51 protein-coding genes and 1 pseudogene (2 of these 52 cut by a window edge) are annotated in these 55,898 nt (G+C 71.5%); 20 read left to right on the forward strand and 32 right to left on the reverse strand.

What is annotated here, in order from left to right; translation table 11 throughout:
- The 3 genes from ACFY0U_RS25030 to ACFY0U_RS25040 form a co-directional block, all read left to right on the forward strand.
- Positions 1–327 carry the 3' end of an ABC transporter permease gene (locus ACFY0U_RS25030; protein ID WP_388639307.1) on the forward strand. The gene continues 936 nt to the left of window position 1, outside the view, so 327 of the gene's 1,263 nt are visible here — the last part of the coding sequence; its start codon lies off the left edge, out of view; the stop codon is at positions 325–327.
- On the forward strand, positions 324–722 hold the full coding sequence (locus tag ACFY0U_RS25035; RefSeq protein ID WP_388639309.1) for a cytidine deaminase: 399 nt from the start codon (positions 324–326) through the stop codon (positions 720–722). Before ACFY0U_RS25030 ends, ACFY0U_RS25035 begins: the two co-directional genes overlap by 4 nt.
- Before the next feature lie 90 nt (positions 723–812).
- Positions 813–2,090: a thymidine phosphorylase gene (locus ACFY0U_RS25040; RefSeq protein WP_388639625.1), complete on the forward strand. Its 1,278-nt coding sequence runs from the start codon at positions 813–815 to the stop codon at positions 2,088–2,090.
- 62 nt (positions 2,091–2,152) lie between these two features.
- On the opposite strand, the gene ACFY0U_RS25045 is transcribed toward ACFY0U_RS25040, so the two are convergent.
- Positions 2,153–3,073 carry an AEC family transporter gene (locus ACFY0U_RS25045; protein ID WP_388639311.1) on the reverse strand — a complete coding sequence of 307 codons (921 nt, stop codon included), beginning with the start codon at positions 3,071–3,073 and terminating at the stop codon, positions 2,153–2,155.
- Between the two features lie 132 nt (positions 3,074–3,205).
- Here ACFY0U_RS25045 and ACFY0U_RS25050 point away from each other — a divergent pair.
- Positions 3,206–3,595, forward strand: a pseudogene (locus ACFY0U_RS25050) (lipid asymmetry maintenance protein MlaB); the annotation flags it as partial.
- Here ACFY0U_RS25050 and ACFY0U_RS25055 read toward each other — a convergent pair.
- Together ACFY0U_RS25055 and ACFY0U_RS25060 are read right to left on the reverse strand one after the other, a co-directional pair.
- Positions 3,476–4,498 carry a sigma-70 family RNA polymerase sigma factor gene (locus ACFY0U_RS25055; RefSeq protein WP_388639312.1) on the reverse strand — a complete coding sequence of 341 codons (1,023 nt, stop codon included), beginning with the start codon at positions 4,496–4,498 and terminating at the stop codon, positions 3,476–3,478. The pseudogene ACFY0U_RS25050 and the gene ACFY0U_RS25055 overlap by 120 nt on opposite strands.
- A gap of 221 nt (positions 4,499–4,719) precedes the next feature.
- Entirely contained in the window at positions 4,720–5,985 is a 1,266-nt protein-coding gene (locus ACFY0U_RS25060) for an MFS transporter (protein ID WP_388639314.1), read from the reverse strand.
- A gap of 63 nt (positions 5,986–6,048) precedes the next feature.
- On the opposite strand from ACFY0U_RS25060, the gene ACFY0U_RS25065 reads away from it, so the two are divergent.
- Positions 6,049–7,011: a LysR family transcriptional regulator gene (locus tag ACFY0U_RS25065; RefSeq protein WP_388639316.1), complete on the forward strand. Its 963-nt coding sequence runs from the start codon at positions 6,049–6,051 to the stop codon at positions 7,009–7,011.
- Positions 7,012–7,145: 134 nt separating this feature from the next.
- Here ACFY0U_RS25065 and ACFY0U_RS25070 read toward each other — a convergent pair whose 3' ends face one another.
- Complete coding sequence (locus tag ACFY0U_RS25070; protein ID WP_388639317.1) at positions 7,146–7,907, reverse strand: prolyl oligopeptidase family serine peptidase; 762 nt, start codon at positions 7,905–7,907, stop codon at positions 7,146–7,148.
- Between the two features lie 113 nt (positions 7,908–8,020).
- Between ACFY0U_RS25070 and ACFY0U_RS25075 the strand changes: the two genes are divergently transcribed.
- The gene (locus tag ACFY0U_RS25075) at positions 8,021–9,184 is read left to right on the forward strand and encodes an adenosine deaminase (RefSeq protein WP_388639319.1); all 1,164 of its coding nucleotides are present in this window, start codon (positions 8,021–8,023) and stop codon (positions 9,182–9,184) included.
- 140 nt (positions 9,185–9,324) lie between these two features.
- A complete protein-coding gene (locus tag ACFY0U_RS25080; RefSeq protein ID WP_388639320.1) occupies positions 9,325–9,684 on the forward strand; it encodes an ATP-binding protein in 360 nt (119 codons plus the stop codon).
- Between the two features lie 73 nt (positions 9,685–9,757).
- Here ACFY0U_RS25080 and ACFY0U_RS25085 read toward each other — a convergent pair whose 3' ends face one another.
- The 5 genes from ACFY0U_RS25085 to afsQ1 all read right to left on the reverse strand — a co-directional run bounded on the left by ACFY0U_RS25085 (position 9,758) and on the right by afsQ1 (position 13,678).
- Entirely contained in the window at positions 9,758–9,967 is a 210-nt protein-coding gene (locus ACFY0U_RS25085; RefSeq protein ID WP_353689966.1) for a PspC domain-containing protein, read from the reverse strand.
- 91 nt (positions 9,968–10,058) lie between these two features.
- Positions 10,059–10,577, reverse strand: coding sequence for a VanZ family protein (locus ACFY0U_RS25090; RefSeq protein WP_388639322.1), 519 nt, complete (start codon positions 10,575–10,577; stop codon positions 10,059–10,061).
- A gap of 241 nt (positions 10,578–10,818) precedes the next feature.
- A complete protein-coding gene (locus tag ACFY0U_RS25095) occupies positions 10,819–11,457 on the reverse strand; it encodes a hypothetical protein (RefSeq protein WP_388639324.1) in 639 nt (212 codons plus the stop codon).
- Positions 11,454–13,004, reverse strand: a complete 1,551-nt coding sequence (locus tag ACFY0U_RS25100; protein ID WP_388639326.1) for an ATP-binding protein — start codon at positions 13,002–13,004, stop codon at positions 11,454–11,456. The genes ACFY0U_RS25095 and ACFY0U_RS25100 overlap by 4 nt, the downstream gene beginning before the upstream one ends.
- Positions 13,001–13,678 (reverse strand): two-component system response regulator AfsQ1, encoded by a 678-nt coding sequence (afsQ1, locus tag ACFY0U_RS25105; RefSeq protein WP_013001223.1) that lies wholly within the window; start codon positions 13,676–13,678, stop codon positions 13,001–13,003. Before afsQ1 ends, ACFY0U_RS25100 begins: the two co-directional genes overlap by 4 nt.
- Before the next feature lie 244 nt (positions 13,679–13,922).
- On the opposite strand from afsQ1, the gene ACFY0U_RS25110 reads away from it, so the two are divergent.
- Positions 13,923–14,666, forward strand: a complete 744-nt coding sequence (locus tag ACFY0U_RS25110) for a SigE family RNA polymerase sigma factor (protein WP_388639329.1) — start codon at positions 13,923–13,925, stop codon at positions 14,664–14,666.
- 307 nt (positions 14,667–14,973) lie between these two features.
- Here the strand turns inward: ACFY0U_RS25110 and ACFY0U_RS25115 are convergent, their stop codons facing one another.
- Positions 14,974–15,681 carry a uridine kinase gene (locus ACFY0U_RS25115; protein WP_388639331.1) on the reverse strand — a complete coding sequence of 236 codons (708 nt, stop codon included), beginning with the start codon at positions 15,679–15,681 and terminating at the stop codon, positions 14,974–14,976.
- Between the two features lie 157 nt (positions 15,682–15,838).
- Here ACFY0U_RS25115 and asnB point away from each other — a divergent pair, with 157 nt between their 5' ends.
- Genes asnB through ACFY0U_RS25130 form a run of 3 tightly spaced genes read left to right on the forward strand, consistent with a single transcriptional unit; the run spans position 15,839 to position 21,364 of the window.
- On the forward strand, positions 15,839–17,677 hold the full coding sequence (gene asnB / locus ACFY0U_RS25120; protein ID WP_388639332.1) for an asparagine synthase (glutamine-hydrolyzing): 1,839 nt from the start codon (positions 15,839–15,841) through the stop codon (positions 17,675–17,677).
- Positions 17,677–19,263, forward strand: coding sequence for an AMP-binding protein (locus ACFY0U_RS25125; protein WP_388639334.1), 1,587 nt, complete (start codon positions 17,677–17,679; stop codon positions 19,261–19,263). The genes asnB and ACFY0U_RS25125 overlap by 1 nt, the downstream gene beginning before the upstream one ends.
- A 55-nt stretch (positions 19,264–19,318) precedes the next feature.
- Positions 19,319–21,364 carry a condensation domain-containing protein gene (locus ACFY0U_RS25130; protein WP_388639336.1) on the forward strand — a complete coding sequence of 682 codons (2,046 nt, stop codon included), beginning with the start codon at positions 19,319–19,321 and terminating at the stop codon, positions 21,362–21,364.
- Between the two features lie 79 nt (positions 21,365–21,443).
- Here ACFY0U_RS25130 and ACFY0U_RS25135 read toward each other — a convergent pair whose 3' ends face one another.
- From ACFY0U_RS25135 to ACFY0U_RS25175, 9 genes are all read right to left on the reverse strand, one after another.
- On the reverse strand, positions 21,444–22,370 hold the full coding sequence (locus ACFY0U_RS25135) for a diiron oxygenase (RefSeq protein WP_388639338.1): 927 nt from the start codon (positions 22,368–22,370) through the stop codon (positions 21,444–21,446).
- Complete coding sequence (locus tag ACFY0U_RS25140; RefSeq protein ID WP_388639340.1) at positions 22,367–25,192, reverse strand: condensation domain-containing protein; 2,826 nt, start codon at positions 25,190–25,192, stop codon at positions 22,367–22,369. Before ACFY0U_RS25140 ends, ACFY0U_RS25135 begins: the two co-directional genes overlap by 4 nt.
- Positions 25,193–25,522: 330 nt before the next feature.
- Positions 25,523–26,776, reverse strand: a complete 1,254-nt coding sequence (locus ACFY0U_RS25145; RefSeq protein WP_388639342.1) for an MFS transporter — start codon at positions 26,774–26,776, stop codon at positions 25,523–25,525.
- Positions 26,760–27,008 carry an acyl carrier protein gene (locus ACFY0U_RS25150; protein WP_388639344.1) on the reverse strand — a complete coding sequence of 83 codons (249 nt, stop codon included), beginning with the start codon at positions 27,006–27,008 and terminating at the stop codon, positions 26,760–26,762. Before ACFY0U_RS25150 ends, ACFY0U_RS25145 begins: the two co-directional genes overlap by 17 nt.
- Positions 27,001–28,638, reverse strand: a complete 1,638-nt coding sequence (locus ACFY0U_RS25155; RefSeq protein WP_388639346.1) for an amino acid adenylation domain-containing protein — start codon at positions 28,636–28,638, stop codon at positions 27,001–27,003. The genes ACFY0U_RS25150 and ACFY0U_RS25155 overlap by 8 nt, the downstream gene beginning before the upstream one ends.
- Before the next feature lie 127 nt (positions 28,639–28,765).
- A complete protein-coding gene (ccrA, locus tag ACFY0U_RS25160; protein ID WP_388639348.1) occupies positions 28,766–30,109 on the reverse strand; it encodes a crotonyl-CoA carboxylase/reductase in 1,344 nt (447 codons plus the stop codon).
- A 29-nt stretch (positions 30,110–30,138) separates the two neighbouring features.
- Complete coding sequence (locus tag ACFY0U_RS25165; protein ID WP_388639350.1) at positions 30,139–31,587, reverse strand: methylmalonyl-CoA mutase family protein; 1,449 nt, start codon at positions 31,585–31,587, stop codon at positions 30,139–30,141.
- Between the two features lie 3 nt (positions 31,588–31,590).
- Positions 31,591–31,854 carry a phosphopantetheine-binding protein gene (locus tag ACFY0U_RS25170; protein ID WP_388639352.1) on the reverse strand — a complete coding sequence of 88 codons (264 nt, stop codon included), beginning with the start codon at positions 31,852–31,854 and terminating at the stop codon, positions 31,591–31,593.
- A gap of 187 nt (positions 31,855–32,041) precedes the next feature.
- Positions 32,042–32,773, reverse strand: a complete 732-nt coding sequence (locus ACFY0U_RS25175; RefSeq protein WP_388639354.1) for a response regulator transcription factor — start codon at positions 32,771–32,773, stop codon at positions 32,042–32,044.
- 293 nt (positions 32,774–33,066) lie between these two features.
- Between ACFY0U_RS25175 and ACFY0U_RS25180 the strand changes: the two genes are divergently transcribed.
- Positions 33,067–33,474, forward strand: coding sequence for a hypothetical protein (locus ACFY0U_RS25180; protein ID WP_388639356.1), 408 nt, complete (start codon positions 33,067–33,069; stop codon positions 33,472–33,474).
- A 67-nt stretch (positions 33,475–33,541) separates the two neighbouring features.
- On the opposite strand, the gene ACFY0U_RS25185 is transcribed toward ACFY0U_RS25180, so the two are convergent.
- The 3 genes from ACFY0U_RS25185 to deoC are packed head-to-tail and all read right to left on the reverse strand — an operon-like array spanning position 33,542 to position 36,853.
- A complete protein-coding gene (locus ACFY0U_RS25185) occupies positions 33,542–34,459 on the reverse strand; it encodes an aldehyde dehydrogenase family protein (protein WP_388639358.1) in 918 nt (305 codons plus the stop codon).
- Positions 34,452–35,888 (reverse strand): aldehyde dehydrogenase family protein, encoded by a 1,437-nt coding sequence (locus ACFY0U_RS25190; RefSeq protein ID WP_388639360.1) that lies wholly within the window; start codon positions 35,886–35,888, stop codon positions 34,452–34,454. Before ACFY0U_RS25190 ends, ACFY0U_RS25185 begins: the two co-directional genes overlap by 8 nt.
- 5 nt (positions 35,889–35,893) lie before the next feature.
- Positions 35,894–36,853 (reverse strand): deoxyribose-phosphate aldolase, encoded by a 960-nt coding sequence (deoC, locus tag ACFY0U_RS25195; protein ID WP_388639626.1) that lies wholly within the window; start codon positions 36,851–36,853, stop codon positions 35,894–35,896.
- A gap of 216 nt (positions 36,854–37,069) precedes the next feature.
- Between deoC and ACFY0U_RS25200 the strand changes: the two genes are divergently transcribed.
- Both ACFY0U_RS25200 and ACFY0U_RS25205 read left to right on the forward strand, forming a co-directional pair.
- Entirely contained in the window at positions 37,070–37,693 is a 624-nt protein-coding gene (locus ACFY0U_RS25200) for a PH domain-containing protein (protein WP_388639362.1), read from the forward strand.
- 115 nt (positions 37,694–37,808) lie between these two features.
- On the forward strand, positions 37,809–39,473 hold the full coding sequence (locus ACFY0U_RS25205) for a hypothetical protein (RefSeq protein ID WP_388639364.1): 1,665 nt from the start codon (positions 37,809–37,811) through the stop codon (positions 39,471–39,473).
- 33 nt (positions 39,474–39,506) lie between these two features.
- Here ACFY0U_RS25205 and ACFY0U_RS25210 read toward each other — a convergent pair whose 3' ends face one another.
- From ACFY0U_RS25210 to ACFY0U_RS25225, 4 genes are all read right to left on the reverse strand, one after another.
- Positions 39,507–40,688 carry a hypothetical protein gene (locus tag ACFY0U_RS25210; protein WP_388639366.1) on the reverse strand — a complete coding sequence of 394 codons (1,182 nt, stop codon included), beginning with the start codon at positions 40,686–40,688 and terminating at the stop codon, positions 39,507–39,509.
- A gap of 143 nt (positions 40,689–40,831) precedes the next feature.
- On the reverse strand, positions 40,832–42,463 hold the full coding sequence (locus tag ACFY0U_RS25215) for a phospho-sugar mutase (protein WP_388639367.1): 1,632 nt from the start codon (positions 42,461–42,463) through the stop codon (positions 40,832–40,834).
- A gap of 295 nt (positions 42,464–42,758) precedes the next feature.
- Positions 42,759–43,583 (reverse strand): purine-nucleoside phosphorylase, encoded by an 825-nt coding sequence (locus tag ACFY0U_RS25220; RefSeq protein ID WP_388639369.1) that lies wholly within the window; start codon positions 43,581–43,583, stop codon positions 42,759–42,761.
- 112 nt (positions 43,584–43,695) lie between these two features.
- The gene (locus ACFY0U_RS25225; protein WP_388639370.1) at positions 43,696–44,133 is read right to left on the reverse strand and encodes a gamma-glutamylcyclotransferase; all 438 of its coding nucleotides are present in this window, start codon (positions 44,131–44,133) and stop codon (positions 43,696–43,698) included.
- Positions 44,134–44,308: 175 nt separating this feature from the next.
- Between ACFY0U_RS25225 and ACFY0U_RS25230 the strand changes: the two genes are divergently transcribed.
- Positions 44,309–45,757: an NAD(P)H-quinone dehydrogenase gene (locus ACFY0U_RS25230; protein WP_388639372.1), complete on the forward strand. Its 1,449-nt coding sequence runs from the start codon at positions 44,309–44,311 to the stop codon at positions 45,755–45,757.
- A gap of 214 nt (positions 45,758–45,971) precedes the next feature.
- Positions 45,972–46,892: a DeoR/GlpR family DNA-binding transcription regulator gene (locus ACFY0U_RS25235; RefSeq protein ID WP_388639628.1), complete on the forward strand. Its 921-nt coding sequence runs from the start codon at positions 45,972–45,974 to the stop codon at positions 46,890–46,892.
- Between the two features lie 93 nt (positions 46,893–46,985).
- Here the strand turns inward: ACFY0U_RS25235 and ACFY0U_RS25240 are convergent, their stop codons facing one another.
- A complete protein-coding gene (locus tag ACFY0U_RS25240) occupies positions 46,986–47,528 on the reverse strand; it encodes a TetR/AcrR family transcriptional regulator (protein WP_388639630.1) in 543 nt (180 codons plus the stop codon).
- 223 nt (positions 47,529–47,751) lie between these two features.
- Here ACFY0U_RS25240 and ACFY0U_RS25245 point away from each other — a divergent pair, with 223 nt between their 5' ends.
- Both ACFY0U_RS25245 and ACFY0U_RS25250 read left to right on the forward strand, forming a co-directional pair.
- Entirely contained in the window at positions 47,752–48,738 is a 987-nt protein-coding gene (locus ACFY0U_RS25245) for a LuxR C-terminal-related transcriptional regulator (RefSeq protein WP_388639374.1), read from the forward strand.
- A gap of 127 nt (positions 48,739–48,865) precedes the next feature.
- Entirely contained in the window at positions 48,866–49,558 is a 693-nt protein-coding gene (locus tag ACFY0U_RS25250; RefSeq protein WP_388639376.1) for a hypothetical protein, read from the forward strand.
- A 90-nt stretch (positions 49,559–49,648) separates the two neighbouring features.
- Here ACFY0U_RS25250 and ACFY0U_RS25255 read toward each other — a convergent pair whose 3' ends face one another.
- On the reverse strand, positions 49,649–51,421 hold the full coding sequence (locus tag ACFY0U_RS25255; protein ID WP_388639377.1) for an acetyl/propionyl/methylcrotonyl-CoA carboxylase subunit alpha: 1,773 nt from the start codon (positions 51,419–51,421) through the stop codon (positions 49,649–49,651).
- A gap of 363 nt (positions 51,422–51,784) precedes the next feature.
- On the opposite strand from ACFY0U_RS25255, the gene ACFY0U_RS25260 reads away from it, so the two are divergent.
- The gene (locus ACFY0U_RS25260) at positions 51,785–52,303 is read left to right on the forward strand and encodes a hypothetical protein (protein ID WP_388639379.1); all 519 of its coding nucleotides are present in this window, start codon (positions 51,785–51,787) and stop codon (positions 52,301–52,303) included.
- On the opposite strand, the gene ACFY0U_RS25265 is transcribed toward ACFY0U_RS25260, so the two are convergent.
- On the reverse strand, positions 52,272–52,892 hold the full coding sequence (locus tag ACFY0U_RS25265; protein WP_388639381.1) for a Maf family protein: 621 nt from the start codon (positions 52,890–52,892) through the stop codon (positions 52,272–52,274). The two genes, ACFY0U_RS25260 and ACFY0U_RS25265, sit on opposite strands and share 32 nt — an antisense overlap.
- 22 nt (positions 52,893–52,914) lie before the next feature.
- Positions 52,915–53,043, reverse strand: coding sequence for a morphogenic membrane protein MmpB (mmpB, locus tag ACFY0U_RS25270; RefSeq protein WP_095046738.1), 129 nt, complete (start codon positions 53,041–53,043; stop codon positions 52,915–52,917).
- Positions 53,044–53,172: 129 nt separating this feature from the next.
- Here mmpB and ACFY0U_RS25275 point away from each other — a divergent pair, with 129 nt between their 5' ends.
- Positions 53,173–54,273: an SGNH/GDSL hydrolase family protein gene (locus tag ACFY0U_RS25275; RefSeq protein ID WP_388639383.1), complete on the forward strand. Its 1,101-nt coding sequence runs from the start codon at positions 53,173–53,175 to the stop codon at positions 54,271–54,273.
- Here the strand turns inward: ACFY0U_RS25275 and ACFY0U_RS25280 are convergent.
- The gene (locus ACFY0U_RS25280; protein ID WP_388639385.1) at positions 54,270–54,479 is read right to left on the reverse strand and encodes an acyl-CoA carboxylase epsilon subunit; all 210 of its coding nucleotides are present in this window, start codon (positions 54,477–54,479) and stop codon (positions 54,270–54,272) included. The genes ACFY0U_RS25275 and ACFY0U_RS25280 overlap by 4 nt on opposite strands.
- Positions 54,480–54,488: 9 nt before the next feature.
- Positions 54,489–55,898, reverse strand: partial view of an acyl-CoA carboxylase subunit beta gene (locus ACFY0U_RS25285; RefSeq protein WP_388639387.1) — the 3' portion only. Its footprint extends 195 nt past the window's final position; 1,410 of the gene's 1,605 nt are visible here — the last part of the coding sequence; its start codon lies beyond the right edge, outside the window; it ends in the stop codon at positions 54,489–54,491.

Consider the following 55,898-nt stretch of genomic DNA (forward strand, 5'->3'; position numbering starts at 1 on the left):
CTCGGCGCGGGCCTGTTCGGCTACACCGACAGCCTCAAGCTGCGCGGCGGCACGACCAACGTCCACGCGCTGATCCTGCTCCTGGCGATCCTGCTGGTGTTCGGTGTCGCGTACCTCATCTGGAAGAAGAAGTACGTCCCCGCCGCCATCACCGCCGCGATCTCGGCCCTGATGTTCCTCTGGTACACCACCACGAACGAGGTCCCGAACCAGGTCGTGACCGCCAGCCCGTACGTCATCACCCTGCTGGTGCTCTCACTGTCCGCGCAGCGGCTGAGGATGCCGAAGGCGGACGGACTGCCCTATCGGAAGGGGCAGGGGAAGTGACCTCCGCCGACTTCGACTGGGACGCCCTGCGGGAGGTGGCGCGCGAGGCGATGAGCCACGCCTACGCCCCCTACTCCGGCTACCCGGTCGGTGTCGCGGCCCTCGTCGACGACGGCCGCACGGTCTCCGGCTGCAATGTCGAGAACGCCTCCTACGGACTGGGCCTGTGCGCCGAGTGCGGGCTGGTCTCGGAGTTGCAGCGCACCGGAGGCGGCCGGCTGACGCACTTCACGTGCGTCGACGGCCGGGGCGAGATCCTCGTCCCCTGCGGCCGCTGCCGGCAGCTGCTGTACGAGTTCGGCGGCCCCGATCTCCTGCTGGAGACCCCGGCGGGGATCCTGCCGCTCTCGGAGATGCTGCCGCAGGCCTTCGGGCCGGGCCATCTCACCAAGTAACTCCCGTGCGGCCCCTCTCGAGTTGATGATCCATCCGGCTCGGAGGGGCCGCGCACTTTTCTGATTGTCCGGAAGGAATGCTTCATGGCCATGGACGCCATCTCCGTCATCCGCACCAAGCGGGACCGCGGTGAGCTCAGCGACGAGCAGATCGACTGGGTCATCGACGCGTACACCCGCGGCGAGGTCGCCGACTACCAGATGGCCGCGCTGAACATGGCCATCCTCCTCAACGGCATGAACCGCGGCGAGATCTCCCGCTGGACCGCCGCGATGATCGCGAGCGGCGAGCGGATGGACTTCTCGTCGCTGTCCCTCCCGACGGCGGACAAGCACTCCACGGGCGGCGTGGGCGATAAGATCACGCTCCCGCTGGCCCCCCTGGTGGCGGCGTGCGGCGCGGCCGTCCCGCAGCTGTCGGGCCGCGGCCTCGGCCACACCGGTGGCACGCTGGACAAGCTGGAGTCGATCCCCGGCTGGCGCGCGCTGCTCTCCAACGAGGAGATGCTGCACGTCCTGGACACCACGGGCGCGGTCATCTGCGCGGCGGGCGACGGCCTGGCCCCCGCCGACAAGAAGCTGTACGCCCTGCGCGACGTGACCGGCACCGTCGAGGCGATCCCCCTCATCGCCTCGTCGATCATGTCGAAGAAGATCGCGGAGGGCACGGGCTCCCTGGTCCTGGACGTGAAGGTCGGCACGGGTGCCTTCATGAAGACGATCGAGGACGCCCGCGAACTGGCCTCCACGATGGTCGGCCTGGGCACCGACCACGGCGTGAAGACGGTCGCCCTGCTGACGGACATGTCGACGCCGCTGGGTCTGACGGCGGGCAACGCCCTTGAGGTCCGCGAGTCGGTCGAGGTCCTGGCGGGCGGCGGCCCGGCGGACGTCGTGGAGCTCACGATCGCCCTGGCCCGCGAGATGCTCGACGCGGCCGGCGTGAAGGACGCCGACCCGGCGAAGGCCCTCGCCGACGGCTCCGCCATGGACGTCTGGCGCCGCATGATCGCGGCCCAGGGCGGCGACCCGGACGCGGAACTGCCGGTCGCCAAGGAGCAGCATGTCGTAAAGGCGAGCGCCTCCGGCGTCCTGACCCGCCTCGACGCCTACGACATCGGCATCGCCGCCTGGCGCCTCGGCGCGGGCCGCGCCCGCAAGGAGGACCCGGTCCAGGCGGGCGCGGGCGTCGAGATGCACGCCAAGCCCGGCGACACGGTTGTGGAGGGCCAGCCCCTCCTGACCCTCCACACGGACACGCCGGAGCGCTTCGAGTACGCGCTGGAGGCGGTCGAGGGTTCGTACGACATCGCGGGGGCGGGCACGACCTTCACGGCGTCGCCGGTGGTGCTGGAGCGCATCGCCTGAGGTGAGCCGAGAGGAGAGGGGCCGATCGCCTTCGGGCGGCGGCCCCCTTTTCGTGCTCGCCGTCAGCCCAGCAGTGCCGCGACCACCACCAGGACCGGTACCGACAGCACGGTCGACACCAGGATCGAGTCCCGTGCCAGACGCTCGCCCATCCGGTAGCTGGACGCGTATGTGTACAGGTTCTGCGCGGCCGGCAGCGCCGATGTCACCACCACGTCCAGGAGTTGGTGCCCGCGCAGCCCGAACACCCCCACCGCCAGCGCCCAGGCGGCCGCGGGCTGGCCCACCGACTTCAACGCGACCGACAGCAGGACGAGCTGGCGGTCCGGGCCCCGGCCCGGCATCGTGCTGCCGCACAGCGAGATGCCGAACGCCAGCAGCACCGCCGGGACGGACATGTTGCCGATCAGGGTCACCGGGTCCATGACCGCCGACGGGATGTGGAGGTCGGTCGCCGAGACCGCGACTCCGGCAAGGGAGCCCAACGCGATCGGATTGCGCAGTGGCGTCAACAGCCGTAGCCACAGGGGGTCCTTGCCGTCCCGCGCCGCGAGGTCCAGGACCGTCAGCGCGATCGGGGACAGCAGGAGGAGTTGGAAGAGCAGTACCGGCGCCACGAGGGACGCGTCGCCGAGGACGTACACCGCGATCGGGATACCGAGGTTGCCGGAGTTGACGTAGCTGGAGCACAGCGCGCCGATCGTCGTACGGCCCACGCCCCAGCCGCGTACGGCGCCCACCGCGACGAAGACGCCCGCCGTCGCCGCCGTGCTCAGCGCGGTCACGACCAGGCGGCTGGAGAAGACCACCGACAGGTCGGCCCGGGCCAGCGTGGTGAAGAGCAGGGCGGGGGAGGCGACATGGAAGGCGAGCTTCGTGAGGACCTCGCGCCCGTTGTCACCGAGGTAGCCGCGCCGCCCGATCAGATACCCGACCGCGATGACCACGGCGATGACGGCGAAGCCGGTCAGCACTCCCTGCACGGAACCTCCTCGGTGGTGAGGAGAGCGTGGGATATCCAGGGCGGTGCTGATCCGTGGGGCATACAGCCAACCCTCCGGGGAAGGGGATGCCCAGGTCAATGTGATCCCGGACGGTGGACTCCCTTGGCCGCGATGAGTTCCGCCCGCCCGCCCGGTCTACAGATCGTGGACGCCATGACACCCGCCGTGCTCGTACTGGCCGGCCCCGTCACCCGGGACGAGGTGGCGGGGCTGTGCGACGACGTGCGGGCGCTGCTGGACACGACCGGGGCCGGGGTCGTGGACTGTGATGTGGCCGGGCTCGGACCACCGGGGCTCGGGACCGTCGACCTGCTGGCGCGGCTCCAGCTCGCCGCACGGCGGGCCGGGGGACGGATCCGGCTCAGAGAACCCGACCCGGCTCTACACGCCCTCCTCGACCTGGTCGGACTCCGCTTCGAGAGCGTCGAGATGCAGGGGGAGCCCGAACAGCGGGAACCACCGCTTGGTGTCGAGGAAGAAGTGGAACCCGGTGAGCCGGCCTTCTGAGATCTCCAGGACCTGCACCGCCCACGGTGTGTAGCCGCCCTCCTCGGGGTCCGGCTTGTACTGGGCGAACCCCGGCAGACCGTTGACCTGCACCGGCACCAGGCGTGAGCCCTCGCAGGCCGAGCCCAGCGTCGTCATGAAGCCCGTGATGTCGTCGTGGCCCGTCAGCCACAGGTCGAACGGCGGCATCGTCATGATGGCGTCCTCGTGCAGCAGGGCCGTCAGCGCCGTCATGTCGTACCCCTCGAACGCCGCCATGTAGCGGTCCAGGAGCTTCTGCTGCTCCTCGTCCAGCGGGTCGGACACCGCTGCCTCCGCGCCGTGCCCGTCCCGCTCGGCGAGGGTGGCGCGGGCTCGCTGGAGGGCGCTGTTGACGGAGGCGACCGTGGTGCCGAGCAGCTCGGCGACCTCGCTCGCCTTCCAGGCCAGCACCTCGCGCAGGATCAGCACCGCGCGCTGCTTGGGCGGGAGTTGCTGGAGGGCGGCCATGAAGGCGAGCCGCACGGATTCCTTGGCCACGGCGGCCTCCGCCGGGTCCTCGACGGTGGGCAGGATGCGGGCGTCCGGCATCGGCTCCAGCCAGGTGTGGTCCGGGCGGGGGGAGAGGGCGGCCTGGGCGAGGGGGGTCGACTCGGTGAGGTCCATCGGCCTCGCGCGTTTGTTGCCGGCCGTCAGCATGTCCAGGCAGACGTTCGTCGCGATGCGGTAGAGCCAGGAGCGGAGGCTGGAGCGGCCCTCGAACTTGTCGTAGCTGCGCCAGGCGCGGATCATCGTGTCCTGCACCGCGTCCTCCGCCTCGAAGGACGAGCCGAGCATGCGGTAGCAGTACCCGGTCAGCTCGACCCGGTGCTTCTCCAGCCTGACGTCGAGGTCCGCTGTCGTCGTGCTGTCCGTCATCGTCCACCCACCCCTGTGGCCGTTCTGTGTCGCGCCTTTGCGCCCAGCACGTTCGAAGCTATCGCAGGGCACTGACAATGGCGTGCGGAGTGATTGAACGCGCAGGTCAGGCTTTTCTCGCCCCCGCTCCCGAGACGGGACGGGTAGGGGCGGCGGGGGCGAAAACGGCAGTCCCCCTGGTCGACCGACCTCGACCAGGGGGAAGTAAGGGGACGTACGGCTCAGGCCACAGCGAGCCGCTGCTGGGCCCGAGCCGCACGCGTTCCGAGGACGGTGATCGTGACGACCCCGAGCACCGCCAGCAGGCCGACCCCGACGGTCCCGGCCCAGCCGCCCGCGTGGAAGGCGAGCGCGCCGACCGTGCTGCCGACGCTGGAGCCGATGTAGTACGCCGACTGGTACAGCGCAGAGGCCTGCGCGCGCCCCTCCGTCGCCGTCTTGCTGACCGCCGAGGACGCGCACGCGTGGCCCGCGAAGAAGCCGCCCGTGATCAGCACCAGACCCAGCAGGACCAACGGCAACGAGTCCGCCAGCGACAGCACCAGACCCGTCGCGGTCGTCGCTCCCGCCGCGTACAGCGCACCCCGGCGGCCGAGGCGGCCCACCAGACGGCCGGCCGTGGACGCCGACACCGTACCGACCAGGTAGACCAGGAAGATCGAGCCGACGACACCCTGCGGCAGACCGAAGGGCGCCTCCGTCAGCCGGTACCCGATCACCGTGTACACACCGCCGAACACCGTCATGAACAGCGCGCCGATCGCGTACAGCCGGCACATCAGCGGGTTGGACAGATGCTCACGCACCGTCCGCACCAGCACCCGCGGCTTCAGCGACCCGGCGACGAAGTGCTTCGGCGCCGGCAGCAGCAGCCGGAACGCCACCGCACACCCGACCGCGATCGCCCCGATCGCGCCCAGGGCCACCCGCCAGCCCCACTCCTGCGCCACCCAGCCGGTGATGACCCGGCCGCTCATCCCGCCGACACTGTTACCGGCGACGAACAGGCCGATCGCCGTGACCAGCGCCTTCGGCCGGACCTCTTCAGCGAGATACGCCGTGGCCGACGCCGGAAGACCGGCCAACGCCGCACCCTGCAAGGCCCGCAGCGCCACCAGCACCGGCAGCGAGGGGGCGAGGGGGACCAGCAGCCCTACCGTCACCGCGACCGCCAACGACGCCGTCATGACCGTACGGCGTCCGTACCGCTCCGACACCGCGCTCATCGGCAGGACGAACAGGGCCAGTCCGCCCGTCGCCGCCGCCACCGTCCAGCTCGCGTCGCTCGCCGCCACCCCGAAGTCGCCGGAGATCAGCGGCAGAAGGGCCTGCGTGGAGTAGAGGAGGGCGAAGGTCGCGACTCCGGCGAGGAAGAGGGCGAAGCTCATCCGGCGGTAGCCGGGGCCGCCCGGGGCCATACGGGAGTCGACGACAGGAACAGCGGAAACGGCGCCCACGTGAGTGGACGCCTCGGTACTGGCAGGCATGCCTCGAAGTTACGTACACCTCGGTTCATGCGTCCAATGCATGAACTCGTCATAATCGTTCCCATGGTGCATCAACACAGCTCACAGCCTCGCCTGTCACCATCCAGTGACACAGAAGACATGTCAGAGATGTCGATGGTGCTGGCCCCACGGCTCGCCTACTTCGCCGGCGTCGCCCGCACCGAGCACGTCACCCGCGCCGCACAGGAGATGAACGTCCCCCAGTCCACGCTCTCCCGCGCGATGGTCCGCCTCGAACAGGACCTGGGCGTCGACCTGTTCGCCCGTATCGGCCGCACCGTCTCCCTCACCCCGGCCGGCCGCGCCTTCCTCGGCCACGTCGAACGCGCCCTCGCCGAGATCGACCGGGCCGCCGAGGAGGTCCGCGCGGACGCCGACCCCGCCACCGGCAAGGTCGCCTTCGGCTTTCTGCACACCATGGGCTCGGAGACGGTCCCCGGCCTGATCCGCGCCTTCCGCGCCGACCACCCGCGGGTCCGCTTCAGTCTCGTCCAGAACTACGGCGAGGCGATGATCGAACGCCTCCGCGCGGGGGAGCTGGACCTCTGCCTGACCTCCCCGGTCCCGGACGCCCCGGACCTGGTGGGCCGCCGCCTCGACGAGCAGAAACTGCGCCTGGTCGTGCCCGCCGACCACCGCCTCGCCTCCCGCAAGCGCGTCCGCCTCGCCGAGGCCGCCGACGAGACCTTCGTGACCCTGGAACCCAACTACGGCATGCGCCGCATCACCGACGACCTCTGCCAGGAGGCCGGGTTCAAACCGAGGATCGCCTTCGAGGGGGAGGAGGCCGAGACCCTACGAGGCCTCGTCGCCGCCGGTCTCGGCGTCGCCCTCCTCCCACCACCCGCCGTGGCCCGCCCGGGCGTCGTCGAACTGACGGTCACCGCCCCGCGCGCGGTCCGCGAGATCGGCGTCGCCTGGCTCGACGGCCACCCGGACACACCACCGGTGGCAGCCTTCAAGAAGTTCCTGCTCGCCCAACGCGGCCGCCTCCTCCCGGACTGACCACCGTGCCCCGTGTGGTCGGGTCAGGAGCCTCCTTGAGCTGGAACGGCCCGGGGCGGAGCCCTTCGCGGCGGCAGGGAAGGCCGGTGTCAGGTCCGCCGGTGATACCCGTCACCGCCGGGCGGTGCTGTCGGCTAGCGTCGCAGCGACCGGCCGAAGCCCGCCGCCAGCGGCATCCGCAGTCCCAGGGGCGGCGGGGCGGCCAGGGCGTCCTCGACCGGGCGGGAGTAGGCCCGGCCGAACAGCGAGCCCAGGACGAAGTCCTCGGCCAGCGCGTGGACTTCGTCGCGGTGCTGGCGCAACGCGTGGCCGTCGGAGTGGACTTCGAACCGGCAGACGTCCCGGTTGGCCTTCTTCGCCCGCGCCGCGAGCCGGAACGACAGCTCCGGGTCCGTGCGCGCGTCGTTCGTGCCGTGCACCACCAGCACCCGTCGGCCCGCGAGCTGCTTCACCGGTTCGGGGGGCGCCGCCACGTCCTCCTCGGGCAGCCAAGGGGCGATGGCCAGCACGGAGTTGACGGCTTCGTGCCCGCCCGCGTGCAGTGCGGCCCGGGCGCCCATGTCGACTCCGGCCAGGCATACGGGTACGTCCCCGTAGCGCCGTACGACCTCCTCGGTGGCCCAGCCGGCGTCCTGGGCGAGATGCGCCTCGGCGCCGTTCCAGCCGCGATAGCGGTAGTGGACGACATGCGCGGCCAGCCCCTCCTCCCGGCCCGCGCGCGCCAGCCGGCGGCCGAGGCCGCGCACGGACGCGGTCGCCATCATCGGGGACGGTCTGCGGCCGGAGCTCTCCTCGCCACCGGGGAGCAGCAGCACCACCCCGCTCACCGCCGTCGGTTCCGGACCGAGCGCCCGCCCCAGCCGGGCCGTGCGAACCGGCGTCGCTTGCTGTGCCATGACAGAACAGTGTCAGAAGCGTCCGTGTACTCCACCCGTCGGGGCGGTCACCGTTACGTATCGACGGAGTTGTACAGCGAGCGATCTACGCGCGTAGGAGTTAGAGTGCGGAAATGACGAGCCAGACTGACCGGACGGGAACCACCCCGAGCTCGGACCAGATCCGCCGGGCACCCAAGGTTCTGCTGCACGATCACCTCGACGGCGGGCTGCGCCCCGGCACCGTCGTCGAGCTCGCCCGGGCCACCGGGTACGCCCAACTCCCCGAGAACGACGCCGACAAGCTCGGCATCTGGTTCCGCGAGGCCGCCGACTCCGGTTCGCTGGAACGGTACTTGGAGACCTTCTCGCACACCGTCGGTGTGATGCAGACCCGCGAGGCCCTGGTCCGGGTCGCCGCCGAGTGCGCCGAGGACCTCGCCGCCGACGGGGTCGTCTACGCCGAGGTGCGGTACGCCCCCGAGCAGCACCTCGAAGGCGGGCTCAGCCTCGAAGAGGTCGTCGAGGCCGTCAACGAGGGCTTCCGCGAAGGGGAGCGGATCGCCCGCGAGAACGGCAACCGCATCCGCGTCGGCGCCCTGCTCACCGCGATGCGGCACGCCGCCCGCGCCCTGGAGATCGCCGAACTCGCCAACCGCTACCGCGACTTGGGCGTCGTGGGCTTCGACATCGCGGGCGCCGAGGCCGGCTACCCGCCCACCCGGCACCTCGACGCGTTCGAGTACCTCAAGCGCGAGAACAACCACTTCACCATCCACGCCGGCGAGGCCTTCGGGCTCCCCTCCATCTGGCAGGCCCTCCAGTGGTGCGGCGCCGACCGGCTGGGTCACGGGGTGCGCATCATCGACGACATCCAGGTCCACCAGGACGGCTCGGTCAAGCTCGGCCGGCTCGCCTCCTACGTCCGGGACAAGCGCATCCCGCTGGAGCTGTGCCCGAGCTCCAACCTCCAGACCGGGGCCGCAGCCTCCTACGCCGAGCACCCCATCGGGCTACTGCGCCGGCTGCACTTCCGGGCCACGGTGAACACCGACAACCGGCTGATGTCCGGTACGAGCATGAGCCGGGAATTCGAGCACCTGGTCGGAGCGTTCGGCTACACGCTCGACGACATGCAGTGGTTCTCCGTCAATGCGATGAAATCAGCGTTCATTCCTTTCGATGAACGACTGGCCATGATCAATGACGTCATCAAGCCCGGTTATGCCGAGCTGAAGTCCGAATGGCTGTTCAAGCAGACCGCCTCCACCAGCGGTTCTGTGGCCGAAGAGGGCTGATCGCGGGAACTCCCGGGAAGCGAAATGCGGACGGGTATTCACAATCCGTCCGCATTTCGATGTTTGCGGCGGATGCCGGTGCGTGTTTACGGTCGTGGACCGCTCACATCCCCGTCACCCCATTTCGAGGACGCATTTTCATGAAGCAGTCTGCTGCCAAGACCCTCGGTGTCGCCGCCCTCGGTGCCGCCTTCGCCGCCGTCGGTGCGGGCGCCGCGAACGCCGCCCCGGCCGTTCCGGACGCCTCCCAGGCGCTGGACACCGTCACCAAGACGCTCCCGGCGGAGAACATCGCCAAGGCGCTGCCGGGTGCCGGTGACGCGCTGTCGCAGGCGCAGCCGGCGGTCGCCGCGGGTCTGGCCGCCGTGACGCCCGCCGCCCAGAGCGCGCTCGCCGACGGTCCGACCAAGCCGGTCGCCGGTCTGCTCGGCGGTCTGCCGATCGGCCAGACCGGGCTGCCCACCAAGGGTCTGCCGGTGAACGGGATCCCGCTCGGCTGAACCCGCCGAACGCCCCGATGGGGCGCACCCCTTGTCCGGGATGCGCCCCATCGGCGTATGGACGAAAGGCCGGTTACCAGGCCGCCTGCGTCTTGTTCGCCTTGCCCTCGGAGGGGAACAGGATCCACAGGGCGATGTAGAGCAGGAACTGCGGGCCGGGCAGCAGACACGAGACCAGGAAGATCACCCGCATCGTGGTGGCGGAGGTGCCGAAGCGCCGTGCCAGCGCGGCACACACTCCGCCGATCATGCGGCCGTTGGTGGGGCGGGCGAGGCGGGACATTGCGGCTCCTTCGTGAGCGTTGTCGGGGCGGCCTCTCTGGCTGCCTCATCTGTCTTCAACGCTACGGAGACGAAGGGGGCAAAGCGTCGCTCTACGGTGCGATACCGACCCTGGGAATCGTCGGGGTACGACCCTGAGAGGCCTCCTCCGCAAGGACGGCCGTCCGCTTCGGGGACCGGGACCTGCGGCGGAGCCAGGCGCGGCCCGCGGGGATGAAGGCGGCGTGCGCGAGGGCCACGCCCACGGTGTTCAGGAGCACCGAGTCGATGTCGACGACCTGACCGGGGACGCCGGTCTGGAGCAGCTCGATGCCGAGGGAGATCAGGGCGCCCGCCGCGACCGTACGGATGAGGGACGCGAGCGGGGAGACGTACAGCCTGCCGTGCGCCAGCGGGAGCAGCACCCCCAGCGGCGCCAGCAGCGCGACCGCCTCACCGATCCGCCGGGCCGCCTCCGGCCAGCCGAGGGCCAGGTCGGCCCGGATGCCGGCGAGCGGGGTGAGATTGGGTGGCGTCATCCACGGGACGTCCAGCGGCCGCAAGGTGAGCCAGGCGACGAACGCGAGGTGCGCGACGAGGAGAAAACCCCCCGCCGCCCGCAGCCGGATCACGGCGCTGCCGCCGAAGCGCTCCGCCGGGAAAGCGGTGCGGAACCCGCGGGCCCGCTGTGGGTGGTCGCGTCCCTGCGGAGCAGCAGATGCCGCAGCCCCACGCCCCCTGTGGGGCGCAGGACTCCACCGGGCTTCACCGGTCCCGCCTTGACGCTGCACGACCCCCTAGACGCCGGGTGCGGCGGGATCGGTTCCGGGCGTACGGGTGAGGCGTCCGCCACACGTCCGCCGCACCCGTCCGTCAGCCGTCCGTGACCTCCGTCGACGGCGGCTTCGCGCTGTTCGGTTCGGCGCGGACCTCGTCGGTGCACTCGTAGCGGCGCGGCGGCGAGCCGTCCGGGCCGCCGAGGATGACCGAGCCGTCGCCCTCGGCGGCGGCCGAGTCGGAGAACGTGCACACGATCTGGGCGAGGGAGGACTTGGCGAGGGAGCCCGGCGGGAAGCTCAGCCGGAGGGTGTCCTCGGGGTCGTCCGAGCGCGGCCCGGTCACCGTCATGCCGTCGCGCACCGTCGTCCGGTACCCGGCCTCCGCCTCGCCCGCCGACGGCGCCGCCGCGAGCTGGTTGAGGAGCTCCTGCGCCACCAGCACCCGCCGCCGGGAGTCCGCGGTGCCCTCCTCGACGCTCACCGTCCGGTCGACGGCCACCAGCGACGAACCGCACAGCAGGAACACCTGCACCGCAAGGCCGCGCGAGGACTGCGCGGACACGTCCGGCTCCGAGACGGAGCAGTGCACCCGCGAGGGCGCGGGACCGAAGTCGGTCGGGACCTCGGTGGCCCGGATGCCGCACCCGGTGGCCAGCGCCGCCAGCACGGGCAGCGCCAGCAGCCGTCGTACGGTCAGCATGTCCCGCCGTCCCCGCCCTCGCGTCACGCTCATGAGTTCTTCTCCCCCTCGCCCTCCTGCGCCAACTCCGACGCGTCCCTGGGCAGCCGCAGCGTGAAGACCGCGCCGCCCTCGGGGGAGTTCTCGGCGGTGATCTCGCCGCCGTGGATATGGGCGTTCTCCAGGGCGATGGAGAGACCGAGTCCGCTGCCCTCGGAGCGGGGGCGGGACGCGCTCGCCTTGTAGAACCGGTCGAAGACATGCGGCAGGACGTCCTCGGGGATGCCGGGCCCGTGGTCCCGCACCTCGATGACGACCGAGTCGTCCGCGGCCCGCACCGCCACCCGCACCGGCGAACCGCCGTGCTTGAGCGCGTTGCCGATCAGGTTCGCCATGATCACGTCCAGGCGGCGCGGGTCGAGCCGGGCGTGGATACCGCGCTCGGCGTCGAGGTCGACCGCGTCCAGCCACGCCCGTGCGTCGATGCACGCGGTGATCTGGTCGACGACGTCCACGTCGTCCAGCACCAGCCGGGCGGTACCCGCGTCGAAGCGGGTGACCTCCATCAGGTTCTCGACGAGGTCGTTGAGGCGGCGCGTCTCGCTGACCACGAGCCGTACGGCCGGCTCGATCATCGGGTCCATCGAACCCGACTCCGCCTCCAGCTCCTCCTCCAGGATCTCCGTCACGGCGGTGATCGCGGTGAGCGGCGTCCGGAGTTCATGGCTCATGTCGGCGACGAACCGCCGGGACGCCTCGTCCCGCGCGGCCATGTCGTCGACCCGTTTCTCCAGTGCCTCGGCCGCGTCGTTGAACGTCCGTGACAGATCGGCGAGTTCATCGGTGCCGGACACCCTCAGCCGGGTGTCCAGCTTGCCCTCGCCGAGCCGGCGGGCGGCGACCCCGAGCCGGTGCACCGGCTTCAGTACGGTCGTGGCGGCGGCCTGCGCGAGCAGCGCCGAGCCGATCAGCGCGAGACCGGTGGCGATACCCAGCGACCAGGCAAGGGAGTTGAGGTCCTTCGCCTCCGGCTCCAGCGACTTGAGCATGTAGCCGGTGGTGCCGCCGTTGATGACCTTCGTGCCGGCCACGAGATACGGGGTGCTGTCGTCGACGGTCCGCTGCCAGTACAGGTGGTACGCGTACTTGTTGGAGGAGTCGACCTCCTGCGTCTCGTTCACCGCGGCCCGCAGCGACTCGGGCACGTCCTGGACCGAGAAGCCGTTCAGGGCACCGGAGTTGGCGTACAGCGCCTCACCGTCGGAGCCCTCGGCGACGAGCAGCACGCTGAAGCGCTGGCTGCTGTTGGCCATCTCCTGTGCGGTGCGCTGGAGTTCGTACTGCTCGGGGAGTTCGGGCAGCAGGCCCGCGTGGTTCTGCATCTCCTGCTGGAAGTCGCGCAGCACCGCGTCCTGGGTGCGGGTGAGCACCGCCTCGCGGTTGAGCCAGTAGGCGATCCCGGACGCGGACACCGCGGCGGTGAGCGCCACGAGCCCGAACACCACGACGAGCCGCAGCCGCAGACTGGTGAACCGCAGTCGTGACAGATGTCCCTTGCGAGCCGCGGCCCAGCCGCGGACCCCCCCTTGCGCTTGGGTCACTGAGGCGTGTCCAGCCGGTAGCCGACACCACGGACGGTACGGATCAGGGTCGGGGACGACGGCACGTCCTCGACCTTGGCGCGCAGCCGCTGCACACAGGCGTCGACGAGCCGCGAGTCACCGAGGTAGTCGTGCTCCCACACCAGACGCAGCAACTGCTGCCGGGACAGCGCCTGTCCGGGCCGCCGGCTCAGCTCCAGGAGGAGGCGCAGCTCGGTCGGTGTGAGCTGGAGATCCTCGCCGTTCTTCGTCACGGTCATGGCCGCGCGGTCGATGACGAGCGAACCGAAGGTCGCCGCGTCGTTCGCCTCGCGCTCGCCACGGCGCAGCACGGCCCGGATACGGGCGTCGAGCACCCGCCCCTGGACCGGTTTGACGACGTAGTCGTCGGCACCGGACTCCAGACCCACGACCACGTCGATGTCGTCGCTGCGCGCGGTCAGCAGGATGATCGGCAGCTGGTCGGTGCGCCGGATGCGCCGGCACACCTCGAAACCATCGATGCCGGGCAGCATCACGTCCAGCACGATCAGGTCCGGCCGCTGCTCACGCAGCAGCTTCAGGCCGTCCTCGCCGGTGGCAGCCGTGGCAACCCGGTGACCCTGGCGCGTCAGAGACAGCTCCAGGGCCGTACGGATGGCGTCGTCGTCCTCGATCAGCAACAGGGAAGGCACGGGGCTCATTCTGGCCCATGGCGGGGTGCGGTTTCGACACCTGTACAGCTACGCGCACGTAGCGCCGCTCTCTGTGACCGTGCTGTGTCTTCCCTGAAGTCGACCCCTGTGACAGGTCTGTGACAGTCGGCGGACACGGCCATGAAGGTGCGAGGGCAAGCTTTTCGGCACAGGCAAGGAAGCACCGCAGAGATCCACCGCCTGAGCAAGCCGAACACCGGAAGTCCACGACGGGGGGCGCGAGATGAACACGCTGCACAGCAACAGCACCAGCGCAGTGATCACGCGTCTGCACGACGTGAACGGGGGCCGGGGTTCCGAGAAGTCCGGGGCCGTGAGCGGGCGGGGGTGCGCTCGCGGCGCCGGGCGTCAGCACACCGCGTACATGACGGTGGTTGACGGTTTCACGGGGGAAGCACACGGGGGAAGCGCGTACGGGGAGGGCTCGGGGGAGCGTCGTTCGCTGTCGGAGGCGGAGTTCACCGCCTACGTCCAGGAGCGCCGTGCCTCCCTGTACGCAACCGCCTATCACCTGACCGGTGACCGCTTCGAGGCCGAGGACCTGCTCCAGAGCGCGCTGTTCTCGACGTACAAGGCCTGGGACCGGATCAGTGACAAGGCCGCGGTCGGCGGATACCTCCGCCGCACCATGACGAACCTGCACATCAGCGCGTGGCGCCGCCGCAAGCTGAACGAGTACCCGACCGAGGAACTGCCGGAGACGCCCGGCGACACGGACGCGATGCGCGGCACCGAACTGCGCGCGGTCCTGTGGCAGGCGCTGGCCCGGCTGCCCGAACTCCAGCGCACGATGCTGGTCCTGCGCTACTACGAGGGCCGCACCGACCCGGAGATCGCGGACATCCTCGACATCAGTGTCGGCACGGTTAAGTCCAGCATCTGGCGGTCGCTCCGCCGGCTGCGCGAGGACGAGGTCCTCAGCTTCGGCCGTGACGAGGAGGACGCCTTCGGGGAGCTTGTCGCCTGAGGGTCGGGGGGGAGCACCACCGCGGGGGTGCGGTAACACGGGGGAGCGGTACCGGGGGGTTTCACGGGGGAAGCACCACCGGGGGGAAAATCGGGGGAAGCACCACCACGGGGGAAGCACCAAAGAAAGCGGGACTGGAGGGCCGGGGGGTCCGTCCAGTCCCGCTTCGGTGTGTGCTCAGCGGGCCGCCATGGGGGCCGAGCCGCTCGACTGCGTGCAGCCGGACAGGGCCAGCAGCACGGTCGTCACCAACAGTGCTCCACGTCTGATCTTCATGGCCCTACGACGGCGAAGGCACCGAAGTCGTTCAGCCCGCCGGTGCCGAAGCCGCCGGACGGCGGCCCGCCGCGGCCGACGCGAGACGGCCCAGTGCCTCGTCCTTGTCGCAGGCGTGGGCGCCCAGCGCGGTCTGGCGGGAGATGATCGTGCGCTCCTGGCGCATCAGCCGCCAGCCGCGGCGCAGCAGGAACGGCACCGACTTGCGGCCCTCCTTGAGGTCCCGCAGGAAGCGGCGCCGGAACGTCCGCACGGGACCGCGGCTCAGGCACAGGGCGTCGGCCAGCACGCCGAGCTCCTGGCAGCGCGTGACGATCTCCGCGGCGAAGATGCCCTCCGCGATGAACAGCGGGGTCCGCCCGATGTCGACGGTCTCCGCGCCGGTGCGGGCGCTCAGCGAGATGTCGTACTGCGGGACGTCCGTACGACCCGTGCCGCACAGCTCGACGATCGCCGCGACGGCCACGTCCGCGTCCCACGACTCGGGGTGGTCCCAGTCGATGTCGGAGCTCCCCGCCACCAGCGGCAGAGTCGGGTCGTCGCCCTCCTTGTAGAAGTCGTCGAGCCTGAGGACCGGAAGACCGGAACGGGCCGCGAGGAGGGACTTGCCGGAGCCGGAGGGGCCGCAGAGCAGCACGACTCGCGTCGGTATGGACGAAGGGGAACTCACGGGACACCAGTGTGCGGCATTCACCCGCTGTTCATCGACCCCGCGGACCGGCTTTGCAGCGCGCGTCACATGGGCGACCACCCTGGGTGCCGTACCGCTCACCATGCGTGTGTGAAGTCGCGGCACCAGACCTGGCAACTAGCTGCCAACTGGGGTGACGCACGGGTGCGTCGCGCGTGATCCTCGCCTTCGTCACCCTGCACACGACGCTGGGAGCGCTCTTTCCATGTGCGGCATAGTCGGCCTTGTCTCCTTCACCCAGGACCTCGCGCACCGCCGCGACCTGGTCGAGTCGATGCGTGGCGCGCTCGCCCTGCGCGGTCCGGACGCAGTCGGCGAGTGGTCCTCTGCGAGAGCCCTGTTCGTACCCCGCAGGCTCGCCGTGGTCGACCTGTCGGGCGGCCACCAGCCCGCCGTCGCCACCGACGCGACCGGCCGCGAGACCGTCGTGCTCAACTACACCGGCGAGGTCTTCAACTTCGCCGAACTGCGCGAGGAACTGCGCGGCCGCGGCCATGAGTTCCGCGACCGCAGCGACACCGAGGTGGTGCTGCGCGCCTACCAGGAGTGGGGACCGGCCTGCGCCGAACGGCTGCGCGGCATGTTCGCCTTCGCCGTGTGGGACGTACGGGCCGAGGAACTCGTCCTGATCCGCGACCGGTTCGGCATCTACCCGCTGTTCTACGCCGAGACCCCGGACGGCCTCGCCTTCGGCTCCGAACCCAAGGCGCTGTTCGCCACCGGTCTGGTCGAGCCGGTCGTGGACCGGACCGGACTGCTGGAGGCACTGTCCTTCACCCCCACCCCCGGCCTGTCGGTGTTCAAGCACATCCGGGAGGTGATCCCGGGCGAGGTCGTGCGCTACTCGCGCGCCGGCGTCCGCCGCGCCCGCTACTGGAACTTCACCCCGCGCGAGCACACCGACGACCTCGCCACCACGGAACGGACCGTGCGCGAGATGCTGGAGGACATCGTCCGGCGCCAGGTGATCTCGGACGTGCCGATCTCCTCGATGCTCTCCGGCGGCCTGGACTCCAGCGCGGTCTGCGCCCTGGTCAACCGTTCCCTCGGCGGCGGCGACCGCTTGCAGACCTTCTCCATGGAGTTCGCCTACCACCTGGAGAACTTCCGCCCCGACGAGGTGCACGACTCCCCGGACGCGCCCTACGTCGCCAAGATGGCCGCCCACCTGGGCAGCGAGCACCGCGAGCTGCTGGTCGACCGGGACCACCTCGCCGACCCCGAGGGACAGGCGGCCGTGGTGCGGGCCCATGAGCGGCCCGTCGCCGGACTCGACATGTACGTGTCGCTGTACCGGCTCTCCCAGGAGGTCCGCCGCTTCTGCACGGTCACCCTCACCGGGGACGGCTCGGACGAGCTGTTCGGCGGCTACATGTGGTTCCACGACCCGTTCTACGTGAAGTCCAGGACCTTCCCCTGGCTCGGCGCCTCGCACCAGATGGAGTTCCTGTCCGGACTCCTGGACCGGGAGCTGTACCGCGAGCTCGACTTCGCCGGGTACACGCAGGCCCGCTACGAGGAGGCGCTCGCCGAGGTTCCGCTCAGTGGTGAGGAGTCCGCGCACGAACGCCGGATGCGGGAGATCACGTACCTCAACATGACCCGCTATCTGCGGGTCATCCTCGACCGCAAGGACCGCCTCGGGATGGCCGCGTCCATCGAGGGGCGGGTGCCGTTCTGCGACCACGAACTCGCCGAGTACGTCTACAACGTGCCGTGGGAGATGAAGGTCGCCGACGGACGGGAGAAGAGCCTGCTGCGGGCCGCGGTCCGCGACCTGCTGCCCGAGGCGGTGCTCCAGCGCAAGAAGTCGCCGTACCCGACCGTCCAGGACCCCGCCTACCGCACCGCGCTGCGCGCCCAGCTGAAGGAGATCACCGGGCGGCCCGGGGCCCGGGTCAACGACCTGCTCGACCCCGCCCGCGTCGAGTCGGTGCTGACCGACCCCACCTACGGGCTGCGGGCCGGGGTGACCCGGATGAGCATCGAGGCGGCCGTGCAGCTGGACCACTGGCTCGAGTCCGGCGTACGGGTCGAACTCTGATGCCGCTCACCGAACTGCTGGTCGCCGCGTGCGGGACGTACGCGGACCGGGTGGCGGTGGTGCACGAGGACACCGAGTACACCTACACCCAACTGGACGCCGCCTCCGCCGAGATCGCGGCCGCACTCGCCGAACGCGGCGTGAGGCCCGGCGCGTCCGTCGGGGTGCTGGCGGGGCGCGGCTGGTGGCGGTGCGTGGCCGTGCTCGGCGTCTGGCGGGCGGGCGCGGCGGTGGTCGCCCTGGACCCGGGCCTGCCGGCCGACCGCCTGCACCGGATCACCGACGCGGCGGACGTCCGACTGACCCTGACCGACGGCACCGCATCCGTCGGCCGCGGTCCGGAGGTGATGACGGTCGGGGTCGAGACGGTAAGTGTGACCGTGGACGGGGTGGCCGAGGGGGCTGGTCCAGGTGCGGTGGCCGGCGCGGGGCTTGGCCGGACTCGTTCGGGCGCGGGCGTGGGGGCGGTGGTCGATCGGAGTGGGCCTGTCGCCTACGTCGTGGCCACCTCCGGTTCCACGGGGACGCCCAAGTGTGTGGCGGTTCCGCCGGTGGTGCTCGAAGGGCTGGCGGGCTGGCATCTCGACGGCTGGGATCGGCACGAGGCGCCGCGCACGTTGCATGCCGCGTCGGTCGGGTTCGACGTCGGGTTCCAGGAGTTGGTGGCGGCCTGGGGCGCGGGTGCGCCGCTGGTCGTGGTCGACGACGTGACGCGGCGGGACCCGTTCCTGCTCGCCGCCGTGCTGGAGCGGTACGGCATCGCCCGTGCCTTTCTGCCGGTGGCCTCCCTGCACGCGCTGGCCGTCGCGGTGCCGGTGACCGGGCTTCGGCTGCCCGCGCTGCGGGAGGTCGTCGTCGCGGGCGAGCGGCTGGTCGTCAACGACGAGGTGCGCGCGCTGTTCGCGGGCCTGGACGCGACCCTGGTCAACCAGTACGGGCCCAGCGAGACGCATGTCGTCACCGAGTACCGGCTGCCGCCGGACCCGGCCGGCTGGCCCGCGCATCCCCCGCTCGGCGGCCCCGTGGCCGGCGCCGGGCTGCTGCGGCTGCGGGACGGCGTCCTCGGACCCTTCGCGGAGGGCGAGGAGGCCGAACTCGTCGTCACCGGCCGCTGCCTGGCCACGGGGTACCTCGGAGACGAGCGGCTGACCGCGGAACGGTTCCCGCAGCTGCCGTACGTCGACGGCGGCACCCTGCGCGGCTACCTCACCGGCGATCTGGTGCGCCTGGAGGACGGTCTGCTGCACTTCGTCGGCCGCATCGACGACCAGCTCAAGGTCCGGGGCTACCGCGTGGAGCCGGGCGAGGTCGAGGCGGTCCTGAGCCGGGTCCCCGGGGTACGCCGCGTTGCCGTCGTCGGCCTCGGCACGGACCGCACTACCGCCCTCCAGGCCTACGTCGTCCCGGCCGGCGAGGACCGGACCCCCGACGTCGGTGCCCTGCGCACGGCCTGCGCGGCCGCCCTCCCCGACTACATGATCCCGGCCCGCTTCACCCTCGTCCCGGAACTCCCCCTGACAGCCAACGGCAAGCTCGCCCGCCGGGAACTGCCGGATGCGGTGGGGGCGGGGGGATCGCGTGGGTGAGGCGGTGGGGGAGGTGACGGGGGCGGTGGGTGGGGCCCCGGCCCGGGTGTCCGGGATGGCGGCGGAGCTTCAGGCGTCCGGCGCCGGGCCCGTGCTCGTGCGGTTGTCTCCCGCTCAGGAGGCGATGTGGCTGGAGCAGCAGTTGCACCCGGGGTCGATCAACGGGGGGTTTCTGTCGGTGCTCATCACAGGTGCGGTGAGCGCGGAACGGGTGCGGGGGGCGTGCCTGGGCGTGTGTGAGGATCACCCGCAGCTCAGGGGGCTGGTCACCGAGGGGAGCGAGGCACGGATGGCGATCCGTCCGGCGCCGGACGTGCTCCAGTTCGAGGAGTTGGAGCTTGCCGCCGCAGCGGGGCAGGAGCTCTCCGCGGCCCGCGACTGGTACCGGGCGCACCGGATCGGGCCCTGGGACCTGACCACCCGTTCGCCGATCACCTTCTCCCTGCTCACGCACGGACCCGACCGGCACACCCTGGTCGTCGGCGTTCACCACATCGCCTTCGACGGGCGCTCCAAGTTCGTCTTCGCCCGCGAGTTCCTGCGCGCCCTCGCCACCGGCCCCCGGCCCCCGCGGGAGGACCAGGCCCTGCCCGAGCACCCGGCGATCGACGAGGAGCTCGACGACGTCGTCGGATACTGGCTGACCGCCGGTCTGCTCGATCTGCCCGGTCTGGTCCTGCCCCGCTCCGCCGACGCCGAGCCGGACGGCACGGTACGGCCCACGCCCCGTTTCGACCTGGCCGCCGCGCACTGCGCCCGGCTGCGCGAGCTCACCCGGCGGCGGGGCGTCAGCTTCTTCACCGGTCTGGTGGCCTGCGCCGCCGCGGTCCTGCACGGATACGGCAACCGCCGTTTCGTCCTGGGCATCCCGGTGGACACCAGCGTGCCCGAGACCCGGGACCACATCGGCCTCCAGGTCAATGTGGTGCCGTGTCTGATGGAGGTGACGCCCGAGACGACGTTCCGGGAGCTGCTCACGGCCGCCGGGGAGGCGCTCGGCCTCGTCCACCGCCATCGCCGGGTCCCGTTCAGCTGGGTCCTGCGCGAACTGCGCCGCCGCCACGGCGTGGACGTCAGCCAGGGTGCCTTCGACCGGATCGGCGTGTCCTACCCGTCGGTCGCGCGGGATCTGGGCGAGGTGGCGGGGCTGGAGTTCGACTGGGACTTCTTCGCGCCCAACTCGACGCGGTCCTTCGACCTCATCCTGCAACTGCGCCGCGAGGGCGACGCCGCCTACGGACGGCTCGACTTCACCCCGGCCGCCCTCGACCAGGCCGGCGCGCGGCGGCTCACGGCCGACTTCACCCGTCTGCTCGGCGCCCTCACCGACCGCCCCGACGCCCCGCTGCACACCTTCGCCGAGCCCTACGTACGTCCCCCCGAGCACCCCGTACCGGACACCGACACCCAGCCGGCCGCCGCGCGCGGGTCGTTCCCCGCACTCGCCGCCGCCGCGGCGACCGGCCCGGCGGCCACCCCGGTCGTCCACTGCCCCGTCGAGCAGTTCCTGCCCACGCCCGCCGTCGCCGCGTACCAGCGCGCGGGCGGCCGTGTCCTGCTGGACGTCGTGGACCCGGCCCTCGGGCGGCTCGGCGTGTGCGACTGGCGGGCGCGGGACCCGTACGGCATCTGGCTCACCGCCCCGGCGCCCGGCCGCCCGCTACGGGTGACCGACCCCGAGGGGCGCACCCTGCCGCGGGGGATCGTCGGGCTGCTCGGCGTCGGCGACGACCCGCGTCCCGGCGGGTTCCGTGCCTGGATCGACGCGGACGGCCGGGTCCGGCTGCTGGGCACCGCGGACCAGGTGCGGCAGTGGGTCGGGCGCACCCTGGACCGTGCCGAGGCCGAGACGGCGCTCGCCGCGCTGCCCGGAGTCCAGGAGGCGGCGGTCGTGACCGGCGACGGCGGGGCGCTCCGGGTCCGGGCCGCCGTGGTCCCGGCCCCGGGGACGGACGGCGACCCCCGTGCGTGGCGCCGTGCCGTGCGCCGCGTCTGGCCCGCGGGCTGGCCCCCGCCCACCGTCCACGTCCTCGACCGGCTGCCCCGGCTGGCGTCCGGGCGGATCGACGGCGTCGCGCTCGCGGCGGTACTGGAGAAGTGACGTGTCGCCCATGACGTATCGCCCATGACGTAGAAGTCGAAATGAGGCCCGGGCGGCCCGCGCCGCCGCCCGGACCCCGTCAGTCCGTCAGCCCCAGCAGATGCAGCTGCTCGCGGGCCTCGGGTATGTCGAACGCGCCCACCGACTCGCACAGCCCCAGCGTGTGCCGGCCCGCGTCCCGTACACCGGCCGTCAGGAACTCCTCGCGGTAGCAGTCGCGCAGCACCTCCTCGGCACGGTCGGCGCGCACGCCGGCCGTGAGCAGGGCCGAGCGCACCGGATCGAGGTCGGGGCGCAGACAGTCGTCGACGAAGTGCGGCATGGCGCACGCCACCTTGACGCGCATCGCCGGGGACAGGCTCGCCCACAGTTCCTTGAAGTAGCGGGTGAAGTAGGCGTGGTGGTGCACCTCGTCGCGGACGTGGTCGCCCACGACCTCACGCACCACCCGGAACACCGTCTCGTCCCGGGGGATCCGCGCCAGCATCCGGGTCACCACGGTCTCGAAGGCGACGACCTGGAGGATGTGCGCCAACGAGCCGTGGTCCGGCAGGAATTCGTGTCCGGTACGGTCCAGCCGCGCCATGCGCGGCGCGAAGTCGTACGGCAGGACCGGCACCGCCGTGGTCTTCTCCACCTGTTGCACCACGTCCAGGCTGAACAGGGCGTGGTAGGCCTCGTCGCTGTAGATCTTGAACGCGTCCAGCCGGGCGTCCGGCCCGAGGTCGACGTCGGTCTCGCCGTGCGCCACCATCGCCGCTCCCCGGTTGACCACCTTGGTCTCCAGGTGCGAGGTGAAGAGCATGTACTGGTAGAAGTGCTGGGTCAGCAGCGTCTGCCGGGTGTCCGCGCCGAGGCCGGCGAGGCCCTCGTGGCGCAGATGCGGGACCAGGTGCTCGGGGAACACCTTCAGTCCGGCCTCGCGATCCTCCTGGAGCATCCGGCGCGGGCCGCCGCGCACCCCGGCGCTCTCGTACCAGTCGGCGGCGACCCGGGGCTCCGTCATGACCGTCCTGCCCGCTCGGTGAACGCCGCCGCGACCCGCTCCACCGCGGGGGACGCGAGCACGTCGATGTGTGTCCCGGGCACCCGGCACAGCTCCAGCGCCCCGCCGAGGCCCTCCCAGCTCGCGGCCAGCGCCTGCGGGTAGCCGGCCGGGTTGTCCGCGCACAGGAACAGCTGGAGGGGCGCGGTGATCTTCGCCGGGGCGCACTCGGCCACCAGACCGAGCAGCCGGGCCCAGTCCTCCAGCATGCGGGCGGCCTGCTCGGCGGGTGTGTCGCGCAGGAGGTCCAGGTCGACGCCGAAGCGCCGCATGAGCAGGCGTTGTTCCGGGGTGGTCCCGAGGACAGCGGTGCCGTCCCGGCGGACCGAACCGGCGAGTGCGGACAGCTCCGCGGAGGTGGCGGACATCCGCTCGGCGTCCTCGGCGGTGCGCTGGGCCAGGGAGTCCAGAAGGGCCACGAGGGCGACGTCGTGGCCGAGTTCGGTGAGCCGGTCGGCGACCGAGTGGGCCAGGACGCCGCCGAGCGACCAGCCCAGCAGGGCGATCCGGCGGCCGGGCAGGGCCTCGGCCAGGGTGGTGGCGTACCGGTCGACGAGGTCCCGGTAGGTGGTGTCGTCGGGGTGGGCGTCCGCGACCCGCTCCAGGCCGACCACCTCGGTGTCCCCGGGCAGGAGGCCGACCAGGGGCGCGTAGCACATGAGGGTGCCGCCGACCGGGTGGATCAGGGCAACCGCCACGTCCGAGGGCTCGGCCACGGGCGTGCGCAGCCGCACCAGGCCGGCGGGGCCCGCGGTGGTGTCCTCGGCGAGGGCCCGGGCCAGGGCGGCCACGGTCGGGTTGTTCATGAAGACGCCGACGCCGAGCGGGCGGCTCAGCTCCTCGGCGACCCGTGCGACCAGCCGGACCGCCAGCAGCGACTGGCCGCCGTAGTCGAAGAAGTTGTCGTAACGGCCGAGCCCCGGCACGCCGAGGAGCTCCTCGAACAGCTCCACCAGCCGCCGCTCGACGGCATCGCGCGGAGCGTCGTCCGCGGTCTCCTCCGGCGTCCCCTCGGCCGGTTCGGGTACGGCGGCCAGCGCGGCCGGGTCCGGGCGGCCGTCCGCCCCGGTGGGGATCTCGTCCCGTACGACGACCCGCTGCGGCAGCAGGTGCGCCGGCACCCGGGTCTGGAGATGGGCCGACAGCTCGCGCGGCGTGGGCGGTTCGGCGCCGGGACGCGGCACGGCACAGGCGATCAGCTGCTCGCCGCTCCCGTCCTCGGTGCCGGGCAGCCGCACCACGGCGGCGGCCAGCACACCCGGATGAGCCTCCAGGGCCGCCTCGACGGGGTCGCGCCACAGTTCGAACCGTCCGTCCGGGGCGAACCGGCCGCGCTCCCCGGTCGGCACGAGCCGCCCGGCCTCCTCGGTGTGTACGGCGCCCTGGAACCCGAGCGGCAGCATCCGGCCCCGACCGTCCAGCACATGGCGGCCGGTCGTGGAACTCAACTCCCTCATGCGCGACCGCTCTTGGACATCCATCAGCTCGACGTCCCCGACCGGCGCCTCCGGATCCGCCAGCAGGCCGTCCAGCAGCCGCAGGAACACCGCGGTCAGCCGCTCGGCCGTGGCCCGGGAGAACCGCTGCGCGCTGTAGGCGAAGTCGCCCTTGAGCACCCCGTACTCGTGCAGCAGGGTCAGCGCCAGATCGAAGTGCGAGGTCGGCCACGGGAACGGCAGCGGCTCCACCGTCAGATCCGGCAGGCTCCAGTCCTGCTCGACCTTGCGCCGGTTGAAGACCAGCGCCACCTGGAACAGCGGGTTGCGGGTGGACTCCCGGGACGGCCGCACCGCGTCCACGACCGTCTCGAAGGGAACGTGCTGGCGTTGCAGACCCTCCAGCACGGTCCGCCGGGACGCCTTGAGCAGCGCCGCGAAGCTCTGCCCGGGGTCGACCGTGCCGCGCAGCACGACCGTGTTCTGGAAGAAGCCCACGGTCTTCGCGAACCGCTCGTCGACCCGGCCGCTCATCGGCGTCCCCACGGCGATGTCCTCGGCGCCGGTCCACCGGTGCAGCAGCACCAGCAGCGCGGCGTGGAACACCATGAACTCCGAGACCCGGTGGGCACGGCTCACTTCGGCGACGCGCGCCGAGACGTCCTCGGGCACGGTGAAGTCGACCCGGTCGCCGGTGAACAGACCGTGGTCCTCGGGGACATGCTCCTCGGGCAGCGGCAGCACCGGCATCCCGGCCAGCCGCTCCCGCCACCAGTCGAGGCCCAACGGATCGGGCTCGGCCAGCAGTCCGGCGCAGAACTCGGCGTACTGGTGCTCGGGGCCCGCCGCGGGCAGGGCGGCGGGATCCTCGTAGAGCCGGTGCAGTTCGCCGGCCAGCGCGGTCGCCGCGATCTCGTCGATGATCAGGTGGTGGAAGCACAGCGACACCGCGTGCTCCTCGCCGGTGAGCTCCGCCACGTCCACCCGCATCAGGGGGCCGCGCACCACGTCGAAGGGCCGGCCCGCGTACCGGACGACCTCCGCGGCCGCCCGGGTCAGGTCCGCGCCCGGCAGCGGGGTCCAGTTCACCTCGACCCGGGGCGCCGCGCCCGCGGGGTGGATCAGCTGGAGCACCTGCCCGTCGCTCTCCCGCACCGTCAGCCGCAGCGCCTGATGCCGGGTCACCAGGACGTCCACCGCCCGCTGGAGCCGCTCACGGTCCAGACCGCCGCGCACCCGCAGCACGATCGGCACGTTGTACACCGCGCTGTCCGGGGCCAGACAGTGCAGGAAGTACACGCCGCGCTGCTGGGGTGTCAGAGGCAGCACCACGGGGGCGCCGGTCATGGGGTTCTCCTTCGGAAGATGCGGGGCCGACTCCTGGGGCCGGCCGGGGCACGCGGGCGTCGCGGTCCGGTGCGTCGCCCGGGGGGCGCGGGGTGCGCGGTCTGGTGCGTCGCCCGGGGGGCGCGGGGTGCGCGGTCTGGTGCGTCGCCCGGGGGGCGCGGGGGAGGCGGTCTGGTGCGTCGCCCGGGGGGCGCGGGGGAGGCGGTCTGGTGCGTCGTCGTCATTCGGCTTCGCTCGGGCCGGCCGCCGGGGCGGCCCGTGCACCGTGGCGGTGCCGATCCGCCGGACAGACCCTGGCGTCCACCGGACAGGGCCTGGCGCGGCGGTACGTCACTCCGCGGCGGCGGGTGCGGAGTGCGGCTGCGTGGTGGTGGGCGGTGCCACGGCGGGGAAGGTGCGCATGCGCAGGGCGAGGTAGCCGGAGCCGCCCAGGACCAGGACGGTCATCACGCCCAGCAGTACCCGGAAGTCGACGCTCGCCACCAGCGCGGCGCTGGTGAACACGGCCAGCACCTGGGGCGCGGTCGCGAGCATGCTCGCCGCCGAGGCGACCCGGCCCTGGAGCCGGTCGGGGGAGTTGCGCTGCACGGAGGTGTACAGACCGACGACCGCGCCGGGGATGCCCAGGCCGATCACGAAGACACCCGTCAGCGCGAGCGCCACGCCGGGCAGGACGAGCAGGGCGCAGCCCAGGCCCATCGTGCCGAGCCCGAACACCGTCAGCATCGCCTCCCGGCCCGGCCCCATCCGCTTGAGCACCCGCACCCCGGCGAGACCGCCCAGCACCGAGCCGACGCCCTTGACGACGGTGAGCACCCCGACGAACGACGCGCTGCGATGCAGACCCTCGTCGGCGACGGCGTAGATCAGCGTCTCGATGAAGCCGAAGCCCAGCAGGCCGAGCCCCATGGCCACGGAGACCGCGCGCAGCTGCGGAGTGCGCCCCAAGTGCCGTATGCCGGCCAGGAGTTCCGGGACGAGCTTGCCGTCCGGCCGCTTCGGCTCGGGCTCGTCGACCTTGACCGCCAGCACGCACAGCGCGCACGCCAGGAACGTCACCACTTCGAGGCCGGCCACGGCACGCGGTCCGACCCAGGTGTACAGGGCCGCGCCGACGGCGGGCGCGACGAGCATGCCGCCCTCCTGGAGCGTGCGCATCAGCGCGTTGGTGGGGCCCAGTTCCTCGGCCGGCACCAGCCGGGTGAGCAGCGCGCTGCCCGCCGCGTTGTGCATGCCGACGCCCAGGCCGATGCCGAACAGCACCAGGTACAGCAGCCACGCCTGGTCCTTGTCGTGGACCAGGAAGGCCAGGCACACCCAGCCGGCCAGCGCGAAGTTGATCAGCGCGATCAGCGGGCGGCGCCGGTAGCGGTCCACGACCAGACCGAGGAACGGGGCGCCGAGGCGGGGCAGCACATAGGCGGCGAAGGCCAGTCCGGCCGCGCCGTTGGAATCCGTCAGATCCTTCATCCAGATGCCGAGCGCGATCCACAGCGCGGCATCGCCGAACAGCGAGACGGAGGTCCCGGCCAGCCACAGCCGTACGTTCCGTTTGTTCGCGGCGGTGTCAGAGCCGGTCGCCATGTGCCTTCTCCAGTTCCGTGACGAGCTCCCCGATCGTGGGGTGGTCGAACACCGTCAGTACGTCGATCGCGAGGCCCAGCCGCTGTTCCAGCGCGGCGGTGAGCCGCGTGGCCACCAGGGAGTCGCCGCCCAGGTCGAAGAAGTCGTCGTCGGGCCCGATCCCGTCGATGCCGAGCACCTCGGTCCAGACCGCGGTGACGGTGTCCGCGAGCCGGTCGCGCACCTCAGACATAGTTCTCCTTACGTCGCCAGTCGGGGGTCGGCAGGGCGTTCCGGTCGACCTTGCCGTTGGCGGTGACGGGCAGTGCGTCGACGGCCGCGAAGAGCGTCGGCACCATGTACTCGGGCAGTTCGCGCCGGAGGCGGGCGCGCAGGGCGCGGCGGTCCAGCGGGCCGGTGAGGGTGACCCAGGCGACGAGTTTCGGATCGCCGACGAGGTTGGTGCGGACGCCCACGGCGGCCTGGCGGATGGGTGGGTGCGCCGCGAGGAGGTTCTCGATCTCGCCGGGTTCCACGCGATGGCCGAGCAGTTTGACCTGGCCGTCGATCCGGCCGAGGAACTCGTGGACGCCGCCGGGGCGTCGGCGGGCCAGGTCGCCGGTGCGGTACCAGGTGCGGCCTTCGGGGTCGGTGACGAACCGTTCGGCGGTCAGGTCGGGGCGGCGCCAGTAGCCGAGGCCCACGCCGGCCCCCGCGATCCACAGCTCGCCCTCGGCGCCCTCGGGCACGACCGCCCCTGAGTCGTCCCGTAGTTGGGCCTCGGTGCCCTGGACGGGGACGCCGATGGGGACCGAGCGGGGGAACTCCTCGTCCGGTGCGATCCGGTGGCACAGCGAGAAGGTGGTCGCCTCGGTCGGGCCGTAGCCGTTGACGATCCGCAGCTCCGGGGCGGCCGCGCGGAGGCGCCGGACGTGCTCGACGGACAGCACGTCACCGCCCGCCAGCAGCACGCGCAGCGAGCCCAACGACCCCGCGTCGACGTCGATCTGACGGTGGAACAGTGCCGCCGTCAGCCACAGCACCGTGATGCCCCGCTCCCGCAAGAGTTCACCCAGCCCGACCGCCCCGAGCGGCCCGGCCGGCGCCACCTCCAGCCGGGCGCCGTTCAGCAACGCACCCCAGATCTCGAAGGTCGCCGCGTCGAAGGCGACCGGGGCGAGCTGGAGCAGCCGGTCGTCGGCGTCCAGGCTGACGTAGTTGGGCTCGCGAACAAGGTTCACCACGGCCCGGTGCGGCACGAGCACACCCTTGGGACGGCCGGTGGAGCCGGAGGTGTACATGACGCAGGCGACATCCTCGGGACCGGTTCGCGGGGCGGGGCCGGCGACGGCCTGCCCGGCGGGCGGGGGCGCGCCCGAAGACGTGGGTGCCGTGGTTTTGGCGGGCTGTCCGGCCGGCGATACGGGTGACACGGCCCGTTCGGCGGGCGTCGACGTCGAGGCACCGCTCGCGGCAGCCTCCGGTGTCCCGCCGGGCCGTCCGACGAGCACCACCGGCACGTCGTGTGTCCCCAGCACCCCGGCCCCCGCCGCGTCGCACAGCGCCAGCCGTACCTCCGCGTCCGCGACGATGCCCGCCAGCCGCGCGGGCGCCTCGCCGAGGTCCACCGGGAGGTACGCCGCCGACGCCTTGAGGATCGCCAGCAGCCCGACGACCAGCGACACCGACCGCTCCAGGCACACCAGCACCCGGTCCCCGGGCAGCACCCCGTGCGCGACCAGCGCGGCCGCCCACGCGTCCGAGCGACGGTCCAGCTCACCGTAGGTCAGCTCCGCACCCGCCCCGGCGACGGCGATCGCCTCCGGAGTCCGGGCGGCCTGGCGGCGGAAGGCCTCGGGGATGCTGTCGTTCGGGGTGGTCATGTCCGCTCCCCCTGCCCGGTGCGGTCGCGGAAGGGCCGCGATCGGTCCGCATCCGCACCGGCGACCGCCCCCGATGTCCCGGCGGCCGGGCGCCGGCGAACCCCCGGCATGCTGTCGTACGGCGTGCTCACGGCCCGGCCACCTGCCCCGCGTGGTCGCGGAAGAGGCGGAGCCGGGTTTCGCCGATCCGTTCCCGCAGGCCCGGGTCCTGGATGCCCTGGCCCTCCGTGGTGGCCAGGTTCAGGAGGCCCACCTTGCCCTCGTGGGCGTTGAGTTGGACCGAGCGGGTGGCCTCCGCGGCCTGGGACAGCGGGAAGACCCGGGAGAGCGCGGGGACGACCATGCCGAGGCGGAGCAGGCGGTTGGCCTCCCACGCCTCGTCGATGTTGGCGCCGTGGCTGCCGATGACCCGCTTGAGCTTCATCCAGAGGTAGCGGTTGTCGTAGACGTGCCGGTAGCCGCTGCTGGACCCGCAGGTCACCACGACACCGCCGCGCCGGACCACGTTCACCGAGGTCTCGAAGGTGGACCTGCCGACGTGCTCGAAGGCGACGTGCGGGTCCTCGCCGAGCTCCTTGCGGATGACCGAGCCCAGTGCCCGCCACGCGGAGGCGTCGTCCTCGTCGTCGCCGAGCCCCACGTCGTTGCGGTCGACGACGAGATGGCAGCCGAGCCGGTCCACGAGGTCGGCCTTGTCGCGCGAGCCCACGACCCCGACCGCGATCCCGCCGGCCTGCCGCACCAGCTGCACGGCGTAACTGCCGAGCCCGCCCGCCGCACCCCACACCAGCACGATGTCCCCGGCCCTGATCCGGGCCCCGTGGTCACCGATCAGCATGCGGTAGGACGTGCCGAGACACAGCGTGTTGCAGGCGGCCTCCTCCCACGACAGATGCGGCGGCATCGGCACGAGCTGCGAGGCGCGGGCCACGGCGAAGTCGCCGAACGCACCGAAGTTGGTCTCGAACCCCCAGGCGAGCATGCCCGTGGTCAGCATCCCGTCCCGCTGGGCGACCGGGTCCTGCTCGTCGATGTACGGCGGGTTCACCACCACCCGGTCACCGGGGGCCCAGTGCCGTACGGCGCCGCCCACCCGGACCACCACACCGGCCGCGTCGGACCCGACGACCTGGTGGTCCCGGTCGTGCCGGGCCTCCCAGTGGCCCTCGCGGGCGAACCGGCGCAGGAACCCGAACGTCGACATCGGCTCGTACAGCGCGGACCAGACGGTGTTGTAGTTGACGGCGGAGGCCATCACCGCGACCAGCACCTCGTCCGGCGCCAGCTCCGGCATCGGCACCTCGCCGAGATGCAGGGTGCGCCGTACGTCCTTGTCGCGGCTGTCGATCCCCTTGAACAGGTCCTCGTCCTCGCGGCGCAGAAAGACCGCGCGATAGGACTCCGGCACCGGGCAGGACAGCAGCTCGTCCGGGTCCGCGCCGTGCCGGACCGCGTCGATCAGTTGAGACATCAGGGCAACTCCGCTGGGGTGGGGGAGCGTCAGGAAGGGGACGGTGCCGAGGGGTCGTCGGCCGGTCGCATGGCGGTACAGAGCTGCCCGATGGTGGCCCGCCGCCGGACCGCCTCGATCAGGGCCGGCAGGACGTTGCGGCCGGCCCGGGCGTCGTCCCGCAGCCGGGTCAACTCCGGTTCGCAGTCCGGGCGTTCGACATCCCGTCGGCCGCCGGGCGTGGTGTGGAGCTCGGCCTGGAGCAGTTGCCGCTCGGACTCCGAGGGCGAGGTCTCCAGCACCCCCACGGTGGGCCCGGGGTCACGGTAGGCGAGCTCCTCGATCCGGCCCTCCAGCCAGCCGCTGCGGATACAGGCCGCCACACCGCCGCGCGCCTCGATCCGCTCCAGCCAGTCGTCGACCTCCTTGCCCAGTTCCTCGACGAGGCCCTCGATCACATGGGAGCCGCCGAGCGGGTCGGCGTAGCGGGCCAGGTCGGTCTCCTCGGCGAGGATCTGCTGGGTGCGCAGGGCGATCCGGGCGCCGAGCGGGCCGGGTGTCTGCACGGCCTCGTCGAAGCTGCACACGTGCAGCGACTGGGTGCCGCCGAGGACGGCCGCGACCGCCTGGAGGGTGGCCCGGACGATGTTGTTGAGGGGCTCCTGGTAGGCGAGGGCCGAGCCGAAGGTGTTGACCTGGGCGCGCAGCCGCATCGCCCGGGGCGAGGTCACACCCCAGCGGTCCCGCATCCGCTCCGCGTACCGGCGGCGGGCGACCCGCAGCTTGGCGGCCTCCTTCAGCACCTCCATGTCGGTGCCGAAGATGAAGCTGAACCGGGACGCGACCCGCTCGGCGGAGTGCCCGCGCTCGACCATCCCGGCGAGATAGGCGTCCACGCTCGCCAGCGCGCAGGCGACCTCCAGCGCGGCGTCCGCCCCGGCCTCCCGGGCGTGCCCGCCGGAGACCGAGATGGGGTTGACGCCGGGCAGGTGCTCCATGCAGTACTCGACGACGTCGAGGGCGTAGCGCACGCTGGTGTCGAGGTCGTACACATACGCCTTGCGGGCGAGGAACTCCTTGAGCATCTCGTTCTGGAGGGTGCCGCGCAGGGCGGCGGGGTCCACGTCCGACTCCTCGGCGGCCACGATCCACATCGCGAGCAGCATCGGGGCGGTGGCGTTGATGGTGAACGAGACCGAGACCCGGTCGAGCGGGATCTCCCTGAACACCGTCTTCAGGTCGTCCACGGTGGCGACGGAGACCCCGGTGCGTCCCACCTCGCCCTCGGCGGCGGGGGCGTCGGGGTCCAGGCCGAGCTGGGTCGGCAGGTCGAAGGCGAGCGAGAGGCCCGTCTCACCCATCTCCAGCAGGTAGCGGAAGCGGCTGTTGGTGCTCTCGGCGCTGTAGAGGCCCGCGAGCTGGCGCATGGTCCACAGCCGGGTGGTGTATCCGCCCGGGTGCAGTCCGGCGTCGTAGGGGAACTCGCCCGGTATGCCCATGTGTCATTCCTGGGGTGCGTCTTGGATCGTGTCCAGGACCGATATGGCGAATTCGCGCAATTCCGGGTATTCGAAGATGTTGAGCAGCGGGATGTCCGCGCCGAAGCGGGTGCGCAGCGCCGCCACTATCCGGGTGGCGACCAGAGAGTCGACGCCCAGTTCCAGAAGATTGTCGTCGAGTTGCACTTCGGGGACATTCAGGGCCTCTGCCGTCACGGCGAGTACGGCGGCCTCGACCTCGGCAAGGGTGACCGAAGCAATGGACATTCCGTCATCCGTTTCTGCCCGCGGTGCCGTGCGTGGGCACGGAAGAACGGGGGTCAATTACCTGGTGGGGGTGCTGGTTTCCTGATCAACCTAGAAGTCCGCGCGCCGCGGCAGCAACAGGTTCCGGACGGCAAAGTCGGCAGCAACCTGCCACCCCCGGGCCCTGGTGCGGACCCGGGTGCGGCTGTCAGGTCGCGGACACCAGGCCGTACTCCGCGGCCCTGATCCCCGCCTCGAAACGGGTGCTGACGTCAAGGGACTTGAGGATGGCGGCCACATGACGGCGGTAGGTGCGCACGGACACGTTCATCTGCCGGGCCGCGGTGTCGTCCTTCATGCCGGAGCCGAGCATCCGCAGCACCTGCCGCTGGACGTCGTCCAGGTGCAGCTCGCGGACGCGCGGCGAGGTCAGGCCCTCGGCGTGGCCCCACAGCACCTGCTGGAACTGGAGCAGGGCCGCGGTGGCCTCCCGGCGGGCGAGCAGGATCTGGAGCCGGCCGTCCGGTGTCACGGTCCGCACCAGGCCGAGCTCGGCCCCCAGCAGGGCCAGGTCGGGCAACGGGGCGTCGGTGACGCGCAGTTGCACCTGGCGTGCCCGGGCGTCGCCCGGCAGGGCGCGGGAGCGGGGGTCGGTCATGACGGCGCGGTCCGCCAGCAGCCGCAGGGTGTGCCCGCGGGTGAGGATCTCGGTGCGGATCAGGCGCGAGAAATCGGAGAGCGGGTGATGCATCGTCTCGACGGCGAAGCGTCCGGTCAACTGGGTGAAGCCCCGGGTGTGCGGTGCTTCGGCGAAGGCGCCGCGAAGAACCCCGCAGACGGCGTCGGTGTGTACCGGGTGCACCAGTTCGAAATCATCAAGACTTGAATAGGTTTCGGTGGCGCGCGTGTGCTGCTGGACATCGGCTATGTGTATGGACATGGCCCCCCCGGGTCTCAATTTCCATCCTTGATCGAAAGGCTGGTCATCTGACTCACGCACCGCGGCAGGGGTGTCGCCCCCGCTTTGAAGTGATCTTGAGGGTACGTCAAGCGGCGTTATTCAGTCGATAGTTCGAATGCCGCATATCGGATTCCGACATTAAATGATTGCTACTTTTCGTGCCTATGGGGACGGTTCTGAAGTCTGCGGGTCGGCGGTGGAGTGCGCGCCGAACCTCAACTACCCTTCGTGTCGACCCGATTACCTTGTGCAAGTCGAAGGTGGCAGCAGCAATGGCCCGACACGCGTCCTCCTCCACCCCCACCGCCCAGCGTGCGCTGGCCGCCCTCGCGACCGCGGGCGTGGCCCTGGGCGCAGGCGCGGCGACGGCCGCCGCGGACACCGACCCGGTCGTCGACGTGATGCGCACCCGCCCCACCTCGCTGGGCAATATCGACCCGCAGGCCGGCCTCCAGGGCCTCACCTCGACCGTCGGCTATGTCACCGGCCCGGTCACCGGCCTCAAGCCCAACCCCCTCGCCGGCACCGGCGTCGACCCCCTCGACAACGGCCTCGGCACCCAGCTCGCCGACTTCCAGCCCCTGGCCACCCAGGCGCTGACCGGCCCGGTGGCGCAGGCCCAGTCCATCGGCGCCATCCCGGTGGTCGGCCAGGCCGCGGGGATCCTCAACAACCGCTGACGGCACGCAGAGAGCCGCGTCTTCCCAGGACGGTGGGAAGGCGCGGCTCTCCGGTCTGCGGTGGCCGTCAGTAGGACGAGCCGGACGCCCCCAGCGAACCCGTCGGGTGCCAGACCGTCTTCGTCTCCAGGAACGCCGTCATGCGGTCGATCCCGGGAGCCGCCGAATAATCCACAGCCTGTGGACGCAGAACGCGCTTCAGATTGTCGGCCGCCGCGATCTCCAGCTCCTTCGCCAGTACGTCGTCGGCGCCCGCCAGATCGATCGCGTTGACGTCCTGGTGCGCGGCCAGCGGCGTCGCGATCTCCGCCGTACGGCCGGACAGGACGTTGACCACACCGCCGGGCAGGTCGGAGGTGGCCAGCACCTCGCCCAGGGACAGGGCGGGCAGCGGGGACTTCTCGGACGCGATCACGATCGCCGTGTTGCCGGTCGCGATCACCGGGGCGACGACCGAGACCAGGCCCAGGAAGGACGACTCCTGCGGGGCCACAACCGTGACCACGCCGGTCGGCTCGGGGGTGGAGAGGTTGAAGAACGGGCCCGCCACCGGGTTACCGCCACCGACCACCTGGGCGATCTTGTCGGTCCAGCCCGCGTACCAGACCCAGCGGTCGACCGTCGCGTCGACGACAGCGGCCGCCTTCGACTTCGACAGCCCCTCGGCGTCGGCCACTTCGCGCACGAACTGCTCGCGGCGGCCCTCCAGCATCTCGGCGACGCGGTACAGGATCTGACCCCGGTTGTACGCCGTCGCGCCCGACCAGCCACCGAACGCCTTGCGCGCGGCGACCACCGCGTCACGGGCGTCCTTGCGGGAGGAGAGCGGCGCGTTGGCCAGCCACTTGCCCTTCGAGTCGGTCACTTCGTACACCCGGCCGCTCTCGGAACGGGGGAACTTGCCCCCGACGTACAGCTTGTAGGTCTTGAAGACGCTCAGACGCCCGGCGGCGGAGCCGCCTTTTTCAACACTGCGATCAGACATCGAGGTACGCCTCCAGGCCGTGCCGACCGCCCTCGCGGCCGAAGCCCGACTCCTTGTAACCGCCGAACGGCGAGGTCGGGTCGAACTTGTTGAACGTGTTGGACCAGATCACGCCCGCGCGCAGCTTGCCCGCCACGGCCAGGATCCGCGAACCCTTCTCCGTCCAGATGCCCGCCGACAGGCCGTACTGGCTGTTGTTGGCCTTGGCGACGGCCTCGTCCGGCGTACGGAAGCTCAGCACCGACAGGACCGGGCCGAAGATCTCGTCGCGGGCGATGGTGTGCGCCTGGGTGACGTTGGTGAAGAGCGTCGGGGCGAACCAGTAGCCGGAGGAGGGGAGTTCACAGGCCGGCGACCAGCGCTCGGCGCCCTCCGCCTCGCCCGCCTCGACGAGCGAGGTGATCCGGGAGAGCTGCTCCTCGGAGTTGATCGCGCCGATGTCGGTGTTCTTGTCCAGCGGATCGCCGAGCCGCAGGGTGGAGAGCCTGCGCTTGAGCGAGTCCAGCAGCTCGTCCTGGATCGACTCCTGGACCAGCAGCCGGGAGCCCGCGCAGCAGACCTGGCCCTGGTTGAAGAAGATGCCGGTGACGATGCCCTCGACGGCCTGGTCGATCGGGGCGTCGTCGAAGACGATGTTGGCGCCCTTGCCGCCCAGTTCGAGGGTGACCTTCTTGTCCGTGCCCGCCACCTGGCGCGCGATGGCCTTGCCGACCGCGGTCGAACCGGTGAAGGCGACCTTGTTCACATCGGGGTGCTCGACGAGGGCCGCGCCCGTGTCGCCGTATCCCGGAAGGATGTTGACGACACCCTTGGGCAGGCCCGCCTGGCGGCAGATGTCCGCGAAGAACAGGGCCGACAGGGGAGTGGTCTCGGCCGGCTTCAGCACGACCGTGTTGCCGGTCGCCAGCGCCGGGGCGATCTTCCACGCCAGCATCAGCAGCGGGAAGTTCCACGGGATGACCTGACCCGCGACGCCCAGCGGACGCGGATCGGCACCGAAGCCCGCGTGGTCGAGCTTGTCGGCCCAGCCCGCGTAGTAGAAGAAGTGCGCCGCGACCAGGGGCAGGTCGGCGTCGCGGGTCTCCTTGATGGGCTTGCCGTTGTCCAGGGTCTCCAGGACGGCCAGTTCGCGGCTGCGCTCCTGGATGATCCGGGCGATACGGAACAGGTACTTGGCGCGCTCGGAGCCGGGCAGCGCCGACCACTTCTCGAACGCCTTGCGGGCGGCCTTCACCGCGCGGTCCACGTCCGCCTCGCCCGCCTGGGCGATCTCGGAGAGGACCTCCTCGGTGGCGGGGGAGACGGTCTTGAAGACCTTGCCGTCCGCCGCCTCGACGAACTCGCCGTCGATGAACAGCCCGTAGGAGGGGGCGATGTCGACGACCGAGCGGGACTCGGGCGCCGGTGCGTACTCGAATGCGGATGCCATGGTGATCAGTCCACCGTCACGTAGTCGGGGCCGGAGTAACGGCCGGTGGCCAGCTTCTGACGCTGCATCAGCAGGTCGTTCAGAAGCGAGGAGGCGCCGAAGCGGAACCAGTGGTTGTCCAGCCAGTCCTCGCCGACGGTCTCGTTGACCAGCACGAGGAACTTGATGGCGTCCTTGGTGGTGCGGATGCCGCCGGCCGGCTTCACACCGACCTGGACACCGGTCTGGGCGCGGAAGTCGCGGACGGCCTCCAGCATGAGGAGGGTGTTCGCGGGGGTCGCGTTCACCGCCACCTTGCCGGTCGACGTCTTGATGAAGTCCGCGCCGGCCAGCATGCCGAGCCAGCTCGCGCGGCGGATGTTGTCGTACGTCGAGAGCTCACCGGTCTCGAAGATGACCTTGAGCCGGGCGCTGGTCCCGCAGGCCTCCTTCACGGCGGTGATCTCGTCGTACACCTTCATGTAGTGGCCCGCGAGGAACGCCCCGCGGTCGATGACCATGTCGATCTCGTCCGCGCCCGCGGCGACGGCGTCCCGCACGTCGGCGAGCTTCACCGCCAGGGCGGCGCGGCCCGCCGGGAAGGCGGTGGCGACCGAGGCGACCTTCACGGAGGAGCCGGCGACGGCCTCCTTCGCGGCGGGCACCATGTCGGGATAGACGCAGACGGCCGCGGTCGCGGGGGTCGTACGGTCGGTCGGGTCGGGATGGACCGCCTTGGCGCCGAGCGCCCGGACCTTGCCCGGGGTGTCCGCGCCTTCCAGCGTCGTCAGGTCGACCATCGAGATGGCGAGGTCGATGGCGTACGCCTTGGCGGTCGTCTTGATGGAACGGGTGCCGAGCGAGGCGGCGCGCGCCTCCAGGCCGACCGCGTCGACGCCGGGCAGCCCGTGGAGGAAGCGACGCAGCGTGCTGTCGGACGCGGTGACATCCGTAAGCGGGTGTGCGGGAGATGCAGTGGTGGGCATGGTCACCAGCCGAGCATATCTACGCGCGTAGCGGCTGTACACCCCGAAAGAACGGTTCCTCTGGACCAAGGGAGCCCGGTCCGGCCTGAAGGGGCGCGGGACTGTATCAATATGCGGCTCCGCCGCGTGGGCGCGACCAGCCACGAACGACCCGCACTCGCCCACACACAAGGTCCCCCACGGCGGGAAGATGAACCACTGAGGCACAATCGCCGCATGACGACCAAGGACCGCATCTACCGCTCACCCGCAGGCATCGCCGGAGGCGCCCTGCTGCTCGCCATCGTCCTCTGGCTCGGCATCGACGCCCTCGTCCAGGGCGAGGACCGCACCCCCTGGCTGGCGCTCGCCTCGATGATCCTCGCGGTCCCCCTGATCGTCGCCTTCACCGTCCGCCCCGCCGTCTACGCCAACGAGGACCGCCTGCGCATCCGCAACCCGTTCCGGGTGATCGTGCTGCCCTGGGGGCAGGCCGCCGCGCTGCGGTCCGGTTACTCCAACGAGGTCGTCGCCGAGTCCGGCGACAAGTTCCAGCTGTGGGCCGTCCCGGTGTCGCTGCGCGCCCGCAAGAGGGCGGCGCGCAAGGACGCGCGCGCCGAGCGCGGCGGCGGCGCCGGACTGCGGCTCGGCTTCGGAGGCGGCGGCGCCGCGCCCGCTCCCGACGCCGGACCCGCCCGGGCCGAGACCGACAAGATCATGGACGACCTGCGCGAGCTCATGGAGACGCGCGGCACAGCGGACAGTGCGCAGGGCGAGGTGACCGTGCGCTGGGCGTACGAGATCTTCGCGCCGGCGATCGCGGGGGCGCTCCTGCTGGTGATCTTGATCGCAACCGGCTGACAGGCCTGTCCTTTCACAGGTTCCGGGGTGATGATGCGGCCTCACCTCGGCGTGCCGCCCCGAACCAGGACCCGAGGACTGCAACCACACCTGTGGTCCGAGTGTCTGGAAGACGATGAGCACGAACCTCCAGCGGCCGCTGCCGCTGCCCGCCTCCGCGATACCCGACGGCTGCCTCCCCTGGGACGGGGAACAGACACGGCGGTGGACACAGGCCCTACCGGCCCGGTGGGTGCCGGTGCGGCTCGACACGGGTGTCCTGGTCGGGGTGGCGCTGGCCGGCCTGCTCGGCTCCGGCGCCCTCGCGCTGAGCGACAGTGTGAGCCCGTGGGTCGCCGCCGTCATCGCGCTGCACGCGGTCTGGCTGGTGGTACGGCCCGAGGTCGTACGGATCTCCGTGCCCGTTCTGCTCTTCGCGATCCCGCTCCAGCAGCCGGCGCCCCGGGCGGTGAGCGTGCCTCTGCTCGCGGTCCTGCTCCTGGTCTGGACGGTCGCCATGCTGCGGCTGGTCGCGCGCGGGCGGCAGCGGGCGGCCGCGCTGGCCGCGGCGGGCGGAGCGACGGCCGTACCGCCGGACGAGGGCAAGACGTTCCGGCGCGGCAAGCTCCTCGCCTGGTTCGGACTGGCCGTGGCGGCGGCCGGTGCCGCGGCGGTCGCGGCGTTCGGACGCGGAGACGGCCACGCGCTCGCGGCGACGGGCCTCTACGTCACCGGACTCGGCCTCACCGCCGTCCTCTCCGGCCTCCTCGGCCGCCGCCGCGCCGCCGTCCTGCGCGGCGCGCCCGCCCCCGTCCTCCGCGTGCTCGTACGGGAGAACGCCGACGTGGACACCGAGGTCTACGCCGCCGACGACCTCGGCGCGCTGCGCCCCCTGTTCACCGTCTCGATGTCGGAGCTGGACGACGAGGGCGAGCCCTTCTTCGAGGAGGCGGACGACGACGACTTCGACGAGGAGGCCGCCGAGGCGGAGATGCGGGAGGCCCTCGACCGGGTCGACGACGAGGAGCCCGGCCCCCTGCGCGAGGCCGTCCTGTACGGCACGCCCTACGACGGCGGCGAGATCCTCCTCGTCAGCGCCGACGAGGAGCCCGGCGAGCCGCCGCTGATCGAGCGGTCCCAGGGGCCCGTACGGCCGCTGTCGGACCGGTTCGGACGCAGCCGGATCGTGGGGGAGAAGCGGGCGGGGACCCGTAAGGCGGCGTACCAGGAGCTGGGCCGGCTGGCCGCCGAGGCGGCGGCGACCGAGCTCGGCTCCGGGGCCGTGCGGCGGTGGAGCGCCGGGTGGATGGACCGGCTCACCGCCGTGGTGGTGGTCCTGTGGTTCGTCCCGATCGCCCTGGACGAGTCTGGCTGGTTCTGGCGCTACGTCCTCGTCGGCGGCCTGGCGCTGGGCGGCGCCCTGATGCTTCCCGACCGGCTCGCCTGGAGCGTCACCGCCGACCGCGAGGGCCTCTGGTTCAACGGGTTCCGCCGTATCCACCACATCGCCTGGGACGACATCCGCGTCGTCCGCTGCAAGGGCGCCGAGCTGAAGATCGACAGCCGCCGGGCCGGTTTCCCCACCTGGACGATGTACGGCACCCGCTGGGCGAAGCTGGAGCTGCGGCGGGGCTGGACCCACCCCTACGAGCGCACCGCCGCCGAGATCACCGCGATGTGGCAGGACCCCGCGCTGCGGCCGACCGTCCCGGCGACCCGGCGGGAGCGGGGACGCCCGCTGTGGCCGCTCACCGTCGCCCTGGCGGTGGTCTTCGCGGTGGCCCTGGTGCTGCTGCCGTAGCGGGGCGTCACGGTGCCCCCGGCTAGAGGGGCGTCACGGCGCCCCCGGCCACACCAGGACCATGTGCGCGCCCCAGTACACCGAGCCCGCCACCGCCGCCGTCAGGACGAGGACACGGTGGCGGCGGGCGGCACAGGAAAGCCGCAGGGCTGGCGGCAGCAGGAGCGGGAAGGCCGGCAGCAGATAGCGGGCGCGCGGGAAGTAGACGCCGCCGCTGGTCAGGACGATGAGCAGCGTCACCCCCGTGAAGACCAGCAGGGGCAGGGGCTGGCGGTCGCGCGCCGACAGCGCGAACAGGGCCACCGCGGCGATCAGCACCAGCGTCACCAGCACCAGGAACAGATGTGGCGTCGAGTCCCGCACCAGCAGATGGCGGATCTCCCGCAGGGTCCGCCGGCCGCCGTCCATCTCGTTGCTCCACACCCGCTGTTCGGCGAAGTAGCCGTCCCAGCGCCCCACCCGCAGGCCCACCCAGGCGATGTACCCGCACCAGCCGAGCGGGGCGAGGAGAGCCGCCGTGAGCGCGCGCACGGAGAAGCCGCGGCGCAGGGACAGCAGGGCCGTCACGGTGACCGCGGCCGCCACCGCGACACCGGTCGGGCGGGTCAGACCCGCGAGCACGGCCAGCGCGCCCGCCCACAGCCAGCGGCGGGTGAGCACCGCGTACAGCGACCAGGCCGCGCACGCGGTGAACAAGGACTCGGTGTACCCCATCCACTGCACCAGACTGACCGGGAACGCGGCCCACAGGACGGTGGCCAGGACCCCGACCCGGCGCCCGTACAGCCGGTCGGCCACCGCGAAGACCCCCCAGGCCGCGACGAAGGACGCGGCGACGGCGAGGCACAGACCGGTGGTGGCGCGGGTGCCGGGGGTGACGGCCGCGACCGCCTTGACCAGGACCGGATAGAGCGGGAAGAACGCCAGATTGCTTCCCTTGGTGCCGACTTCGTGGGCGTAGCCGTGGTCGGCGATGCCGAGGTACCACTTCGCGTCCCACTGCCGCGCCAGGATCGGCCAGACACCGTGGTCCTGGTGATGGGCCCACAGCGTCAGGAACAGTAGACCCGCGAGCCGTACGGCGACGAAGGCGCCGAGGGCCGGGGCCGCGCGGCGCAGCGCGTGGACGACGGGGTGCGGGCCGGGCGTGGTCTCGGGTCGCCGGCTGCCCGGGATGCTGCCGCGGGGGGCGGTTTCGGGGGCGGTCGAGGACACGGGGGCGGCTCCGGGGCTCGGCGGACGGGATACCCGTCAACCGTTTCCCGGGGCGGGCGCCGAGGCGTGGAGCGCGCGTCAACCGACGCGGCGAAATCACCCGTTGGGGCGCCCCGGTCGGTCGGGGCACCCCAACGGGCGGGTCAGATGCCGGCAGCCGCCGACAGGTCCCGCTTGATCGTCGTCAGCAGGTCCGTCGCCTTCGCGTGGGCGGCGGGCAGGTCGGCGTGGCCGGCGACCGGGACGACGACCTCCAGGTAGCACTTGAGCTTGGGCTCGGTGCCGCTGGGCCGGACGATGACACGGGCGCCGTCGAGGGTGTACCGCAGACCGTCGGTGGGCGGCAGCTTGTCGGTGCCCTGCGTCAGGTCCTCGGCCTTGGTGATCGCCAGACCGGCCAGCTCGGTCGGCGGCCGCTCGCGCAGGCGCCGCATGGCGTCGGCGATGACCGACAGGTCCTCGACGCGGACCGACAGCTGGTCGGTGGCGTGCAGACCGTGCTCCACGGCGAGGTCGTCGAGGAGGTCGAGGAGCGTGCGCCCCTGCTCCTTGAGCTCGGAGGCCAGCTCCGTGATGAGCAGAGCGGCGGTGATGCCGTCCTTGTCCCGTACGCCGTCCGGGTCGACGCAGTAGCCGAGGGCCTCCTCGTAGCCGTAGCGCAGGCCCTCGACACGGGCGATCCACTTGAAGCCGGTGAGGGTCTCCTCGTAGGGGAGGTTCGCCTTCTCGGCGATCCGGCCCAGGAGGGAGGAGGAGACGATGGACTCGGCGAAGGTCCCCCGGGCGCCGCGCCGCACGAGGTGCTGGGCGAGCAGCGCGCCGACCTCGTCACCGCGCAGCATCCGCCACTCGCCGCCCTCCTTGACGGCCACGGCGCAGCGGTCGGCGTCCGGGTCGTTGGCGATGATCAGGTCGGGGTCCGTCTCGCGGGCCTTGGCGAAGGCGAGGTCCATCGCGCCGGGCTCTTCCGGGTTGGGGAAGGCGACGGTCGGGAAGTCCGGGTCGGGCTCGGCCTGCTCGGTGACGAGCACCGGCTCCGGGAAGCCCGCGCGGGCGAAGGCGGCGAGGAGGACGTCCTTGCCGACGCCGTGCATCGCCGTGTAGACGGTGCGGGCGGTGCGGGGGGAGTTCTCCGCCAGCACCGCGTCCGTACGGGCGAGGTAGGCGTCGAGGACGGAGTCGTCGAGGGTCTGCCAGCCGGCGTCCGGGCGGGGTACGTCGTTCAGGGACCGCACGGCGTCGATCTCCGCGGCGATCTCCGCGTCGGCCGGCGGCACGATCTGCGATCCGTCCCCGAGGTAGACCTTGTAGCCGTTGTCGCGGGGCGGGTTGTGGCTGGCGGTGACCTCCACGCCGGCGACCGCGCCGAGATGCCTTATGGCGTACGCCAGGACGGGGGTGGGGAGGGGGTGGGGCAGGACGGCGGCCCTGAGGCCGGCGCCGGTCATCACGGCCGCGGTGTCGCGGGCGAAGTCGGCGGACTTGTGGCGGGCGTCGTAGCCGATGACGACGAGGCCGTCGGTCTGGCCCTTGCCCTTCAGGTACGCGGCGAGACCCGCGGCGGCCCGGATCACGACGGAGCGGTTCATGCGCATCGGTCCGGCGCCGAGCTCGCCCCTGAGGCCCGCGGTGCCGAACTGGAGGGTGCCGCTGAAGCGTGCGGTGAGTTCGGTGACGTCTCCGGCCTCGATGAGCTTGGCGAGCTCGTCACGGGTCTCCGTGTCGGGGTCCTCGGCCAGCCAGGTCTTGGCTCGTGCGATGAGATCGTCGTGCACGTCGGGTCAACCTCTCGTGTCGGTGTGCGGGTGAGTGGGGGTGCGCGTGGGGCGGGTTTTCGCCCCCGCCGCCCTTACCCGTTCCCATCCTCCAGGGGCGCTGCCCCTTCGACCCCGTTCCCAGGGGGCGCTGCCCCCTGGACCCCCGCTCCTCAAACGCCGGAGGGGCTGAGTAACCCAGCCCGTCCGGCGTTTGAGGACGAGGCCCGTTCAGGGCCGAAGCGGGGGTCTGGGGGCGCAGCCCCCAGGGATGGGACGGGTAGGGGCGGCGGGGGCGAGGAAAAGTGCCCGGCGGCTACAGGCGGCTCAGCACCTGGCCCAGCAGCGCGCCCATCTGCGTCGCCGAGTCGCGCCCGGCCTGGAGGACCTCTTCGTGGTTCAGCGGCTCGCCGGTCATGCCCGCCGCGAGGTTCGTCACCAGAGAGATACCCAGCACCTCCGCACCCGCCTCGCGCGCGGCGATCGCTTCGAGGACCGTCGACATGCCCACCAGGTCCGCACCGATGACACGGGCCATCCGGATCTCCGCCGGCGTCTCGTAGTGCGGGCCGGGGAACTGGGCGTAGACACCCTCCTCCAGCGTGGGGTCGATCTCCTTGCACAGGGCGCGCAGACGCGGGGAGTACAGATCCGTCAGGTCCACGAAGTTCGCCCCGACGATGGGAGACGTCGCCGTGAGGTTGATGTGGTCGCTGATCAGCACCGGCTGCCCGGGGCGCATGCCCTCGCGCAGACCACCGCAGCCGTTGGTCAGCACGATCGTCTTGCAGCCCGCCGCCACGGCCGTACGGACGCCGTGCGCGACGGCGGCCACACCACGGCCCTCGTAGTAGTGCGTGCGGCCCAGGAAGACCAGGGCCCGCTTCTCGCCGATCTTGTACGAGCGGACCTTGCCGCCGTGCCCCTCCACCGCCGGCGGCGGGAATCCGGGCAGCTCGGTGACCTGGAACTCGGCGTCGGGAGCGCCGAGGGCGTCCACCGCCGGCGCCCAGCCGGAGCCCATCACGAGAGCGACGTCGTGGGTCTCGGCGCCGGTCAGTTCGCGCAGGCGCGCGGCGGCGGCGTCGGCGGCGGCGTGGGGATCGCCCTGGATGTCGTCCGGAAGAAGAGATGCGTTCACGCGGATGAGCGTAGCCGGTTCCGGCCTACGCGCGTAGATGACAGAGCGAACGGGATGCCGATCGTTGTCTTGTCGTTTCCAACGAAATCCGGCGAACGGCGGAGCACGAGAGCTAGCAGGGGCGCTTGCGCAGTTCCATCACATAGTCGTGCGGCGCCCCCGCCGACTCCGCCGCGTCCGCGATCTCGCCGAGGTAGCGCGCCGAGGGCAGGCCCCCCTCGTACGCGTCGAGGACGTACAGCCATGCCGACTCCTCGGTCTCCAGCGTGTGCACCCGCACCCGCATCCGGCGGTAGATGCCGAGACCGACACCCTCCCAGCGGTCCATCGAGTCCTCGTCCAGGGGCGCGATGTCGTACAGCGCGACGAAGACCTGGGACTCGGGGTCCTCGACGATCGTCGCGAGCGCGCCGTCCCAGCCCATCTGCTCGCCGCCGAAGGTCAGCCGCCATCCGTTGAGCCAGCCGGTCGCGCGCATCGGCGAGTGCGGTGCGCGGCGGGTCATCAGCCGCGCGTCGAGGTTGCCGGCGTACGCGGCGTAGAGCGACATGGGGGAGAGGGTACGGCAGTCGGCTCACCGGCCTCCGCCGTCCCGGACGTAACGCCATCCGCCCGCCTTCGCCGTGCCGTACCCGGCGGGACCCGTCCGCCTCCTCCGTCCCGTAAGTAACAAGATGAACCGTCCTGCGGCCCCGGGGCAGTAGCACCTTGAGGCGTGCGGGACAATGGAGCATGTGACTCGGATCGTGATCATCGGTGGCGGACCCGGCGGATACGAAGCGGCGCTGGTGGCAGCGCAGCTCGGCGCGGAGGTGACCGTCGTCGACTGCGACGGTCTGGGCGGAGCGTCGGTGCTGACCGACTGCGTGCCGTCGAAGACCCTTATCGCTACGGCCGAGGTGATGACCACCTTCGACTCGTCGTACGAGGAACTCGGCATCATCGTCGCCGACGACACTCCTCACCTGGAGCAGGCCGCCCGGGTCGTGGGCGTGGACCTCGGGAAGGTCAACCGGCGTGTGAAACGGCTCGCGCTCGCGCAGTCGCACGACATCACCGCCTCCGTCACCCGCGCCGGCGCCCGTGTGCTGCGCGGCCGTGGGCGCCTTGAGGGCATGCAGGCCCTCGACGGCTCCCGCAAGGTCGTCGTCCAGGCCGCCGACGGCACCGAGGAGACCCTCGTCGCCGACGCCGTCCTCATCGCGACCGGCGGCCACCCCCGCGAGGTGCCCGACGCCCAGCCCGACGGCGAGCGCATCCTCAACTGGACGCAGGTGTACGACCTCACCGAGCTCCCCGAGGAGCTCATCGTGGTCGGTTCCGGTGTCACCGGTGCCGAGTTCGCCGGTGCCTACCAGGCGCTCGGCTCCAAGGTCACCCTCGTGTCGTCCCGTGACCGCGTGCTGCCCGGTGAGGACCCGGACGCCGCCGCCGTCCTTGAGGACGTCTTCCGGCGCCGCGGCATGAACGTCATGGCCCGCTCCCGCGCCGCCGCCGCCAAGCGGGTCGGCGACCGGGTCGAGGTCACCCTCTCCGACGGCCGGGTCATCACCGGCTCCCACTGCCTCATGGCCGTCGGCGCCATCCCCAACAGCGCGGGCCTCGGTCTGGAGGAGGCCGGCGTCAAGGTGCGCGAGTCCGGGCACATCTGGACCGACAAGGTGTCCAGGACGACCGCTCCCGGTGTGTACGCCGCCGGTGACGTGACCGGTGTCTTCGCCCTCGCGTCCGTGGCCGCCATGCAGGGCCGTATCGCCATGTACCACTTCCTCGGCGACGCGGTGGCCCCGCTGAACCTCAAGACGGTCTCCTCCAACGTCTTCACCGACCCCGAGATCGCCACGGTCGGCTACACACAGGCGGACGTGGACGCGGGCAAGATCGACGCCCGGGTCGTGAAGCTCCCGCTGCTGCGCAACCCGCGCGCCAAGATGCAGGGCATCCGCGACGGCTTCGTCAAGATCTTCTGCCGTCCCGGCACGGGCATCGTCGTCGGCGGTGTGGTCGTCTCGCCGCGCGCCTCGGAACTGATCCATCCGATCTCGATCGCCGTCGACAACAACCTGACCGTCGAGCAGATCGCGAACGCCTTCACCGTGTACCCGTCTCTTTCGGGCTCGATCGCCGAGGTCGCACGCCAGCTCCACACCCGTAAGGAGACGGGCGAGAGCTAGGACGGGTGCCGGCGGCCGAAACCGACTCCCCGCTGGTCACAGGGAGTTGTCGACCATTCGTACGGCATAGTCGGGGGGCGTAGGCCCTATACCACTTCCGACCCTTCTGTGCGAACAACTTCTGTTATTCGGCGCATACTGCTGAAAGCAGACGGTCGTTGGGGTTACTGTCAGTTTCGTGTTCGCTGCAGAACGTCGCCAATTGATCCTCGAAATGGTGCGAGCTAACGGGGCCGTATCGCTCCGTGAGCTCGCCCGCGTCGTCCAGACCTCCGAAGTGACCGTACGGCGGGACGTGCGCGCACTGGAGGCAGAAGGACTCCTCGACCGCCGGCATGGCGGTGCGGTATTGCCGGGCGGGTTCACGCGGGAGTCCGGCTTTCCGCAGAAATCACATCTCGCGACCGCCGAGAAGACGGCCATCGCCGACCTCGCCGCGAACTTCGTCGAAGAGGGCGAAGCGATCGTGGTCGGGGCGGGTACGACGACACAGGAGCTGGCCCGTCGGCTCGCTCGCGTACCCGGGCTGACCGTCGTCACCAACTCCCTGTTGGTGGCTCAGGCGTTGGCCCATGCCAACCGGGTCGAGGTCGTCATGACCGGCGGCACGCTGCGGGGCTCCAACTACGCGCTGGTGGGCTCCGGTGCCGAGCAGTCCCTTCAGGGGCTGCGGGTCTCGCGGGCCTTCCTGTCCGGGAGCGGACTCACCGCCGAGCGCGGGCTGTCCACGTCCAACATGCTGTCGGCCTCCGTCGACCGGGCGCTGGTGCAGGCCGCCGCGGAGGTCGTCGTCCTCGCCGATCACACCAAGCTCGGTTCGGACACGATGTTCCAGACCGTGCCCACGGATGTGATCACACGGCTGGTGACCGACGAGCCTCCGGCGCACGACGACCGTGCGGCCACGGAGTTGCAGGCGCTGGCCGACCAGGGTGTGCAGATCGCTGTCGCCGGGGGTTCGGGGAGTGATTCGGTCCCCCCGCGCCAGGCTCGCCGGGACGTGTCCCTCCCGGGGCCACGCCGGGTGCCGGCCGGCTCCGCCGGGGCGGGGCTTCGGGCGACGTCGGTTCTGAGTGAGCCGGCGGCGGGGGCGGAGCAGCGGGCGGCGCGGGTCGCGGATATGCGGCGGCGGTAGGTTCGGGTTCGGGTTCGCCTATTCGCCGTAGGGGGTTGCGGTTGCTGCGCGGGTGCCGGTTCGTTGTGGCTGGTCGCGCAGTTCCCCGCGCCCCTAGGTGAGTCCCCGCAGCGTCAGTCGTAGCAATCTGTCCGCCAGGTCCGGGTCTGTCGGCGACTCTTCCGCCGCCAGTGCGATGGCGTGCGTCAGCTGTAGCAGGTCGCCGATCGCCACGTCCTCGCGGACCGCACCCGCCTTCTGCGCGCGTGCCAGTAGTGCGCTGCCCGCTTGTCGGATCGGGTCGCTGCACCGGGCCAGGGCCGAGGTGTTGTCGGACGGCACGGACATCAGGGCGCGGGCCAGGCCCCGGTATTCGCCTGCCTGGGCGACCATCTCGCGCAGCCACGTCACCAAGGCCGCACAGGGGTTCGGGTCGGTCAGGAGCTCTCGGGATCGAGCCAGCAGGTCGTTCACCGCGTCCTCGAAGACCGCGCTCAACAGGGCGTTGCGGTTGGGGAAGTGGCGGTAGAGGGTGCCGATGCCGACGCCCGCGCGGCGGGCCACATCCTCCAGGGATGCCTCGGCGCCGTGGGCGGCGAAGGCGGTGCGGGCCTCGGCGAGGAGGCGGTCGTGGTTGCGGCGGGCGTCCGCGCGCATGGCGCGCGTCGGCGCGGCCGTCGCCGTGGCCTCCTGGTTCCCCATGGCTCCCACCTGCCCTCTCTCACGCCCCCGGTGTGCTTCAAGGATGCCATCGCAGCATGCCCGACCGGGCTCCCCGGGCCGCGCTGAGGCCGTACCTTCGTCTCGGGGGAGTACGTCGTGTGGTTTCCCCCGACATCTCAGGACTTCTCATGGCGAGAGCAGCGCCGGGAGAGTGCTTATGGAGATCGCCGGTGCGGACGCGCGGCGCGTGCTCATGCTCGCGGGCGACCTGGAAGAGGTCGCCTCCGCGCAGGAGCTGAGGGAGCGGGCCCTGTCCGCGCTGATGGAGTTGATCCCCGCCGACGCGGGACAGGCATACCGGCTCTCGCTCGACGGAGCCGAGGTGTCCGCGCTGTCGCTGCCGGAGGACTCCTTCCACGCGGATCCGATGGTGATCTACGACCATCCCCTGGACCACCCGCTGACCGACATCATGCTGGAGACACCCACGGCCGAGGCCTGGCGGGTCAGCGATGTCGTCGGCGACCGCCAGTGGCACCGCACCCACTGCTACAACCTGGACTTCCGCCCCTTCGGGCTGCGCCGGCACCTGGTGGCCACCGCCGGCTCGGCCGGGGCGGCCGTCGAGGGGTACGCACTGGTCCGGGCCGGCGGCGACTTCACCGAACGGGACCGTGACCTGCTCGCCTTCGCTCAGCTCCAACTCGCCGATCTGGAACGGCGGTTCGCCGAGCGGCAGCGGCTGCTCGCGCTCTGTGCCACCGCCCTGGAACTGGTCGGCGGCCAGGGGCGGGGTGTCGCGGCGATCGGCGACAGCGGCAGGCCCGAGCCGCTGAACACCGTAGCCGCCCAGCTGCTGGCCCTCGTCCAGGGCGATCCCCGCCTCGGCGCCGGGGGCTTCACCGCCCGCGAGGTCGAGGTGCGGCACATTCCCCCGGCCGCCCCGGGGCTGCCCGCCCTGCTCCTGCTCCGTGACCTCGCCCGGGGTCGGAGCGCCGCCCGGCTGGTCGGGGTCACCGAGCAGGAGTACCGGACGCTGCACCACCTCGACAGCGGGTGCACACCGACCGAGACGGCCCGCCGGATGGGCCTGTCCCCGACCACCGTGCGGGGCTATATCGCCTCCCTGCACCGCAAGTTGGAGGCGGGCCACACGGCGGCGCTGCTGCGCAGGGGGCGGGATCTGGGACTGCTCACCGACTGAGCCGACCCATGCGATATACGCGACATGTCGCGACCGGTCACAATTGACGGATGGTCATCGGCCGCGCCCCGTCGCTTCACTGGTACGAGGCGCTCCGCACGGGGGCAGGCCGCCAAGGGGGACTCTCATGACCACGACGTCGCAGCCACCGACCGTCACCGACAAGGAGGCCTCGCGGAGGGGCCGCCTGCTGCTGGCCGGCTCGGCCGTGCTCGGACCGCTGCTGCTGGCGGTCACGGTGGGGGTGCTGCCGTACGGGACCGACGACTCGACGAAGGAGATCGTCGCCGCCATCGCCGAGGACAAGGCCCTGATCCAGCTGTCCCTGTGGGGCTGGGCGCTCGGGCTGCTCCTGCTGGTGCCCGGCACGCTCGCGGTGGGGCTGCTGGCCATGACGCGCTCCCCCAGGCTGGGGCTGTGGGGCATGGCCGTGTTCGGCACCGGTCTGCTGGCCATCGCCACGACACCCTCCCTCGACCAGGTCGCCCTCGGCGGGCTGGAGAAGGGGGTGAGCCAGGAAGCGCTGGTCGGTGTCACGGACGGCACCTACGAGCTGGTGGTGAACGCCGTCCCGTCGCTCTACTTCGTCGCCGCCCATGTCGTCGGCGCGATCCTGCTCGGCGTCGCCCTGCTGCGCGGCCGGATCGTGCCCGCCTGGGCGGCCTGGGTGCTGATCCTGTCCATGCCGTTGAACGTGGTCGGCTTCGTGACCGGCATCGCGGTCCTGACCGTCGGATCCTTCGTGATGCTGGCCGTCGGGTTCGGCGCGGCGGGGTTGGTCGTCGCCCGCAACGGCACCGGCTGGACCCGCATCTCCTAGTCCATCCACCTCGGGGGAAAGCCGGAGCGCCCGGCGGACTGACTGCTCCAGTCCGCCGGGCGCTCCGGGATGTCGTACGGCTGCTCGAAATCAGTCCTTGATCTCGCAGATCGCCGCGCCCGAGGTGAGCGAGGCGCCGACCTCCGCGGACAGGCCCTTGATGGTGCCGGACTTGTGCGCGTTGAGCGGCTGTTCCATCTTCATGGCCTCCAGGACGACGACCAGGTCGCCCTCCTTGACCTCCTGGCCCTCCTCGACGGCGATCTTGACGATCGTGCCCTGCATCGGGGAGGCGAGGGTGTCGCCGGAGGCGACGGGGCCGGACTTCTTGGCCGCGCGGCGCTTGGGCTTGGCGCCCGCCGCGAGGCCGGTGCGGGCCAGGGACATGCCGAGCGAGGACGGCAGGGAGACCTCGAGGCGCTTGCCGCCGACCTCGACGACGACCGTCTCGCGGTCCGGCTCCTCGTCCGTCTCCGCGTCGGCGGGGGCGGCGAAGGGCTTGATCTCGTTGACGAACTCGGTCTCGATCCAGCGGGTGTGGACCGTGAAGGGGTCCTCGCTGCCGGTCAGCTCCGGGGCGAACGCCGGGTCCTTGACGACCGCGCGGTGGAACGGGATGGCCGTGGCCATGCCCTCCACCTGGAACTCCTCCAGGGCACGCGCGGCACGCTGGAGGGCCTGCTCGCGGGTGGCGCCGGTGACGATCAGCTTGGCCAGCAGGGAGTCCCAGGCGGGGCCGATGACCGAGCCGGACTCGACGCCGGCGTCCAGGCGGACGCCCGGGCCGGACGGGCCGTTGAAGACGGTGACGGTGCCGGGGGCCGGGAGGAAGTTGCGGCCCGGGTCCTCGCCGTTGATGCGGAACTCGAAGGAGTGGCCGCGCAGCTCCGGGTCGTCGTAGCCGAGCGCCTCGCCGTCGGCGATGCGGAACATCTCGCGCACCAGGTCGATGCCGGCGACCTCCTCGGTGACCGGGTGCTCCACCTGGAGGCGGGTGTTGACCTCCAGGAAGGAGATCGTGCCGTCGAGGCCGACGAGGAACTCCACGGTGCCGGCGCCGACGTAGCCGGCCTCCTTGAGGATGGCCTTCGAGGACGAGTACAGCTCGGCGACCTGGGCCTCGGAGAGGAAGGGCGCGGGGGCCTCCTCGACCAGCTTCTGGTGGCGGCGCTGGAGCGAGCAGTCACGCGTGGACACGACGACCACATTGCCGTGGGAGTCGGCCAGGCACTGGGTCTCCACGTGCCGCGGCTTGTCCAGGTAGCGCTCGACGAAGCACTCGCCGCGGCCGAACGCGGCGACGGCCTCACGGACCGCCGAGTCGTAGAGCTCGGGCACCTCTTCGAGGGTGCGGGCGACCTTCAGACCGCGACCGCCGCCACCGAAGGCGGCCTTGATGGCGATCGGCAGACCGTGCTCCTCGGCGAAGGCGACGACCTCCTCCGCGCCGGAGACCGGGTCCGGCGTACCGGCGACCAGCGGGGCACCCGCGCGCTGCGCGATGTGCCGGGCGGCCACCTTGTCACCCAGGTCGCGGATGGCCTGCGGGGGCGGGCCGATCCAGATCAGGCCGGCGTCCAGGACCGCCTGAGCGAACTCGGCGTTCTCGGACAGGAATCCGTAGCCCGGATGGATGGCGTCCGCACCCGACTCGCGCGCCGCGTTCAGGACCTTCTCGATGTCCAGGTAGCTCGTCGCCGGGGTGTCACCACCCAGGGCGAACGCCTCATCCGCGGCGCGGACATGCAGAGCGTCCCGATCCGGGTCGGCGTAGACGGCCACGCTCGCGATGCCGGCATCCCGGCAGGCCCGGGCCACGCGGACAGCGATTTCGCCACGGTTGGCGATGAGCACCTTGCGCACGATTGAGGCTCCCTCCTTGAAACAAGCCGAGTTTAGGGACTGCCGACACGGCACTTCGACCCGTCCCCAATGGTGAGCTTGCCCACACGGAGCGTGATTCGAGGCTCGCTCGACCCGCGAAATCCCTTGTCGCACCTCGGTACGCAGGATTCCTCCCGGAAACCCTAGCCCTCCTCTGTGGCCAAGGTCTCTGTGAGAGCGTGCTGCGGACCACTCGCTTTCTTTGTGGAGTCCCTACGAATGGCCCAATGATTCTTTGCCCTCCGTAGAACCCTTGTCCCGCGGTTTACCCGTTAGTAGCGTTCGCGTGTATCGAACGTACTTGAGGTAACAAGAGCTCGGCTTGAGAGTGGGTGGGGGCCGGTGGTGCGCAGACCGGTGGCGTGGGTCGTGGCGGTCGTGCTCTTCGTCGAGGGCCTCGGTATCGCGGCGGTGCAGTGGTTCATGGGTGTCGTCGTGGACCGGCAGGACATGTCCCTGGCGGGACTGGACCCGGACGTGATGTCGCTGTCGTCGAAGATCGGCGGCATCGCCTTCGGTCTCTACTTCGCGCTGTGCGGCCTTGTCGCGCTGCTCGTGGCGGTGCGCAACAGTCCGCCGGCCGGCCTCGGCCGCGTCCTGCTGATCAGCGCGGCCGTGGTGCACGCGCTGCTGGGCGCGTTGGCGTGGGGCCTGCTGGGCTGGCCCGAGTTCGTGTTCATGGTGGTCGTGCTCGGCCTCATCGTGCTGCTCCTGATGACGTACGACCGTCCTCAGGAGCCCGTCGACGCGAAGCCGGAGGCCCCCCAGGGGGACCCGGAGGGCCCCAGGGCGGGCCCGGAGACCCCCGAGGGGGACGGCGCGAGCCCGGTCAGGCCTGCGCCGGCGCCCACAACTCCGTGATGCCTACGCCCAGTTGGGCCAGCAGTTTGCGTACGAGGGGCAGGCTGATGCCGATCACGTTGCCGTGGTCGCCGTCGATGCCCTCGATGAACGGCGCCGAGCGGCCGTCCAGGGTGAACGCCCCGGCGACGTAGAGGGGTTCGCCGGAGGCGACGTACGCGGCGATCTCCTCGTCGGTCGGCTCGCCGAAGCGGACCACGGTCGAGGCGACGCCGGAGACATACCGTCCGGTGACGGTGTCGTAGACGCAGTGCCCGGTCTGGAGCGTGCCCGCGCGGCCGCGCATGGCCTTCCAGCGGGCCGTGGCCTCCTCCTGGTCGGCGGGCTTGCCGAGCGCCTGGCCGTCCAGGTCGAGCACCGAGTCGCAGCCGATCACCAGGGCGCCCTTGACCTCGGGCTTCGCCGAGACGACGGAGGCCTTCGCCTCGGCCAGGGCGAGCGCCAGATCGGCGGGGGTGGGGGCGGTGACGGCGTCCTCGTCGACCCCGCTCACCAGCACCTCGGGGGCCAGTCCGGCCTGCCGCAGCAGGTTGAGCCGGGCGGGGGACTGCGAGGCGAGAACGAGTCGGCGGCGCGGCTGATCAGTCATGCGGTCAGGGTATCGGCGTCCGTCAGCCGACGCCGAGCACGATCATCGCGAGCACCATGGCCAACGCCAGGAAGAGCCCCAGTCTCCGCAGCATGTCCTGCATGTCGCGCAGTTCCTTGGGCGGCTCGTTCTCGGGGTCGGACCACAGCATGCCTCCAGGGTGCGCGGGAGGTCCGGGGCGGCGCCTGAGTACGCGTACTCAACTTCACCAAAAGGGTCTGGAGTTCCGTTAGTCTGTCTGGTGTTAAAGGAACTCAAGTCCCGTTTGGAAGGTCGTGCCATGTTCACCACCGTCTGGACCGCCTCACCCCAGCTGCCGAGCGAGGGCTTCACGCCCAACTGGTCCCGGGAGGGCTTCTGGCGGCAGTCGCTGCGCCAGGTCGTCCGGCTGAGCGGGGGCGGGGACCGGGTGCGGGTACGGCTGTCCCACGCCTACGGCACCTCGCCGGTGCGGATCGCGGGCGCGAGCGCGGGGCGCGCGGGAGTGTCGACGCGGCTCACCTTCGCGGGCGAGCCGGGCGCCGAGATCCCCGTACGCGGGGAGCTCGTCAGCGACCCCGTGCAACTCGCCGTCGCGGCTGGGGAGTCGATGACGCTCACGCTGTACTTCGACACGGCGACCGGGCCCGCCACCTTCCACGCACAGGCCTTCACGACCAGCCTGCGAGGAGAGGGCGACCTGCTCGACGACGTGGACGGGGAAGGGTTCGACGCGGCGAGCGAGTCCTGGTACTTCCTCAGCGCGGTGGAGGCGGACACCGGCCGCACGGACGGGATCGCCCTCTTCGGCGACTCCCTGACCGACGGGTTCGGATCCACCCCTGGTGCCGACCGGCGTTGGTCGGACGCACTGGCCCGGCGCACCGGCCGGCCCGTCCTGAACGCGGGGATCGGCGGCAACCTGCTGCTCAACGACTCCGCGTGGTACGGCGAGAAGGGGGTGCACCGGTTGCGGCGGGACGTCCTGGACCGGCCCGGTACGGACACGCTCGTCGTGCTGCTCGGGCTCAACGACATCGGGTTCAGCGAGACGGACGAACAGCCGACGTACAAGCCGGCACCGGTGGTCGAGGCGGACGAAATCATCGCCGGGTACCGGGAGTTGATACGGCAGGCGCGGGGACTGAAGGTCATTGGCTGCACCTTGCTGCCGTTCGGCGGCTCGGACCACTGGGGCGAGCACGCGGCCAAGGTGAGCCACGAGGTCAACGAGTGGATCCGTTGCTCGGGGGAGTACGACGCCGTAGTGGATCTGCGACGGGTGATGGCCGATCCGGAGGACCCGGACCGGCTGCACCCGGCCTACGACTTCGGCGATCACCTGCACCCGAACGACGAGGGATACGAGGTGATGGCCGCAGCCGTGTCAGCGGTCCTCTAGCTCGGCCAGTAGGTACGTGCCCACCTTGTCGGCCCGGGCTGCGGCAGGCGGTGTGCCGCGATGCGGGACGGGTCCGACCACCCGTCCCGCGGCTTGGGGGTGCCGTCCGGCGCCGCGGCCGCCACCGCGGCGCGGGCCCTGACCACCGCCAGGGCGGCGGCCAGCTCCTCCGGCGTCGGGTTGCCCCGTACGACTCTGATCGTCACAGCGGCTCCTTACAGGGGGATGTTGCCGTGCTTCTTCGGGGGCAGGGACTCCCGCTTGGTCCGCAGCTGGCGCAGACCGCGGACGATGTGGCGGCGGGTGTCGGACGGCATGACGACCGCGTCGATGTAGCCGCGCTCGGCCGCGACGTAAGGATTGAGGAGGGTGTCCTCGTACTCCCGGATCAGCCGGGCGCGAACCGCCTCTGCGCTTTCTGCGGACTCCCCGTTCGCCTCCGCCTCGGCGATCGTGCGCCGGTGCAGGATGTTGACCGCGCCCTGGGCGCCCATGACGGCGATCTGGGCGGTCGGCCAGGCGAGGTTGAGGTCGGCGCCCAGGTGCTTGGAGCCCATGACGTCGTAGGCGCCGCCGAAGGCCTTGCGGGTGATCACCGTGATCAGCGGGACCGTGGCCTCCGCGTAGGCGTAGATCAGCTTGGCGCCGCGGCGGATGATGCCGTCGTGCTCCTGGTCGACGCCCGGCAGGAAGCCGGGCACGTCCACGAAGGTGATGACCGGGATGTTGAAGGCGTCGCAGGTGCGGACGAAGCGCGCCGCCTTCTCGGACGCGGTGATGTCGAGGCAGCCGGCGAACTGCATCGGCTGGTTGGCGACGATGCCGACCGGGGCGCCCTCGACCCGGCCGAAGCCGGTGAGGATGTTCGGCGCGAACAGGGCCTGCGTCTCGAAGAACTCGGCGTCGTCCAGGACGTGTTCGATCACCGTGTGCATGTCGTACGGCTGGTTCGCGCTGTCCGGCACGATCGTGTCCAGCTCGCGGTCCTCGTCGGTGAGGGCGAGATCCGCCTCCTCCGCGAAGACCGGCGCCTCGGAGAGGTTGTTGGACGGCAGGTACGACAGCAGCTGCTTGACGTACTCGATCGCGTCCTTCTCGTCCCCGGCCATGTGGTGCGCCACGCCCGACACCGAGTTGTGGGTGCGGGCGCCGCCCAGCTCCTCGAAGCCGACGTCCTCGCCGGTGACCGTCTTGATGACGTCCGGGCCGGTGATGAACATGTGCGAGGTCTGGTCGACCATCACCGTGAAGTCGGTGATGGCGGGGGAGTAGACGGCACCGCCCGCGCACGGCCCGACGACGAGCGAGATCTGCGGGATGACACCGGACGCGTGGGTGTTGCGGCGGAAGATCTCGCCGTACGCGCCGAGCGAGGCGACACCCTCCTGGATCCGCGCGCCACCCGAGTCGTTGATGCCGATGACCGGACAGCCGGTCTTCAGCGCGAAGTCCATGACCTTGACGATCTTCTGGCCGTAGACCTCGCCCAGCGCGCCGCCGAAGACGGTGAAGTCCTGCGAGAACACCGCGACGGGACGCCCGTCGACGGTCCCGTACCCGGTGACGACACCGTCGCCGTAGGGCCGGTTCTGCTCCAGACCGAAGTTGGTGGAGCGGTGCCGGGC

It is taken from the genome of Streptomyces sp. NPDC001536, from assembly GCF_042894505.1.
Classification (GTDB): Bacteria; Actinomycetota; Actinomycetes; order Streptomycetales; family Streptomycetaceae; genus Streptomyces.

Bases quoted from the DNA above. Each gene is read 5' to 3' on its own strand.
- ACFY0U_RS25040 (WP_388639625.1), top strand. From the start codon at position 813: ATGGACGCCATCTCCGTCATCCGCACCAAGCGGGACCGCGGTGAGCTC.
- ACFY0U_RS25055 (WP_388639312.1), bottom strand. From the start codon at position 4,498: ATGACGGACAGCACGACGACAGCGGACCTCGACGTCAGGCTGGAGAAG.
- ACFY0U_RS25060 (WP_388639314.1), bottom strand. From the start codon at position 5,985: ATGCCTGCCAGTACCGAGGCGTCCACTCACGTGGGCGCCGTTTCCGCT.
- ACFY0U_RS25065 (WP_388639316.1), top strand. From the start codon at position 6,049: ATGGTGCATCAACACAGCTCACAGCCTCGCCTGTCACCATCCAGTGAC.
- ACFY0U_RS25070 (WP_388639317.1), bottom strand. From the start codon at position 7,907: ATGGCACAGCAAGCGACGCCGGTTCGCACGGCCCGGCTGGGGCGGGCG.
- ACFY0U_RS25075 (WP_388639319.1), top strand. From the start codon at position 8,021: ATGACGAGCCAGACTGACCGGACGGGAACCACCCCGAGCTCGGACCAG.
- ACFY0U_RS25080 (WP_388639320.1), top strand. From the start codon at position 9,325: ATGAAGCAGTCTGCTGCCAAGACCCTCGGTGTCGCCGCCCTCGGTGCC.
- ACFY0U_RS25085 (WP_353689966.1), bottom strand. From the start codon at position 9,967: ATGTCCCGCCTCGCCCGCCCCACCAACGGCCGCATGATCGGCGGAGTG.
- ACFY0U_RS25095 (WP_388639324.1), bottom strand. From the start codon at position 11,457: ATGAGCGTGACGCGAGGGCGGGGACGGCGGGACATGCTGACCGTACGA.
- ACFY0U_RS25110 (WP_388639329.1), top strand. From the start codon at position 13,923: ATGAACACGCTGCACAGCAACAGCACCAGCGCAGTGATCACGCGTCTG.
- asnB (WP_388639332.1), top strand. From the start codon at position 15,839: ATGTGCGGCATAGTCGGCCTTGTCTCCTTCACCCAGGACCTCGCGCAC.
- ACFY0U_RS25125 (WP_388639334.1), top strand. From the start codon at position 17,677: ATGCCGCTCACCGAACTGCTGGTCGCCGCGTGCGGGACGTACGCGGAC.
- ACFY0U_RS25130 (WP_388639336.1), top strand. From the start codon at position 19,319: ATGGCGGCGGAGCTTCAGGCGTCCGGCGCCGGGCCCGTGCTCGTGCGG.
- ACFY0U_RS25135 (WP_388639338.1), bottom strand. From the start codon at position 22,370: ATGACGGAGCCCCGGGTCGCCGCCGACTGGTACGAGAGCGCCGGGGTG.
- ACFY0U_RS25140 (WP_388639340.1), bottom strand. From the start codon at position 25,192: ATGACCGGCGCCCCCGTGGTGCTGCCTCTGACACCCCAGCAGCGCGGC.
- ACFY0U_RS25145 (WP_388639342.1), bottom strand. From the start codon at position 26,776: ATGGCGACCGGCTCTGACACCGCCGCGAACAAACGGAACGTACGGCTG.
- ACFY0U_RS25150 (WP_388639344.1), bottom strand. From the start codon at position 27,008: ATGTCTGAGGTGCGCGACCGGCTCGCGGACACCGTCACCGCGGTCTGG.
- ACFY0U_RS25155 (WP_388639346.1), bottom strand. From the start codon at position 28,638: ATGACCACCCCGAACGACAGCATCCCCGAGGCCTTCCGCCGCCAGGCC.
- ccrA (WP_388639348.1), bottom strand. From the start codon at position 30,109: ATGTCTCAACTGATCGACGCGGTCCGGCACGGCGCGGACCCGGACGAG.
- ACFY0U_RS25165 (WP_388639350.1), bottom strand. From the start codon at position 31,587: ATGGGCATACCGGGCGAGTTCCCCTACGACGCCGGACTGCACCCGGGC.
- ACFY0U_RS25170 (WP_388639352.1), bottom strand. From the start codon at position 31,854: ATGTCCATTGCTTCGGTCACCCTTGCCGAGGTCGAGGCCGCCGTACTC.
- ACFY0U_RS25175 (WP_388639354.1), bottom strand. From the start codon at position 32,773: ATGTCCATACACATAGCCGATGTCCAGCAGCACACGCGCGCCACCGAA.
- ACFY0U_RS25180 (WP_388639356.1), top strand. From the start codon at position 33,067: ATGGCCCGACACGCGTCCTCCTCCACCCCCACCGCCCAGCGTGCGCTG.
- ACFY0U_RS25185 (WP_388639358.1), bottom strand. From the start codon at position 34,459: ATGTCTGATCGCAGTGTTGAAAAAGGCGGCTCCGCCGCCGGGCGTCTG.
- ACFY0U_RS25190 (WP_388639360.1), bottom strand. From the start codon at position 35,888: ATGGCATCCGCATTCGAGTACGCACCGGCGCCCGAGTCCCGCTCGGTC.
- deoC (WP_388639626.1), bottom strand. From the start codon at position 36,853: ATGCCCACCACTGCATCTCCCGCACACCCGCTTACGGATGTCACCGCG.
- ACFY0U_RS25200 (WP_388639362.1), top strand. From the start codon at position 37,070: ATGACGACCAAGGACCGCATCTACCGCTCACCCGCAGGCATCGCCGGA.
- ACFY0U_RS25205 (WP_388639364.1), top strand. From the start codon at position 37,809: ATGAGCACGAACCTCCAGCGGCCGCTGCCGCTGCCCGCCTCCGCGATA.
- ACFY0U_RS25225 (WP_388639370.1), bottom strand. From the start codon at position 44,133: ATGTCGCTCTACGCCGCGTACGCCGGCAACCTCGACGCGCGGCTGATG.
- ACFY0U_RS25230 (WP_388639372.1), top strand. From the start codon at position 44,309: ATGGAGCATGTGACTCGGATCGTGATCATCGGTGGCGGACCCGGCGGA.
- ACFY0U_RS25235 (WP_388639628.1), top strand. From the start codon at position 45,972: ATGGTGCGAGCTAACGGGGCCGTATCGCTCCGTGAGCTCGCCCGCGTC.
- ACFY0U_RS25240 (WP_388639630.1), bottom strand. From the start codon at position 47,528: ATGCGCGCGGACGCCCGCCGCAACCACGACCGCCTCCTCGCCGAGGCC.
- ACFY0U_RS25245 (WP_388639374.1), top strand. From the start codon at position 47,752: ATGGAGATCGCCGGTGCGGACGCGCGGCGCGTGCTCATGCTCGCGGGC.
- ACFY0U_RS25250 (WP_388639376.1), top strand. From the start codon at position 48,866: ATGACCACGACGTCGCAGCCACCGACCGTCACCGACAAGGAGGCCTCG.
- ACFY0U_RS25265 (WP_388639381.1), bottom strand. From the start codon at position 52,892: ATGACTGATCAGCCGCGCCGCCGACTCGTTCTCGCCTCGCAGTCCCCC.
- mmpB (WP_095046738.1), bottom strand. From the start codon at position 53,043: ATGCTGTGGTCCGACCCCGAGAACGAGCCGCCCAAGGAACTGCGCGAC.
- ACFY0U_RS25275 (WP_388639383.1), top strand. From the start codon at position 53,173: ATGTTCACCACCGTCTGGACCGCCTCACCCCAGCTGCCGAGCGAGGGC.